General features: G+C 70.2%; 51 protein-coding genes and 1 tRNA gene. 31 read left to right on the forward strand and 21 right to left on the reverse strand.

All coding sequences use genetic code 11. The features are described 5' to 3' along the window. The first annotated feature begins 239 nt into the window (after positions 1-239). Together ACFVX9_RS03660 and ACFVX9_RS03665 are read left to right on the forward strand one after the other, a co-directional pair. The gene (locus tag ACFVX9_RS03660; RefSeq protein ID WP_063347439.1) at positions 240-818 is read left to right on the forward strand and encodes a TerD family protein; all 579 of its coding nucleotides are present in this window, start codon (positions 240-242) and stop codon (positions 816-818) included. A gap of 157 nt (positions 819-975) precedes the next feature. Then, positions 976-2,079, forward strand: coding sequence for a DUF475 domain-containing protein (locus ACFVX9_RS03665; protein ID WP_380343789.1), 1,104 nt, complete (start codon positions 976-978; stop codon positions 2,077-2,079). Between the two features lie 70 nt (positions 2,080-2,149). Here the strand turns inward: ACFVX9_RS03665 and ACFVX9_RS03670 are convergent, their stop codons facing one another. Next, on the reverse strand, positions 2,150-3,325 hold the full coding sequence (locus ACFVX9_RS03670; RefSeq protein WP_387980174.1) for a DUF2637 domain-containing protein: 1,176 nt from the start codon (positions 3,323-3,325) through the stop codon (positions 2,150-2,152). Between the two features lie 373 nt (positions 3,326-3,698). On the opposite strand from ACFVX9_RS03670, the gene ACFVX9_RS03675 reads away from it, so the two are divergent. Continuing rightward, positions 3,699-4,445: a hypothetical protein gene (locus ACFVX9_RS03675; protein ID WP_063347436.1), complete on the forward strand. Its 747-nt coding sequence runs from the start codon at positions 3,699-3,701 to the stop codon at positions 4,443-4,445. A 69-nt stretch (positions 4,446-4,514) separates the two neighbouring features. Here ACFVX9_RS03675 and ACFVX9_RS03680 read toward each other — a convergent pair whose 3' ends face one another. Further along, positions 4,515-5,705 carry a TerD family protein gene (locus ACFVX9_RS03680; RefSeq protein WP_387980177.1) on the reverse strand — a complete coding sequence of 397 codons (1,191 nt, stop codon included), beginning with the start codon at positions 5,703-5,705 and terminating at the stop codon, positions 4,515-4,517. Between the two features lie 372 nt (positions 5,706-6,077). On the opposite strand from ACFVX9_RS03680, the gene ACFVX9_RS03685 reads away from it, so the two are divergent. The 3 genes from ACFVX9_RS03685 to ACFVX9_RS03695 all read left to right on the forward strand — a co-directional run bounded on the left by ACFVX9_RS03685 (position 6,078) and on the right by ACFVX9_RS03695 (position 10,776). Beyond that, positions 6,078-7,274 (forward strand): HpcH/HpaI aldolase/citrate lyase family protein, encoded by a 1,197-nt coding sequence (locus tag ACFVX9_RS03685; protein WP_387980179.1) that lies wholly within the window; start codon positions 6,078-6,080, stop codon positions 7,272-7,274. A gap of 164 nt (positions 7,275-7,438) precedes the next feature. After that, entirely contained in the window at positions 7,439-9,901 is a 2,463-nt protein-coding gene (locus ACFVX9_RS03690; protein ID WP_380480111.1) for a phosphoribosyltransferase, read from the forward strand. Next, the gene (locus tag ACFVX9_RS03695; protein WP_387980181.1) at positions 9,901-10,776 is read left to right on the forward strand and encodes an HAD family hydrolase; all 876 of its coding nucleotides are present in this window, start codon (positions 9,901-9,903) and stop codon (positions 10,774-10,776) included. The genes ACFVX9_RS03690 and ACFVX9_RS03695 overlap by 1 nt, the downstream gene beginning before the upstream one ends. A gap of 16 nt (positions 10,777-10,792) precedes the next feature. On the opposite strand, the gene ACFVX9_RS03700 is transcribed toward ACFVX9_RS03695, so the two are convergent. Further along, entirely contained in the window at positions 10,793-11,023 is a 231-nt protein-coding gene (locus tag ACFVX9_RS03700; RefSeq protein ID WP_063347431.1) for a zinc ribbon domain-containing protein, read from the reverse strand. A gap of 70 nt (positions 11,024-11,093) precedes the next feature. Next, positions 11,094-12,455 carry a hypothetical protein gene (locus ACFVX9_RS03705; protein WP_380480137.1) on the reverse strand — a complete coding sequence of 454 codons (1,362 nt, stop codon included), beginning with the start codon at positions 12,453-12,455 and terminating at the stop codon, positions 11,094-11,096. Between the two features lie 168 nt (positions 12,456-12,623). Here ACFVX9_RS03705 and ACFVX9_RS03710 point away from each other — a divergent pair. Then, a tRNA-Val gene (locus ACFVX9_RS03710) sits at positions 12,624-12,695 on the forward strand. A 79-nt stretch (positions 12,696-12,774) separates the two neighbouring features. Here ACFVX9_RS03710 and ACFVX9_RS03715 read toward each other — a convergent pair. From ACFVX9_RS03715 to ACFVX9_RS03725, 3 genes are all read right to left on the reverse strand, one after another. Next, the gene (locus ACFVX9_RS03715) at positions 12,775-13,890 is read right to left on the reverse strand and encodes a tyrosine-type recombinase/integrase (protein ID WP_380374928.1); all 1,116 of its coding nucleotides are present in this window, start codon (positions 13,888-13,890) and stop codon (positions 12,775-12,777) included. 321 nt (positions 13,891-14,211) lie between these two features. Beyond that, the gene (locus ACFVX9_RS03720) at positions 14,212-14,733 is read right to left on the reverse strand and encodes a hypothetical protein (RefSeq protein ID WP_387980183.1); all 522 of its coding nucleotides are present in this window, start codon (positions 14,731-14,733) and stop codon (positions 14,212-14,214) included. A gap of 146 nt (positions 14,734-14,879) precedes the next feature. Continuing rightward, the gene (locus ACFVX9_RS03725; RefSeq protein ID WP_359914445.1) at positions 14,880-15,497 is read right to left on the reverse strand and encodes a helix-turn-helix transcriptional regulator; all 618 of its coding nucleotides are present in this window, start codon (positions 15,495-15,497) and stop codon (positions 14,880-14,882) included. A gap of 267 nt (positions 15,498-15,764) precedes the next feature. Between ACFVX9_RS03725 and ACFVX9_RS03730 the strand changes: the two genes are divergently transcribed. From ACFVX9_RS03730 to ACFVX9_RS03740, 3 genes are all read left to right on the forward strand, one after another. Next, positions 15,765-15,959: a helix-turn-helix domain-containing protein gene (locus tag ACFVX9_RS03730; protein WP_359914443.1), complete on the forward strand. Its 195-nt coding sequence runs from the start codon at positions 15,765-15,767 to the stop codon at positions 15,957-15,959. Continuing rightward, positions 15,956-16,186 carry a hypothetical protein gene (locus ACFVX9_RS03735; protein ID WP_387980186.1) on the forward strand — a complete coding sequence of 77 codons (231 nt, stop codon included), beginning with the start codon at positions 15,956-15,958 and terminating at the stop codon, positions 16,184-16,186. Before ACFVX9_RS03730 ends, ACFVX9_RS03735 begins: the two co-directional genes overlap by 4 nt. Positions 16,187-16,328: 142 nt before the next feature. Beyond that, positions 16,329-16,550 carry a hypothetical protein gene (locus ACFVX9_RS03740; protein WP_380374922.1) on the forward strand — a complete coding sequence of 74 codons (222 nt, stop codon included), beginning with the start codon at positions 16,329-16,331 and terminating at the stop codon, positions 16,548-16,550. Between the two features lie 102 nt (positions 16,551-16,652). On the opposite strand, the gene ACFVX9_RS03745 is transcribed toward ACFVX9_RS03740, so the two are convergent. The 3 genes from ACFVX9_RS03745 to ACFVX9_RS03755 form a co-directional block, all read right to left on the reverse strand. Further along, complete coding sequence (locus tag ACFVX9_RS03745; RefSeq protein WP_387980188.1) at positions 16,653-17,360, reverse strand: hypothetical protein; 708 nt, start codon at positions 17,358-17,360, stop codon at positions 16,653-16,655. Between the two features lie 58 nt (positions 17,361-17,418). Further along, complete coding sequence (locus ACFVX9_RS03750) at positions 17,419-18,447, reverse strand: C40 family peptidase (protein ID WP_387980190.1); 1,029 nt, start codon at positions 18,445-18,447, stop codon at positions 17,419-17,421. A gap of 632 nt (positions 18,448-19,079) precedes the next feature. Then, the gene (locus tag ACFVX9_RS03755; protein WP_359905065.1) at positions 19,080-19,523 is read right to left on the reverse strand and encodes a helix-turn-helix domain-containing protein; all 444 of its coding nucleotides are present in this window, start codon (positions 19,521-19,523) and stop codon (positions 19,080-19,082) included. A gap of 307 nt (positions 19,524-19,830) precedes the next feature. Between ACFVX9_RS03755 and ACFVX9_RS03760 the strand changes: the two genes are divergently transcribed. The 11 genes from ACFVX9_RS03760 (at position 19,831) to ACFVX9_RS03810 (ending at position 31,487) form a co-directional block, all read left to right on the forward strand. Further along, positions 19,831-20,148 (forward strand): hypothetical protein, encoded by a 318-nt coding sequence (locus ACFVX9_RS03760; RefSeq protein ID WP_045700742.1) that lies wholly within the window; start codon positions 19,831-19,833, stop codon positions 20,146-20,148. A gap of 8 nt (positions 20,149-20,156) precedes the next feature. After that, positions 20,157-20,906, forward strand: coding sequence for a hypothetical protein (locus tag ACFVX9_RS03765; RefSeq protein ID WP_387980193.1), 750 nt, complete (start codon positions 20,157-20,159; stop codon positions 20,904-20,906). Between the two features lie 31 nt (positions 20,907-20,937). Continuing rightward, positions 20,938-22,761, forward strand: a complete 1,824-nt coding sequence (locus ACFVX9_RS03770) for a conjugal transfer protein TrbL family protein (protein ID WP_387980195.1) — start codon at positions 20,938-20,940, stop codon at positions 22,759-22,761. Beyond that, positions 22,758-24,299: an SCO6880 family protein gene (locus ACFVX9_RS03775; protein ID WP_387980197.1), complete on the forward strand. Its 1,542-nt coding sequence runs from the start codon at positions 22,758-22,760 to the stop codon at positions 24,297-24,299. The genes ACFVX9_RS03770 and ACFVX9_RS03775 overlap by 4 nt, the downstream gene beginning before the upstream one ends. After that, positions 24,299-25,792 carry a VirB4 family type IV secretion system protein gene (locus ACFVX9_RS03780; RefSeq protein WP_387980199.1) on the forward strand — a complete coding sequence of 498 codons (1,494 nt, stop codon included), beginning with the start codon at positions 24,299-24,301 and terminating at the stop codon, positions 25,790-25,792. The genes ACFVX9_RS03775 and ACFVX9_RS03780 overlap by 1 nt, the downstream gene beginning before the upstream one ends. Then, on the forward strand, positions 25,792-27,603 hold the full coding sequence (locus ACFVX9_RS03785; protein ID WP_387980201.1) for a type IV secretory system conjugative DNA transfer family protein: 1,812 nt from the start codon (positions 25,792-25,794) through the stop codon (positions 27,601-27,603). The genes ACFVX9_RS03780 and ACFVX9_RS03785 overlap by 1 nt, the downstream gene beginning before the upstream one ends. Beyond that, positions 27,600-28,385 (forward strand): DnaB-like helicase N-terminal domain-containing protein, encoded by a 786-nt coding sequence (locus ACFVX9_RS03790; protein WP_387980203.1) that lies wholly within the window; start codon positions 27,600-27,602, stop codon positions 28,383-28,385. Before ACFVX9_RS03785 ends, ACFVX9_RS03790 begins: the two co-directional genes overlap by 4 nt. Beyond that, a complete protein-coding gene (locus tag ACFVX9_RS03795; protein WP_387980205.1) occupies positions 28,382-29,215 on the forward strand; it encodes a hypothetical protein in 834 nt (277 codons plus the stop codon). The genes ACFVX9_RS03790 and ACFVX9_RS03795 overlap by 4 nt, the downstream gene beginning before the upstream one ends. Further along, on the forward strand, positions 29,212-30,249 hold the full coding sequence (locus tag ACFVX9_RS03800; RefSeq protein WP_387980207.1) for a DnaB-like helicase N-terminal domain-containing protein: 1,038 nt from the start codon (positions 29,212-29,214) through the stop codon (positions 30,247-30,249). The genes ACFVX9_RS03795 and ACFVX9_RS03800 overlap by 4 nt, the downstream gene beginning before the upstream one ends. A gap of 11 nt (positions 30,250-30,260) precedes the next feature. Next, positions 30,261-30,509, forward strand: a complete 249-nt coding sequence (locus ACFVX9_RS03805; protein ID WP_387980209.1) for a hypothetical protein — start codon at positions 30,261-30,263, stop codon at positions 30,507-30,509. A 120-nt stretch (positions 30,510-30,629) separates the two neighbouring features. Further along, entirely contained in the window at positions 30,630-31,487 is an 858-nt protein-coding gene (locus tag ACFVX9_RS03810) for a methyltransferase domain-containing protein (protein ID WP_387980211.1), read from the forward strand. 10 nt (positions 31,488-31,497) lie between these two features. Here the strand turns inward: ACFVX9_RS03810 and ACFVX9_RS03815 are convergent, their stop codons facing one another. From ACFVX9_RS03815 to ACFVX9_RS03850, 8 genes are read right to left on the reverse strand one after another with little or no spacing between them, the layout of a single operon-like run. Then, entirely contained in the window at positions 31,498-32,025 is a 528-nt protein-coding gene (locus ACFVX9_RS03815) for an adenylyl-sulfate kinase (RefSeq protein ID WP_387980213.1), read from the reverse strand. Next, entirely contained in the window at positions 32,022-32,756 is a 735-nt protein-coding gene (locus tag ACFVX9_RS03820; RefSeq protein ID WP_387980215.1) for a sulfotransferase family protein, read from the reverse strand. Before ACFVX9_RS03820 ends, ACFVX9_RS03815 begins: the two co-directional genes overlap by 4 nt. Then, entirely contained in the window at positions 32,749-33,546 is a 798-nt protein-coding gene (locus tag ACFVX9_RS03825) for a hypothetical protein (RefSeq protein WP_387980217.1), read from the reverse strand. The genes ACFVX9_RS03820 and ACFVX9_RS03825 overlap by 8 nt, the downstream gene beginning before the upstream one ends. Before the next feature lie 5 nt (positions 33,547-33,551). Next, entirely contained in the window at positions 33,552-35,204 is a 1,653-nt protein-coding gene (locus tag ACFVX9_RS03830; protein ID WP_387980219.1) for a pyridoxal phosphate-dependent decarboxylase family protein, read from the reverse strand. Then, positions 35,197-36,237: a radical SAM/SPASM domain-containing protein gene (locus ACFVX9_RS03835; protein WP_387980221.1), complete on the reverse strand. Its 1,041-nt coding sequence runs from the start codon at positions 36,235-36,237 to the stop codon at positions 35,197-35,199. The genes ACFVX9_RS03830 and ACFVX9_RS03835 overlap by 8 nt, the downstream gene beginning before the upstream one ends. Beyond that, a complete protein-coding gene (locus tag ACFVX9_RS03840; RefSeq protein ID WP_387980223.1) occupies positions 36,234-37,436 on the reverse strand; it encodes a glycosyltransferase in 1,203 nt (400 codons plus the stop codon). The genes ACFVX9_RS03835 and ACFVX9_RS03840 overlap by 4 nt, the downstream gene beginning before the upstream one ends. Before the next feature lie 10 nt (positions 37,437-37,446). Then, positions 37,447-39,456 (reverse strand): radical SAM protein, encoded by a 2,010-nt coding sequence (locus ACFVX9_RS03845; protein ID WP_387980225.1) that lies wholly within the window; start codon positions 39,454-39,456, stop codon positions 37,447-37,449. 48 nt (positions 39,457-39,504) lie between these two features. Further along, positions 39,505-41,316: a hypothetical protein gene (locus ACFVX9_RS03850; RefSeq protein WP_387980227.1), complete on the reverse strand. Its 1,812-nt coding sequence runs from the start codon at positions 41,314-41,316 to the stop codon at positions 39,505-39,507. A gap of 341 nt (positions 41,317-41,657) precedes the next feature. Between ACFVX9_RS03850 and argS the strand changes: the two genes are divergently transcribed. Next, entirely contained in the window at positions 41,658-43,418 is a 1,761-nt protein-coding gene (gene argS / locus ACFVX9_RS03855; protein ID WP_387980229.1) for an arginine--tRNA ligase, read from the forward strand. 259 nt (positions 43,419-43,677) lie between these two features. On the opposite strand, the gene ACFVX9_RS03860 is transcribed toward argS, so the two are convergent. From ACFVX9_RS03860 to ACFVX9_RS03870, 3 genes are all read right to left on the reverse strand, one after another. Then, positions 43,678-44,535, reverse strand: a complete 858-nt coding sequence (locus ACFVX9_RS03860) for a DUF1932 domain-containing protein (RefSeq protein WP_387980231.1) — start codon at positions 44,533-44,535, stop codon at positions 43,678-43,680. Continuing rightward, positions 44,532-45,917, reverse strand: a complete 1,386-nt coding sequence (locus ACFVX9_RS03865; protein ID WP_387980233.1) for a hypothetical protein — start codon at positions 45,915-45,917, stop codon at positions 44,532-44,534. Before ACFVX9_RS03865 ends, ACFVX9_RS03860 begins: the two co-directional genes overlap by 4 nt. 425 nt (positions 45,918-46,342) lie before the next feature. Next, positions 46,343-46,684, reverse strand: a complete 342-nt coding sequence (locus ACFVX9_RS03870) for a hypothetical protein (protein ID WP_387980235.1) — start codon at positions 46,682-46,684, stop codon at positions 46,343-46,345. A 21-nt stretch (positions 46,685-46,705) separates the two neighbouring features. On the opposite strand from ACFVX9_RS03870, the gene ACFVX9_RS03875 reads away from it, so the two are divergent. The 9 genes from ACFVX9_RS03875 (at position 46,706) to ACFVX9_RS03915 (ending at position 56,022) form a co-directional block, all read left to right on the forward strand. Then, a complete protein-coding gene (locus ACFVX9_RS03875; protein WP_387980237.1) occupies positions 46,706-47,215 on the forward strand; it encodes a hypothetical protein in 510 nt (169 codons plus the stop codon). 69 nt (positions 47,216-47,284) lie between these two features. Beyond that, entirely contained in the window at positions 47,285-48,778 is a 1,494-nt protein-coding gene (locus tag ACFVX9_RS03880) for an amino acid permease (RefSeq protein ID WP_387980239.1), read from the forward strand. Beyond that, positions 48,775-50,190 carry a glutamine synthetase family protein gene (locus ACFVX9_RS03885; protein WP_387980241.1) on the forward strand — a complete coding sequence of 472 codons (1,416 nt, stop codon included), beginning with the start codon at positions 48,775-48,777 and terminating at the stop codon, positions 50,188-50,190. The genes ACFVX9_RS03880 and ACFVX9_RS03885 overlap by 4 nt, the downstream gene beginning before the upstream one ends. Before the next feature lie 98 nt (positions 50,191-50,288). Further along, positions 50,289-51,815 carry a Mur ligase domain-containing protein gene (locus ACFVX9_RS03890; protein ID WP_387980243.1) on the forward strand — a complete coding sequence of 509 codons (1,527 nt, stop codon included), beginning with the start codon at positions 50,289-50,291 and terminating at the stop codon, positions 51,813-51,815. Positions 51,816-51,844: 29 nt separating this feature from the next. Beyond that, positions 51,845-52,363: a hypothetical protein gene (locus ACFVX9_RS03895; RefSeq protein WP_387980245.1), complete on the forward strand. Its 519-nt coding sequence runs from the start codon at positions 51,845-51,847 to the stop codon at positions 52,361-52,363. After that, the gene (locus tag ACFVX9_RS03900; protein ID WP_387980247.1) at positions 52,360-52,611 is read left to right on the forward strand and encodes a hypothetical protein; all 252 of its coding nucleotides are present in this window, start codon (positions 52,360-52,362) and stop codon (positions 52,609-52,611) included. Before ACFVX9_RS03895 ends, ACFVX9_RS03900 begins: the two co-directional genes overlap by 4 nt. Before the next feature lie 65 nt (positions 52,612-52,676). Then, the gene (locus ACFVX9_RS03905; protein WP_387980249.1) at positions 52,677-53,621 is read left to right on the forward strand and encodes a hypothetical protein; all 945 of its coding nucleotides are present in this window, start codon (positions 52,677-52,679) and stop codon (positions 53,619-53,621) included. Next, the gene (locus ACFVX9_RS03910; RefSeq protein WP_387980251.1) at positions 53,618-54,067 is read left to right on the forward strand and encodes a hypothetical protein; all 450 of its coding nucleotides are present in this window, start codon (positions 53,618-53,620) and stop codon (positions 54,065-54,067) included. Before ACFVX9_RS03905 ends, ACFVX9_RS03910 begins: the two co-directional genes overlap by 4 nt. 29 nt (positions 54,068-54,096) lie before the next feature. After that, positions 54,097-56,022, forward strand: a complete 1,926-nt coding sequence (locus tag ACFVX9_RS03915; protein ID WP_387980253.1) for a glycoside hydrolase family 15 protein — start codon at positions 54,097-54,099, stop codon at positions 56,020-56,022. The last annotated feature ends 394 nt before the right edge of the window (positions 56,023-56,416 follow it).

A 56,416-nucleotide genomic window follows, 5' to 3' on the forward strand; every position in this document is an offset into this window, starting at 1 on the left:
ATAACTCGCCGCCGATGGGGCGATCTTGCGATATTCCTTTTCTTCTCTTGGATGTTCTTTGGCCTGGGCGCCCACGCCCCTCTGAGCCTTCCCTCCCCCGCCCCGGCTTCGTGCCGGCTCCGTGCGCTGCGAGGATGTGAGTTCAGGAAGTTCAGCCGGCCAAACGGGGCCGGCCCGGGCCGTGGGGGACTACACCTTGTAGGCGCGCCCCGGGAGAAGGCAAGGGAGGAAGAACAGTCATGGTGGTCACGCTCGCCAAGGGCGGGAACGTCTCGCTCACCAAGGCCGCGCCGAACCTGACGCAGGTCCAGATCGGCCTCGGCTGGTCCGCCCGTTCGACCACGGGCGCACCGTTCGACCTCGATGCGAGCGCCCTGATCTGTGGTGGCGGCCGGGTGCTCGGTGACGAGTACTTCGTCTTCTACAACAACCTCAAGAGCCCCGAGGGCTCGGTCGAGCACACCGGTGACAACCTCACCGGCGGCGAGGACGACGGCGACGACGAGGTGGTCCTGGTCAACCTGGACCTGGTGCCGGCGCAGGCGGACAAGGTGGTCTTCGCGGTGTCGATCTACGACGCCGAGGCGCGGCTGCAGAACTTCGGGCAGGTCCGCAACGCCTACATCCGGGTCGCCAACTCCCTCGACGGCCAGGAGATCGCCCGTTACGACCTGTCCGAGGACGCGTCCAGCGAGACCGCGATGATCTTCGGCGAGCTGTACCGCTACGCGGGCGAGTGGAAGTTCCGCGCGGTGGGCCAGGGCTACGCCTCCGGCCTGCGCGGCATCGCCCTCGACTTCGGCGTAAACGTACAGTAAGGGCGAAAAGGCGAAAATCAGAACAATCGCACCCAACCTACGATCATGAGAACAGAAGGCAGTGCGGGGGTGACCTGACCGGGCCCGGCCCGGTCAGGGCGTCTCGGGACGAGGCCGCCCCCGGCACGGCCCGAAACCCGAAAGGTAACCAAGTCCCGTGTTCCTCCGCACTTTCGGCTGGTCGTTCGCGATCACCGTCCTAGGCCTGATCGCGGCCGGACTGCTCTGGGGGGCCCAAGGATTCGGCATCGTGCTGATCCTCTCCATCCTGGAGATCTCCCTGTCGTTCGACAACGCGGTGGTCAACGCCACGGTGTTGAAGCGGATGAACCCGTACTGGCAGAAGATCTTCCTGACCGTCGGCGTGCTCATCGCCGTCTTCGGCATGCGGCTGGTCTTCCCGCTGCTGGTGGTCGGCCTCACCGCGAAGCTCAACCCCGCGACGGTCATCGACCTCGCGCTGCACTCCGACGCGACGCACGACGGCCTGACCTACGGCCAGTACCTGGAGGCGGCCAACCCCGCCATCGCGGCCTTCGGCGGCGTCTTCCTGCTCATGATCTTCCTCGACTTCGTGTTCGACGACGAGAAGGAGCACAACTGGCTGGGCTGGATCGAGCGCCCGCTGGAGAAGGTCGGCAAGCTGGACGCCTTCTCCAGCGTCGTCGCACTGGTCGTGCTGGTGCTGGCCTCCAACTTCTTCGCCGGGGAGCACGCTGAAACCGTTCTGCTCGCCGGTGTCCTCGGCCTGATCACCTACCTCGTGGTCGGCGGCCTCTCCTCGATCTTCGAATCGGGTCTGGAGGAGGACGCCGAGCGCGAGGAGGCGGCCGAGAAGTCCGGCAAGTCGATCCTCCAGGTCGGCGGCAAGGCCGCGTTCTTCCTCTTCCTCTACCTGGAGGTCCTGGACGCCTCGTTCTCCTTCGACGGCGTGGTCGGCGCGTTCGCCATCTCCAGCGACATCTTCCAGATCACCCTGGGCCTGGGCATCGGCGCGATGTACATCCGCTCGCTGACCGTCTTCCTGGTCCGCAAGGGCACCCTGGACGACTACGTCTACCTGGAGCACGGCGCGCACTACGCGATCGGCGCGCTCTCGGTGATCCTGCTGGTCGGGATCAAGTACCACATCCCGGAGATCGTCACCGGCCTGATCGGCGTCGCCTTCATCGGGCTGGCGCTCGGCTCGTCGATCCTGCGCAACCGGCGCGAGGGCGCGCAGGACGAACCGGAACTGGTGGGTACGAGTACCGGCGAGTAGTCCGCCGGGTACGCGAAACGGCCGCCTCCGGGAATCCGGGGGCGGCCGTTTCGCGTCGCGGTGCGCCCGCTCAGCCGAGCTGCTGCTCGATCGCGCGCAGCTTGCGCTCCAGCGAGTCCAGCTTGGGCATCGACAGGGTGTCGTCGTCGGCCGTCAGATCGATGGCCGAGCTGCGGTAGGACGAGCCCGAGGCCGATCCGACGGACGAGGACGAGGAGTAGGACGACGAGTAGGACGAGGACGAGGACGAGGAGGACGCCGAGGAGGACGGCGCGTACGACGAGCCGACGGCGGCACGCGGGCGGCGGCCGGCGTCCAGCGCGGCCGGCTCCAGCGGGCCCGAGGCGGCCTGGTACGAGGAGGCGGTGTCCGACTCGGCGGCTAGGGCAGGCTCCGTAGCGGTCTGGCCGTCGCCGGCAGCCGTGAGCGCGGGCACCTGGCGGCCGCCGCGGGCCCGGGCGAGCATGCCGCCCTGGCGGGAGATGGCCTTCAGCTCGGCCCGCTCGCGGCGGTCGGCCGTGCGGGCCCGCACCTTGGCGTCCAGCTTGGCCTGGCGCTCCTCGCGCACCTCCTCGACCGCCTCGTCCAGGCTGCGGACGTTCTCCAGCAGCATCAGCGACCAGGCCGCGTAGGTCTCGCGCGGGGCGCGCAGCCAGCGGACGATCCGGATCTGCGGCAGCGGGCGCGGCACGAGCCCCTGCTCGCGCAGCGCGGCCTTGCGGGTCTGCTTCAGCGCGCGGTCGAACAGGATCGCCGCCGAGATCGACATGCCGGAGAAGAACTGCGGGGCGCCGTCGTGCGTCACGCCGCGCGGCGCGTGCACCCAGTTGAACCAGGCCGAGGCGATCGCGAACACCCAGACCAGCAGGCGGGAGCCGAGCGCGGCGTCACCGTGGCTGGCCTCGCGCACGGCGAGCACCGAGCAGAACATCGCGGCGCCGTCGAGGCCGAACGGGACGAGGTACTCCCAGCCGCCGGACAGCCCCAGGTTCTCCTTGCCGAAGCCCACCAGGCCGTGGAAGGACAGCGCGGCCGCGACACCGGCGCAGCAGAACAGCAGCGTGTAGGAGGAGATGCCGTAGATCATCTCCTTGCGCCGCCGACGCTCCTCGCTGCGCTCCCAGGAGTCGCCGGCCTCTTCCTTCTTCGTGTTCTTGAAACGCAGCGTCGCCAGCAGGACGGCGACGAACAGCAGGGCTGCGCCGCCGACGACGGTCCAGACCAGCTGTATGGAGGTCAGGTTCATTGCGGGTCGGGCCTCGGGTTTCCGCAGGGGACGGGTTCACAGAGCGACACAGGCGGTCAGCTCCCGGTACTCGGGGAGCGCCTGACGATTCGTTCGTCGCCGCACGGCGTACCCGCCGCACCCGCGCAGGGGCGGACGGGACACCTGTGCGGCTAGACGATATCGCGTCCGAAGGGGCGGCATGCTACGGGAGGGGGGCTTCCTCCCGCCAATCGACCCGCCGACCGCTCCACTCGTCGACCCGGCGGTGAGCGCCGGGGGGCCCGACGGGGTAGGGGAGGGGGAGGTTTGGGTATCCGAGGGCCGGGCTGATGCCCGATCATGGAGCGGCGGACCGTCAGATCGCCTGACGGGAGCAGGGGGAGAGGGCGGGATGGTCTCGATCTGGGAGTACCTGCGCGGGGAGCGGAACTACACCTTCGACAACCCGGGCGGTCAGCACAAGGTCATACTCACCAAGTCGACCCCGCAGCACGCGATCACCGGGGCCGCGGCCACCACCGGCTACCTCTACGTCAACCTGCACTGGACCACCCGCTCCGGGGCCGTCCGGCCCAGTGCCCGGGAACGCGCCAAGCGCCTCTTCAGCCCCCGCATCCTGCGCCCGCTGGAGCCGGACTCGGTGCAGAACGAGCAGGTCAACGTCGACCTCGACCTGGCGTGCATGTACGAACTGTCCGACGGGAGCAGCGGCGTGGTGCAGCCGCTCGGCGGCTACTTCGGCGACCTCCGGCAACCGCCGTACATCAAGCTCAGCGGCGACGACCAGTACGGGGCGCCGTCCGGCGAGACGATGTACGTCAACCTGGAGAAGAAGGACAAGTTCAAACGGCTGCTGATCTTCGTCTACATCTACGACGGCACGCCGGCCTTCGAGCAGTCCCACGCGGTGGTGACGATCGTGCCGCAGACCGGGCCGCGGATCGAGATCAAGCTGGACGAACGGGCCCGGGCGGCGCGCTCGTGCGCGGTGGTGCTGATCGAGAACGCGGGGGACAACCAGCTGACGGTGCGCCGTGAGGTGCGGTACGTCAACGGGTTCCAGGCGGACATCGACCGGTTGTACGGGTTCGGGCTGCAGTGGCAGCGCGGGTACAAGAGCCAGGGCGGCTCCGACTAGACCCTGTCCGGCCTGGGCCCTGTTCGGTCCGGTCGGAGCCGGGCGGCGGTCATGCCCTGGGCAGGCCGATCAGCGGGGCTGGAACTGCGGGCCCTGCGGCGGCAGGGCGAACTCCTCGCCGGTGGGCGGCTGGGCCGGTGCCTGGGCCTGGGCCGGTGGTTGCGCGGGGGCCTGGGCCGGCGGCTGCTGGCCGGTGCCGGCGTGCGGGTAGCCGTAGCTGCCGGGGTGCTGCTGCGGGGCGGGCTGCTGCTGTTGGTGCGGGTAGCCGTAGCCGGCGCCCTGCTGCTGCGGGTACGGCTGGGGGGTGGGCTGCGGGTACCCGTAGCCGGTACCGGGCTGCTGCTGCGGATAGCCGTAGCCGGTGCCGGGCGGCTGCTGGGGCTGCGGCTGGTGCGGGTAGCCGTACCCGGTGCCGGGCTGGTGGGCCGGGGGTGCGGGCGGGGCCGGCGCAGTGGCCGGGGGAACGGCGGGCGGCGCGGTCGGCGGTGGCGGCACCGCGCCGGTGGCGGCCGCGGCGGGCTGCTGCTGGGGCCGGCCCTGGGGGGTGGCCGACGGCTGCGGGACGGCCGGGGCCAGGGTGAAGGTGCCGGGCTCGGGCGGGGCGGTCGGGCGCGGGGCGGGCAGCGGGGTGCTGCGGGGGTCGACGGCGGCGGTGGGGGGGACGGTGGGGGTGGCCGTCGAGGCCGCCGCCGGGGCCGCGTCGGCCTCCGCCTCGTCGTCGACGGTGATGCCGAAGTCGGTGGCCAGGCCGATCAGGCCGGAGGTGTAGCCCTGGCCGATCGCCCGGAACTTCCAGGCGCCGGAGCGCCGGTACAGCTCGCCCGCGACCAGGGCGGTGACGTTCTCGCCGTCGGAGATCGCGAACTCGGCGAGTGCGGGCGCGCCGTCCCCGGCCGTGGCGTCGAAGAGCAGCAGGCGCAGCCCGGGCACCGTGCGGAAGGAGCCGCCCTCGGAGGAGCCGGCCAGCACCACCCGGTCGACGTCGGCGGGCAGCTTGGCGAGTTCGACCTCGATCGTGTCGATGATCTCGGCGCCGCCGGAGGTCTGCTGCTTGGGCAGGTGGCGCACCAGGCCGGAGGGGTGCCGCGGCTGGTTGTAGAAGACGAAGTCGGCATCCGAACGGACCTTGCCGGTGGCGCCGAGCAGCAGCGCGGACGCGTCCACGTCCGGCGCACCGGGCGTGGCGCTCCAGCGCAGCACGGCGCGGACCGCCGCAGCCGGCAGTGCGATGTTGGCGCCCTTGGCCATCACGTGCGTCATAGCCGACCATCCTGCCCGTTCGCCACCCCTTCGGACAACGTGACCGGGACCGTCGGAACCGGGTCGGACTTTGCCAAGACTTGCGCTTGCCGGGGGTTTGCCGGTGCTCGACCGGTGATCGGTGATCTGGACGGCGATGTTCCGGGAGTTCAGTGCCGAGGAACCGGGGACGGCCGGAATCCGTCCGTACGATGGGCGGTCCAAGGGCCCGCCGGGGTCGGGCGGAGGGGGCCCGCCGGCGTCCGTCCGGGAACCACGGAGCCCCGTGGACCGGTTAACCATGGTGTCGCACCGCTGGATCGCGGTGTCGTCCCGCGCCGCCGCACGCCCCGGCAACGGACCGGCGGCCGTCAAACCTCTGAGGAGAGCACCTTGCGCCATTTCGGCCACCTCGCCGACGACGTACGCGGTCGCCTCTTCCTCGAACCGCCCCGGCCGTTCACCGCGCGGAGCGAGGCAACGGTGCTGGCCACCGCCCTCGGCGGCACCCTCTACAGCCCCGCCACCCGGCCCGCGCTGGCCGCCGACATCCGCAAACAGGCTGCTCGGGGCGTGGTGTCGATGGTGCTCTGCCTGGAGGACGCGATCGCCGACCACGAGGTGGACGCGGGGGAGCGGAACCTGATCGAGCAGTTGAATGACCTGGTCAGGGATTTCACCGACTGCACACAAAGCCACCCCCTGCTCTTCATCAGAGTTCGAGCCGCCTCCCAGATCCTCGACCTGGCCGAGCGGCTCGGGCCGGCCGTCGAGCTGCTGAGCGGGTTCGTCCTGCCGAAGTTCACCACGGAGACCGGCGGCGCGTACCTGGCCGCCCTGGCCGCCGCCGAGGCCGTTACCGGGCGCCGGCTGTTCGCCATGCCCGTCCTGGAGTCACCCGAACTCGCCCACCTGGAGACCAGGCGCCAGCAGCTCTTCGGCATCGCCGACCTGCTCGCCGGGCACCGGGAGCGGGTGCTCGCCGTCCGCCTCGGCGTGACCGACCTCTGCTCCGCGTACGGCCTGCGCCGCTCGCCCGACCTCACCGCGTACGACGTCGCCCTGGTCTCGGCGGTGATCGGCGACGTGGTCAACGTGCTCGGCCGGGCGGACGGCACCGGGTACACCGTCACCGGTCCGGTCTGGGAGTACTTCCCGGTCCAGGAGCGGATGTTCAAGCCGCAGCTGCGCCGCACGCCGTTCGCCGAGGCCCCCGGGACGGCCCGGGCCTCCGGCGAGGAGGTCCGCCGGCGGATCATCGAGCACGACCTGGACGGGCTGATCCGGGAGGTCGAGCTCGACCGGGCCAACGGCCTGCTCGGCAAGACCTGCATCCACCCCAGCCACGTCCCCGCCGTGCACGCCCTCTCCGTGGTCACGCACGAGGAGTACTGCGACGCCCGGGACATCCTCCGGCAGGAGCAGGACGGCGGCGGGGTCCTGCGCTCGGCGTACACCAACAAGATGAACGAGGCCCGGCCGCACCGGGCCTGGGCGGAGCGGGTGCTGCTGCGGGCGGAGGTGTTCGGGGTGGCCCGGGAGGACGTGAGCTTCGCGGAGCTGCTCGCGGCCTGCCTGTGCGGGGAGTGAGGGGGCTGAGGGGGCTGTCCGCAGCCGGCCTGAACGGCCCGACCGATCCGACCGATCCGACCTATCCGACTGATCCGAAGACCGCACCACCGCACCATGCGAAGACCGCACCACCGCACCATGCGAAGACCGCACCACCGCACCATGCGAAGGCAGGACCAGCAGTGACAGCACAGCAGACGTGGACCGGCCGTTGGGTCGCCGACCGGGCCGGCATCGCCCTGACCGGATCGGACCGCCTCCCCGAACTCGTGGGCCTGGCCCTGCGTTCCCAGAACCCGAAGCGCGCCCACCTGCTGGTCTCCACCGTGCTCGGCAAGCACGTCCCGCAGCGGCCCGCGGTCGTCCACGGTGCCGGGCTCGAACTCGGCCGGCAGGTACGCGAGTTGCTCGGCGACGAGGCCGCCGCGCGGGCCGTCGTCCTCGGCTACGCGGAGACGGCCACCGGCCTCGGCCACAGCGTCGCCGACGGCCTCGCCGCCCCGTACCTGCACTCCACCCGCCGCCCGGTGCCCGGCGTGCCCCCGCTCGGCGGCTTCGAGGAGGAGCACTCGCACGCCACCTCGCACCTGCTGCTCCCCGCCGATCCCGAACTCCTCGCCGGTGACGGCCCGTTGGTGCTGGTCGACGACGAGTTCTCGACCGGCCGCACGGTCCTCAACACCATCCGTGAACTGCACGCCCGCCACCCCCGCGACCACTACGTCGTCGTCGCCCTGGTCGACCTGCGCTCCACCGCCGACCGCCGCCGGCTCGCCGACACCGCCGCCGAACTCGGCGTCCGGCTCGACCTGGTGGCCACCGCCAGCGGCGCCGTCCAGCTGCCCGCCGACGTCCTGGACCGCGCCGAGCGGCTGATAGCCGAGGCCGCCCCCGCCCCCGCCGCACCCCCCGGAACGCCCGCACCGCTCGCCCGGGTCGACCTGGACTGGCCCGCCGGGCTCCCCGACGGCGGCCGGCACGGGTTCACCGCCCGCGACCGCGCCCGACTGGACGCCGCCCTGCCCCGCCTGGCCGGACAGCTGGCCGACGCACTGCCCGCCACGGCGCGGCGCGTGCTGGTCCTCGGCTTCGAGGAGCTGATGTACGCCCCGCTGCGGCTGGCCGGCGCACTCGCCGACCGGCTGGGCGGCGACCGCGTCCGCTACTCCACCACCACCCGCTCGCCCGTCCTCGCCGTGGACGACCCCGGCTACGCCATCCGCACCCGCCTCGCCTTCCCCGCCCACGACGACCCGCAGGACGACGCGTCGCGCGAGCGCTACGCCTACAACGTCGCCCCCGGCAGCGACCCGGCCCGCCGCTTCGACGCGGTCGTGCTGGTGGTCGACGACGTCGCCGACACCCCCGCCCTGCGCGAGGGCGAGCGCGCCCTGCTCGGCCAGCTGCGGCAGGTCACCGACCAGGTGGTGCTCGCGGTGCTGCCCTCCCACCGGCCGGTCCGGCTGCCCTCCCATCGGCCGCCCCACGGGCCTTCCCGCCTGCCGTCCCCGTTGTACGGCCCGGCGTTCTCCTCCTACCGGCCCGACGAGGTGGCCTGGCTGCTCAAGGACCTCTCCGGCGTCCCGCTCGAAGCCCCCACCGAGGAGCGCGAGGAGGCCGTCCAGAACGGCGGCGCGCACTACGCCGAGTCGCTGCCGGTCGAGTACCAGCCCAGCCCCGAGTACCAGGAGCTGTTCCACCAGGCGCTGCGCGCCTCCGCCCGCCGCATCGCGCTCGCCGCCGGCACCGTCGCCGAGACCCTGCTGCGCGAGCGCGGCCCCGGCCTGGTGCTCGCCTCGCTGGCCCGGGCCGGCACGCCCGTCGGCATCCTGATCCGCCGCTGGCTCGCCCACGCCCACGGCCTCGACACCCCGCACTACGCCGTCTCCATCGTCCGCGGCCGCGGCATCGACCCGGTCGCCCTGCGCTACCTGGCCGCCCACCACCGCGCCGGCGACGTCGTGTTCGTCGACGGCTGGACCGGCAAGGGCGCGATCACCCGCGAACTCGCCGAGGCCCTGGCCGGCACCGGCTTCGACCCGGACCTCGCCGTCCTCGCCGACCCCGGCCGCTGCGCGCGCACCTACGGCACCCGGGACGACTTCCTGATCCCCTCCGCCTGCCTCAACTCCACCGTCTCCGGCCTGGTCTCGCGCACCGTGCTGCGGCCCGGCCTGATCGGCCCGGACGACTTCCACGGGGCCAAGCACTACGCCGAACTGGCCGGCGCGGACGTCTCCGCCGCCTTCCTCGACACCGTGGCCGACCACTTCGACGCCGTCCGCCCGGAGGCCGTCGCCGCCGCCGACCGGCTGTCCACCGCCCCGGACCGCACGCCCGACTGGGCCGGCTGGGCCGCCGTCGAACGGATCAGCACCGAGTACGGCATCGACAGCGTCAACCTGGTCAAGCCCGGCGTCGGCGAGACCACCCGGGTGCTGCTGCGCCGCGTCCCCTGGCGGGTCCTCGCCCGGCGCGGCGCCGGCGCCGACCTCGACCACGTCCGGCTGCTCGCCGCCCAGCGCGGCGTCGAGGTCGAGGAGGTGGACGGCCTGCCGTACTCCTGCGTCGGCCTCATCCACCCCCGCTACAGTCGGGGAGCGACCGGGGCCTCCGGTAGGACCGTTGTGGTGAAGGAGTCCTGATGAACGCCGATGTCCTCGTCGCCAGCGACCTCGACCGGACGCTCGTCTACTCCAACCGGGCCCTCGCCCTGGACGTCCCCGACCGGCTCGCGCCCCGGCTGCTCTCCGTCGAGGTGCACGACGGCAAGGCGCTCTCGTTCATGACCGAACAGGCCGCCGCGCTGCTCGTCGAACTCGTCCGGCAGGCCTGGTTCGTCCCCGCCACCACCCGCACCCTCGCCCAGTACGAGCGGATCAACCTGCCCGGCCCGACGCCCGGTTGGGTCCCCGCGTACGCGATCTGCGGCAACGGCGGGCACCTGCTCGTCGACGGCGTGCCCGACCAGGACTGGCGCACCGAGATCACCGCGCGGCTCGCCTCCGGTGCGGCCCCGCTGGAGGAGGTCGTCCGGCAGCTCGCCCTGAGCGCCGACCCGGAGTGGACGCACAAGCGCCGCGTCGCCGACGGGCTGTTCGCCTACCTCGTCGTCGAGCGCGCCGCACTGCCCGGCGGCTGGCTCGACGAGCTGACCGGCTGGTGCGCCGGACGCGGCTGGACGGTCTCGCTCCAGGGCCGCAAGGTCTACGCCGTCCCCGCGCCGCTCAGCAAGAGCGCCGCCCTCGCCGAAGCCGTCCGGCGCACCGGCGCGTCCACCGTGCTCGCGGCCGGCGACTCACTGCTCGACGCCGACCTGCTGCTCGCCGCCGACGCCGCCTGGCGGCCCGGGCACGGCGAACTCGCCGACGGCGGCTGGACCGCCCCCGGCGTCACCGCCCTCGACGAGGTGGGGGTGGCGGCGGGGGAGGAGATCGCCCGACGCTTCCTCGCCCGGGTGGCCGCCGCGTCCGGCGTGCCCGTCGTGCCCGGCGTGCCCGGCGCGCCCGTCGCTTCCTGAGCGGAAGCGGCAGCGGTCAGCCGCAGCAGCCGCCGCCGCAACAGCCCCCTCCGCCACCACCGTTGCCGGAGGGGGCCTGGCGCGGGGCGCCGCCCGAAGCGGAGCCGGTGACGGCGACGGCGGACAGCAGCTTCACGGTGTCCTCGTGGCCCTGCGGGCAGACGGCGGGGGCGCCGGCCTGCGCCATCGGGCGGCGGAGTTCGAAGGTGGCGCCGCAGGAGCGGCAGCGGAAGTCGTAGCGTGGCATACCGGCAGGGTACCCAGGCGGAGCCCTGCCGACGTCCTGTCGGTGCCCTGTTGGCGTCCTACTGGGGGTGCTACCGGTGCCCGCCCAGATCGCCGCGGATCAGCCCGATCACCTGCGCCGCCGTCTCCCGCACGCCCGCCAGCTCGGTCAGGAAGTGCCAGTAGTCGGGGTGCCGGCCGGCCGCTTCCAGGGTGGCCACGGCCCGGTCCAGCCGCGCCACCGCCTCGTCCAGCGGGGCGGCGTGCCGCGGGTCCGGCGCGCTGCGGCCCGTCATCGCCAGCCGCTGCGCGTCGCGCAGGGCGAACCGGGCCCGCTCCACCTCCCGGTGGGGGTCGTGCTGTACCTCGTTCAGCTGCCGCAGCCGCTCGTTCACCGCGACCACCGACCCGTCCGCGGTGTCCAGCAGCGCGCGCACCGTACCGATCGCGCCCGTCGCGTCCGCCCAGCGCTGCTCGTCCCGGGCCCGGGCGGCCTCGGCGAGCTTGCGCTCCGCCGCCCGCCCGGTCTCCGCGACCTGCTCCGACACCCGCTGGAGGTCCTGCCAGCAGGCCGAGCTGAACCGGCGGCGCAGTTCGCTCAGCGCCGGCTCGACCGTCTCCGCCTTGGTCTCCAGCGCCTGGATCCGGGTCCGCAGGCTCGCCACCCGCCGGTCGATCTCCCGCGCCCGCTCCGGCAGTTGACCGGCGTCGGCCGCGATCGCCTCGGCGCGCTGCCGGACGTCGTCCGCGCGCCGCAGCGTCGGCGCCACCCCGTGCCGGGCCGGCCCCTCGTTCAGCAGCCCGAGCTCCGGCGCCAGTTCGGCCAGCCGGGCCGCCAGGTCGTCCGCCAGCAGCCCGGCGCCGCGCACCGCGTCCAGCGCGTTGCTCGCCTGGAGCAGCGCGCGCTTCGCCTGCTCCACCGCCGGGGTGACCCGCATCAGCTGCTGCTCGGCGCGCTGGAGGGCCGGCTGCAGCCGCTGGAGGAAGTCGTTCAGCTCCGCCCGGGCCGAGCCGAGCTGCCCCTTCACGTCCTCCAGCTGGCGCCGGGCCCGCGCCGCGGCGCCGGCGTCCAGCGCCTCGTCGTCCAGGTTGTACGCGTCCAGCGCGCCCAGGTAGTTCACGGTGACCTGGTCCACCCGGCCGGTGATCCCCGCCAGGTCCGCCAGCGCCCGGCGGGCCGTCGCCTCGTCCTCGGCCGCCCGGACGGTCTCCACCGCCAACTGCACCTCGCGCTGCGTCGAGTCCAGCTCGTAGAACGCCTCCTGCGCGGCGTCCCGGGCCGCCTTGGCGTCCGCCCGCACACCCTCCCCGCCGCGCCGACCCCACCAGCCGCCCGTCCCGGCCGAGGCCAGCCCCAGCGCACCCAGCGCACCCGCCAGCACCACCGGCACCACCAGTGCGTCGGCCAGCGCACTCCCCGCCCGACGCCACCCCCGCCCGCTCCCGCCGGCCACCGTCACTGCGCGCTCCCTGCTCCGACCCGCTGATCCACCCCCATTCTTCCCGATCACCCCACCCCACCGGCACCCCCACCCGTCCCACTCCCCGACCACCCGCACCACAGCACCCCCCGGGACCAGGTACCCTAGGCAGTCGTCGTGCCCCCACCGGGCCACGACAGGGGGCGCGTAGCTCAGTGGTAGAGCGCTGCTCTTACAAAGCAGATGTCGGCGGTTCGAAACCGTCCGCGCCCACAGCGAATATGCAGGTCAGAGGGCCGTGGTGGCAGCTCGAAAGAGCCGACACCACGGCCCGAAACACATTTAGAACACATCACGCCGCAGCGGCGTCGGCAGCTGCCTCCAAGGCAGCGACTTCGGCGGCGAGCTTGGCCGCCTTCTTCTGTGCCTTCTCGGCCTTCTTCTTCGCCAGCTTGAGCACCTTCGACCGCTGGCTGTCGAGCCGGTCTGACACCTCATCCAGACGGTCCGGCCAGAGGTGACCGTACGTGTCCAGCGTCAGGGTCGCGGTCTTGTGGCCCAGCATGGTCTGGACCACCTTGACGTCGGCGCCGCTGGCGATTGCCAGGGAAGCCGCAGTGTGCCGCAGTTTGTGAAGCGTGATGCCGAGGTCTGCCAGGCCAGCGCTCTCCAGAGCCTTCTTGAACCGCCGACGCGTGAAGTTGCCGACGATCAGCTTTCCGCCCTCGGGGGCCGTGAAGAGAAGGTCGTCTGGATCGCGGCCGGCCATCAGCAATTCGAGTTCCTTGAGAAGGAACGCGGGCACTGGAACCGAGCGGCGCTCATGGTTCTTCGGAGTGTCGAGGTATAGGCCGCCTTTGTCTCGACTCCACGTCTCGGCGATCCGAACGCGTCGGGTGGCAAGGTTTACGCGACTGATCTTGATTGCCGTGGCTTCGCCCCAGCGGACTCCGGTATAGGCAAGAAATAGGATCAGCGTCCGATACTCGCCGCAAGCGTCAGCGAGGTTTTCCACCTGCACGTTGTCCAGGTAAACGTGCTCCGGCGGGACGTAGCGAGGGAGCGGGATTCCGATTGCCGGATTATAGGCAATCCGGCGCGCACGCACTGCATAGTCCAGTACTCCCTTAAGGACGACGTGGATCTTCCGAATGGTGCTCGCGGAGAGGGGTTTTCCGTTGGATACGGAGTCCGCGAGGATGTCGCTGAGCCACTTGGCGATGCCGTCGAACTGGATGCGAGCGACCGGAGTTGATCCCCATTTGGGGATCACGTATGTGTCGAGCGCGATGCGGTACCTGGCGCGCGTCGAACGCTTCACATTGAGCTTGGCCGTGAACCACTCTTCCGCAATCTCTGCGAACTTCGTGCGGCCCGCAGATGGGTCTCGGTAGGTTCCGTTGCCGAGCTTTTCCTCCAGCTCAGTCCGAGTGGCTTCGGCATCGACCTTTCGCCGGACGGTCTTCATGCGAGCCTGGCCGTCCGGGTCGTACCATCGCACGCGGAACCTGCCGGGAGCAGTGCGTCCGCTGGACTTTGCCTTCGCTACTGCCGCCTTGAAGTCGGCATGGTTAATTCGGTCTTCTATCCAAACGCGGGACATAAATCACCTGGATCTGCCTTGCAGTGTTCATGGTCATATCCATTCCTTCTTTCTGCCCGTTCGAATGCGCGGCTTCTGCCGCATTTCGGGTTGCATGGTTTATCGGTGATCCGCACGTGGCGCAGATGGCGACGACGACGTGGTGCGGAACGGAGGAGGCCGGAGGCCAGGGGGCTTGGCCGGAGATCAGGCCGGTCGGGGGAGCGGCCAGATGCCGAACGCGGGGTTGCAGGGCAAGTGCCTGTTGCGGACGCCGAGTTCCAGGACGCGCTTGAGCGCTGCGAGGATGCCGTTGATCGTGGTGACGCTAAGCCGGCCTTCGGCGTGCAGATCTGCCATCAGGCGCTCGACGTCCGCTCGGGTGATCGTGATGGCGAGCCTGCGCCCCAGGCGCGGCAGCACGTGCAGGTCGAGCGGCCTGCGGTTCGGGAACCTCGGCGCCCCTGGCCGGGTGGATTGCACCGGCAGGGACGACCAGTGATCGACCAGGCGGTTGAGCGTCACCGGCGCCCGGCCGTGGGCGATATCGGCCCGCGCGGCCGCCGCGAGGTGCAGGGTCGGCACGCTCAGGCTGTGGGAAGTACCCGACTCGTCGCGCCAGCGGACGCGGTAGCGGGCCGGAGGGGTGCGGCCGGCCGCGCGAGCGCGTCCGACGGCCAGCAGGTAGTCCGCGTGCTTACCGCGGTCCTCGATCCGAGCGTGGAGCATGGTCTTCTGCCAATCGTTGATATATGCATGTCATAAGATCGCCTCTTTTTCTGCCCGTACGGGTGCGGGACCGGTCGGTCGCGCAATCGGGTTCGCTGAACTGGCGTCGCGGCGGTGCCGAACGCCGGGTGCTTGCTGTGGCTGCCCTACTTCGAGTCGGAGTCGCCGGGCTTGAGCAGGGCGGCGAGTTCTTCCGGGCTTGAGCCCGACTGAACCGCAGCGTTGATCTTCTCCAGGGTCGCTGCCATCTCCGAGTTGAAGGCCGCGGTCATCGCGGCGGCCCGGTCCTGGAGCACCGAGCTGGTGAGGTCAGCGAGGGTCCGCTGACTGTCTCCAGCCGGCCTCCGCTGGATGGCCGTCGAGTAGAACTGCCGGGAGTCGCTCTGAGGCAGAGCCTTCTGCCCGCTGAACCACTCCATCAGCAACTCGCCGTCACTGACCGCCAGTTCGGGAGTCAGCAGGAGCTTCGTGCCCGGTACGGCCTCGTCCGGCAGGCCAAGCAGGTGGATCGGCGAGATGTCCAACGCCACTGCGAGGGCCACGACTTCGTCGATCGAAAGCTCGCGCCGTCGAACGCCGTTCGTGTCGCGCCGACCCGTCTCGATGTTGGCCAGGACGGGGGCCGTCAGCTTGGTCGCGCCGGCATCGTGGCAGGCGGCTGCCAGTTGCTTCACCGTCCACCCACGTCGATTTCGGGCCTCCTTCACCCGAAGCGCTACCGCGTCGCTCACCGACAGGGTCGGCGGGGCCGAGTCGCTCGACATCTGGCCTCCTTGCTTGTCGTATCGGCAACTCTACTCATCGCCTCTCGATTGTGCAATCGACAACCCGCAGGCCCGCCGGCGTGCGTCGATTCGACAAGCAGCCCTCTTGCGGGGCGACTGGTCCCAGGTGGATGGCGCCAAGATTGTCGAAATGACAAGTTCATGTGTCGCATTGACAATCGCGCCCGTGTTGTTCGATGCTCATCTCGGTTGTCCAAACGACAAGCAGAATTGTCGAAATGACAAGTGGACGAGATGTGAGTGCTCATGAGTACGGACAGGTTGTGGACCTTGCAGGAGCTCGCGGAGTTCCTGGGTGTGCCGACGCAGTCGATCTACCAGATGAACTGGAAGGGCACCGGACCGCGGAGCTACAAGGTGGGGCGCCACAGGCGGTACGACCCGCGGGACGTGCGGCAGTGGTTGGAAACCCGCTCTTCCGACACGGGGAGCGGGCGATGAAGCGACAGCTCGGCACGACTCGCCGCCCATGGTGGTCCGCGGACGACGCGGCGGTCTACCTCGGCATCACGAGCGCGGACCTGCGGGAACTGGGTGGTGCGGGCACCGGCCCCAAGTACACCGAGACCCCTGATGGCCTTCGGCGCTACCGGCCGTCCGACGTCAGGCTCTGGGGCTCGGCAGGCTTGGTGCGCGACAGCCGCGGATGGAACGGGGCAGCACGGTGACGCGACGACGGCGGGCCAGTGCCCCCGCTCGCCGGCCGACCGGCGAAGACGGATGTCCGCTCCCGCCCCGCCCGCCGTGACCAGAGCCGCTCGTCCCGACAGAACGGCGCCGAAACCGCTACCACCACCGCAGGAGTTCACCATGCACAGCTTCACCCACGACCGCTACTCCGAGCAGCCTCCCACCACCTGGATAGGTCGGCACTGGATGGCGACCACCAAGGACGGCTCCGGCCAGTACCTGCGTGGACTGATCCTCGACGTCCGCCCCGGAGGCGTTCACGTCCAGTGGCCGCCCTCGGACGGCCAGGACGAACGCGCCGGGTGGACCGCCACCGACAGGGGGACGCTGGCCAGAGAGTGAAGACAGGCAGAAGGCCGGGGGCCTCACCAGGAACGGTGAGGCCCCCGGCCTTCTGCCTGTGCACGTGAGCCGAGTCATTGGCCGAGGTTGCCGTCGGCCAGGTTAGCCAACGCGGCCCAGCAGCTTCACCACCGCGGCGCTGTAGGCCCTGGACCGCTCCCAGACCGCGTGGCGGTCAAGGTTGGCCTGCTGGAACTCCTCCTCCAGATCGGCCTGTACCCGCATCCCGAGGCCGGGGTGCAGCCACGTCTGCACCTTCCAGCTGGTCTTGCTGCTCAGCACGGCGATGGGCGGGACCGAAGTGCCCTGCCCGCGCCGGCCGTCCGGCTTGAACACCTCGTAGTAGGCGTCACGGTTCTGATGCCCGAGCAGGCTGGCGCGCAGGAGTCGCGCCTGCTCGGCCACCTCCAGGACCAGCGTGTCATCTTCCGGAAGGCCGACGAGGCGCTCGGGGCCTGGCTGCGGGATCACCCGCCAGATCCCGGCATCGTCCCGGAAAACGGCGGCGCTTCGCCACCGGCGAGGGGTAGCTGCTCCGGGCAGAACCCGCCCGTGCGGAAGCCACAATGGTGCGGGTCGGCCGGCGGCACGACGGCGGAGGGCGAACCGGGCGGCCTTGAGCAGAGCGGCGTCCCGCGCCCGGCTGAGCGCGACGGTGGAGAACAGCTGTTCTCGGCTGTCGCGCTCGTCCTGAGCGTGGTCACCGGGGGGCCGGTCGCGAGCGGATTCCACCCTGGACGCGGCACTGCGCGCGAGCTCCGTCCGTTCGGAGAGTTCGCGGACCGTCCGGCTCCACGAATGTTGGATCATGTTCCCTGCTTACGTTGGGGCGGCAGTGCTGCCGGGCCAGGACAAGATCAACCAGAAGCTACGAGGGAACGATCCGCCGGAAGGCGACCGCCTGCTTGTCCCAGTATCCGCCGGTGAAGGTGGTGATCTGGATGTTCTTGCCTGTGCGCGGCGCGTCCAGGACGAGGTTCGACCCGAGGTACATCCCGACGTGACCGGGCGAGGTCGGCGTGCCGTCGCTCCCGGCCAGGAAGATGAGGTCGCCCGGCTTTAGCTGCGATGCGGCGTAGACCGGCGTCCCGTTGAAGACCTGCTCGAAAGTCGTCCTGCTGATTTTGATGCCGGCGGCCTCGTACGCGCGGAGCATCAGGCCGGAGCAGTCGTAACTCGGATCGCCGGTGCCGCCCCACTGGTAGGGCATCCCGAGCTTAGAGATGCCGAACTTGATCGCGGTCACGATCTGGACGGGCGTTCCGGCCGGGAGGGAGAAGCCGGCGGGGAGGCTGGTGGCCTCGGTCGTCGTCTGGCCGTCGCCGTTGCCGAGCGAACAGTTCGTGGCGTTCCCGCTGTAGGTGGCCACCAGCTGCTGAGCGGTGCTCTCCCACTTCGCGTAGGCGGAGGGGAACGCGCTCGCCTGGACTCGTTGGGCGGCCACGGTGACCGGCAGGGTCTCCCATCCCGAAACCTTCACCAGCGCGGCGTAGAACTTGGTCGCGGCGTAGACGGGGTCCGTGATCTGTGCAGATGAGCCCCAGCCCTGCGACGGGCGCTGCTGGAACAGGCCGACCGAGTCCAGGTCTCCGGAACTGAGGTTCCTAAGCGTCGACTCCTGCAAGGCGGTCGCGATCGCGACCACCGCCGCCTGTGGCGGCAGCTTGAGCTGGACCGAGACCTGATAGATGATCTGGCCGTTGTTGATCTGCTCGGTCGTCAGCTGCTGTCCGTCCGCAGTGGCCTGCCCGGGTGCCGCCGGCTTGAAGCAACCCAACCCGCCGGGGGAGACGGCCGGGGTAGCGGAGGCAGTTCCTCCGCCGGAGAGTGCGATGCCAAGAACCACCCCGAAGGGCGCCAGAACGCCTGTCAGCGCCAGATGGGCTGCCTTCTTCACGTGCCACCTCTGAGGCCGGCGCGTCGGAGGCGCGCGGCCGATTCACATCAGCTAATTGGAATTGATCGAACCATAGGCTGATGTGACCCACTCTGGTCAACCAGAGTGAGGGTGATCAGTGCCACTAGTTAGCCAAAGTGAATCTCGTTAGGCGTGCCTCACCGCCGGGAGGTTCTTGCGGGGTGGCGGAGTTCGACCGTCACGCGGCCGCGGCGTCTGCTGCGAGCGGCTTAGCCGCCGATGCGTCCGAAGATGTGCTGGAGGGCGGCGGGCCTCAGGTCCGGGAATGCCAGGTGGAGGACGGCGTCGGCGATGCCCATGTGGGGTCGGACTTCCACCGCCTCAAGCGGGCGGTTCGGCGGCGGTTCGTCCAGTGCTGGTGGGGCGGCTGCCGCAAGTGCTCGCCGCAGTGCCTGTGAAGGGGTGCTCTGGACCGGCTGTCGGTTGCCGCAGAGCTGCGACGCGCTCATGAAAGATGCCTCCCTGATCGGGAGGCAGTCCTATGGAGCAGGCGACGGTAGTCGGCCGGTCACTCCTCCCGGCTCGCAGAACTGTATGCGAGTGGCCACCCGGAGTGTGCCGACTGTGTGAGTTTGTGATGATCTGGCGAGTGGCCTGGCGTGTGGCGCTCGTCACTCAGGCGCGACCCCAGGGTCGGGTAGGCCCTCCATCGCCCGCGCGGATTGGATCATGGTGGTGATGGCCGCCATGCTGCGCTCCGAGAGCCCGTCCGCGTCGAGCACCATCTGCCGGATCGACGCATTGCGCAGCGCGCCTGCGAGGCGGAGCTGCTCGTCGGTCCGCTTCGCCATCTCCTCCTCGTAGAAGTAGAGCGGAGAGACGCCAAAGAAGTCGGCAATTGCCTTGAGGCGACTGTGCGTTGGGTCGGTCCGCTTGCCCTTGCGCAGCTGCCACAGATAGGTGGGCCCGAGGACCTGGTGGCCGGCCTTCGTGTTGATCGCCTGGGCGACTTCGGGGTTGGTGTACGGGCCCCGGTCGGCAGGGTGCACCGTCTCGAACAGGTGGTTCAGCCGGCTCGCGATCGACCCGGCCTCGGCGGATTCTTCGACTGGCATGACGCGCGTAGCACCCCTCAGATCTGACTGGGTCTCATCGTTGCGCACAGTGACGCCGATTAGCCACCGTAAACAGAGAGTGTTCGGGTGAGGCTAGTCACATTCACTTTGGTTGACGCGTCGGGCTCGTGGGCGTTTATCGTTTGCTCACGGCCAATTAGCCAGAGTGAATAGCACTGACCCCCCGTGCTGAACCCAGGTGAAGGCCGCTTCATCCGCCTCCCCGTGCCCGACAGCAGGGGCGGCTCCTTCTGACCAGGACGGATCCTGCGGGATCGCTGGCATGTCTGCCTTCCGGGAGCCCGGTATGTCCCTCACCCTGCAAGCCGTTCACCACCTTGCTGACGTTCACTACCTCGCCGATATCCAGAATCCGGCACCGGCCGACCCGACGAACGGCAGCAAGGGCGCGAACCTCCTCTTGAGCTACGCGAAGTGGGGCGCCCTGATCGCGTGCGCCGTCGCCGCGGTGGTCTCGGGCGGCCTGATGGGCATAGGCCACCTCTCCAACAGGCCCGACTCCGCGGAGAAGGGGAAGAGGAGCCTGGTCTGGTCGCTGGGCGGCGTGATCGTGACCGCATGCGCGATCCCCGTCGTGAACACCGTTTTCGGCGCGGCGGCCTAGGCCACGCCATGAACCAGTTCCTCGACCACCGCCCCCGCCGCCGGATTCTGCCGCTGCTCCTCCTCGGTGTCGTTGGCCTGCTTGCCTTCGTCGCCGTAGGGGTCGCCATCGAGTCCGGCAGCGAGCCCCGCGGGCCCAAGGTGTTCACGCCGCCGGCCGCCATCCCGCCGCCGGGCTCGGTCACCGGTGTGGACTCCACCGGGTCGCCCGCCCCCGGGCTGACCGGCCCGCTCCAGCTCGTCCGCGGAGAGCGCCTCGTCAACGGGGTTCAGGTGGGCTACCCGCATTCCACGGTAGGCGCTGTTTCGGCGGCGGTCGAGTACTGGCGCCAGCTCGGCTCCACCCTTGAACCCGACCGCGCAGCGGCCGTCGCCCGGCTCGTCGCCGTCGACTCCTGGTCCAACGCCGCAGACGTCCTCGCCCAAGGCCCGGCCGCCACGCGCAAGGGACTCGGCCTGCCGAAGAGCGGCCAGTTGCAGCCCGGGACCTCCGTCGTCCTGTCGCCCGTCGAGTACCAGGTGCGCTCGGTCGGCCCCGACAACGTCCAGGTCCTGCTGCTGGCCACCTACACCGCCAGTGTTCCCGGCGCCGGGATTCAGACCCGCATGGGCGTCTACCCGCTCGACCTGACCTGGTCCGCGACCGACTGGCGCATTCCCGCCCCCTCGGGCAACTCCACCACCGACTACACCAGCCTCGTCGCCGAGCCGGGCAGCCCCCAAGCCTCGGCCAAGGGCTGGCAGGAACTGAAGCGATAACCATGGTCACCAGCACCACCAGGGGGCCCGCATGCCCTGCGGCCTGACCAGTCCCCTCGACTGCATCCCCGGACCCAGCGACACCATCCTCGGCGGCCTCGTTGGCGACGCCACCACCAGCGTGGCGAGCAGCGCATGGGAGTCGATCTGCAAGAGCTTCGCGGACGCCGCGACCGAGCTGCTCAAGACGTTCGCCACGGCCTTCGTCAAGATCCCGCCCGTCGACCTCGCCAGCAACGGCATACGCAGCGTCTACGCGATATCCCTCGGCATCGCGGGCCTCGTCGCCTGCCTACTGGTCATCGTCCAGGTCATCCGGACGGTGATCACCCACGACGGCCGCCCGCTGGCCACCGCCGCCGTGGGTGTCGGGAAGGCCGCGCTCGCGTTCATGCTCACGCTGATCGTCTCCTCCACGGCGTTGGTGGCGAGCGACGAACTGACCAAGTACATCGTCGACAACTCCCTCGGCGGGCAGCAGGCGCTCAGCGACAAGATCGCCAAACTGGTCTCCTACACGCCGGGGACCGCGGCCTCGCTCCTGCTGATCATCGCCATCATCGGCATCCTGCTGACGCTGGTGCTCTGGTTCGAGATGCTGCTGCGCAACGCCGCGATCGCCGTGCTGATCGCCACCTCGCCGATCAGCGCGGTGGGGCAGGTGTCCGACTCCACCAAGAGCTGGTGGTCCAAGCTGGTCTCCTCCACCGTCCAGCTGATCATCCTCAAGCCGGTCATCGCGCTGGTCTTCGCCCTCGGCTTCAACGTCGCGGGCGACTCGAAGGACCTCCAGACGACCCTGTCGGGAATGCTCATCCTGCTGCTCGCGGCCCTGGCGTGGCCGGCCATCGCACGGTTCTTCACGTTCGCCAGCGTCCAGGTCGGCGGCGGCGCTGGTCTTGCCGCTCTGCTCGGCTTCGCCGGAGGTCGGCTCAGCGCCCCAGGCGGAGCGCCGACCGGTGCCTCCCCGGACTCCTTCGGACAGGAGAGCGCCAGCCGCACGATGAGCAGCTTCGCCAGCAAGGGCGGAGGCGCTGCCGGGGGAGCAGCCTCCGGCGGAGCGGGGGCGGCTGCCGGAGGCGCCGGTGCCGGAGGGGCCGCCGCCGCAGCGGGCCCGGTCGGGATGATCGCCGCCGCAGGAGTGCGGGCCGCGCAGATGGCCGTCAACAGCTTGGCCGGAGGTATGGAGAAGATGGCCGGCCATGCGGGAGTGCAAGGCGCGAACCCGTACGCGGCGCAGCCGGCTGGGTACGTCAACCGTCACGCGGGCGCTCCGCTGCCCACCGCCAGCGGACTGCTTCCGGACCAGCCGACGCCGGACTGGTCGGACCAGCAGGAGCCGCAGGCCGAGCCGGCGGGACCGGCCAGCCCGCAGGCCGATCACCAGCAGGCACTCCAGGAGACCACCCCGGACCTGCCGGTCGCCGGTACTCCGCGCAGTGACCCGCCCACCATCGAGATGCCCCCGGTACCAGCGGGACCGCCCGCCGGTGCCACGCCGACCGCGGCCTCTCCGTCCGAGCCGGCACCGCAGGGCCGTCCTGTACAGGGCCCTCCGCTGCGGGCGTCCCAGCCCGGCGAGCCCGGCAGCGCGCCGTCCGCACCCAGCACCGCGGCGCCCGTCCAGACCCCGGCCGCCACGAGCCGGCCTGCCTCCGGGGCGGCCCCGCTCCAGGCCAGCCAACCACCTGTTGGCCCACGTCCCGAGCCGACCCCCGATCGCCCCGCTCCCGCACCTGCCCCGGCGGACCGCCCGGGTGCGCCCCGCGCTCAGGACGCCCCGGTCGAGCGCCCCACCGCGCCGCCTGCCAAGACCACCCGCCCTGACCACTCCGAAGGAGGGGACAAGTCATGAGCATCGAGACCGCTCCCACCCGCACGTACTTCGGGTGGCAGCAGGAGAAGGTCGCCTTCCTGTTCGGCCTCTCGGCCCAACGAGCCGCCATGCTCGGCGTCGGCATCCTCGCCGTGATCTGGCCGTTCGCCATCTCGCACGTCCAGGCCGGTCTCGTGACCTGGCCCCTGTCGTTTGTCCTCTTCCTACTCGCGTTCGTCCGGATCGCCGGCCGCACAGTCGATGAATGGGCGGTCGCCGCAGTGTCCTTCGAAATCCTCCGCTTCCGCGGGCAGAATCGTTTCCTCTCCGGTGCCTTCGCGCCCCGTACGTCTGAGACGGACGAGCCGAAGATGGACCTGCCCGGCATCCTCGCCCCGCTGGCGATCCTCGAAGCGGACGGGGGCAGCGGCGCCCCGATCGCCGTGATCCACCACCAGCTCGACCGCACGTACACGGCGGTCGCCCGGGTGCGCTTCCCCGGCATCGGCCTGGCCGACTCCAGCAGGCGCGACCAGCGGGTTGCCAGCTGGGGTGCGCTGCTCAAAGCCCAGTGCACCGAGGGCAATCCGATCATCCGAATTCAGGCGCTCCAGCGCATCGTCCCGGAATCCGGTGCCGCTCTCCAGCGCTGGCACAGCGACCACGTTGCCACCGAGGCGCCCGCCGTCGCGGTCGATGTCACCAAGTCGCTGCTGTCCACCGCCACCCTGGCCACCAGCCAGCGGGAGGCGTACCTGGCGATCACGATGGCCGCCGCCCGTGCCGCCGGCCCCATCAAGGCGGCGGGCGGCGGTGACGCCGGAGCCGCCGCCGTCCTGGTCCGCAACCTTCGGGCCATGACATCCTCGATCGCTTCCGCGGACCTCCAGGTCGAGAGCTGGCTCAACCCCCGCGAACTGGCCGAGGTCATGAGGACCGCGTTCGACCCGGACTCCAGCCGGATGCTCGCAGAGCGACGGGCAGCGGCCACCGCCGCCGTGCTCCGTGGCGACGAGGTCCCCTTCGAGGCAGGAGTGGACCCGGCAGCGGCCGGTCCGTCCGCCGCCCACAGCTGGCGCGGCCGGTACGAGCACGACGGAGCGGTGTCGGTGACCTTCTCCGTCAACAGCTGGCCGAAGAACAAGGTGTTCTCGACCGCACTTGCTCCTCTGCTGGGCGAAGGCAAGTACCGCCGGACGCTGAACATGCACATCGAGCCCCGCAGCCCGCGCGCCGCCGAGCGCGAGATCATGCAGGAGCGCACCGCCCGCGAGGTCGCCGTCAGCATGCGGCACAAGACCGGCCAGATCATCCCGGAGCACGAGAAGCAGGCGCTGCGCCGCGCCGAGGCCCAGGACCAGGAGCGCGCCGCCGGCCACGGCACGGTCCGCTACACCGCGTACTGCACCGTCACCGTCACGGACCCCGCAGACCTCGAAGACGCGTGCAGCGAGCTCCTGGCCGACGCCAACAGCGGCAGCATCGAGCTCCAGCGGATGTGGCTCACCCAGGACATCGGGTTCGCCGTCGGCGCGCTGCCGGTCGGCATGGGCCTGCCCAAGAAGCGGGCGGCGTGATGTTCCGTCGCCGACCCACCACCGAGCTCCCCGTCCTCGACCTCACCGACGTGCTCGGCCGCCCGGCCCCGGTGGCGCCGAAGCCTGCGGCGCGGAAGGCGCCGAAGCAGCGCCGGGAACCCGTCGCGCCACGGCGCGGCCACGCCCGCCCGTTCGCCGGGCGCGCACCGAGGATGCCCCAGGTCCCGGTCTTCCGAGGCAGCACCGGCCAGGTCCAGGGGCTGTACCCCTGGCTCTACGGCGCCTCCATGCCCGCGGCCGGTGCCTACATCGGTGTCGACTGCCTGTCCGGCGGCGCCTTCGCCTGCCATCCGATCGAGTGGCTCCACCGCGGGTTGATCACAAATCCTAATTTGCTGATCACCGGCGTCCCCGGCACCGGCAAGAGCGCGACGATCAAGGCCCTGGTGACCCGCCTGGCCGCCTACGGCGTCCGATCGTTCATCTTGGGCGACATCAAGAACGAGTACGCCGGGCTCGCGAGGGCGTTCGGCGTCGAGCCGGTCGAGCTCGGCCCGGGGCTGCGGAACAGGCTTAACCCGTTGGACGCCGGCCCGCTCGGCAGCAACCTGCCCACCGACCCGGAGGAACTGCGCGAGCGCCTGGACGAAGTCCACCGCCGACGGATCACCCTGCTATCCTCCCTGCTGGTCATGCGGCTCGGCCGCAACCTCACACCCACCGAGGAAGCCGCCCTCTCCCTCGCCATCCAGCACGCCTCCGGCCAGGCCACCGGCGCCAGCTACCTCGCCGACCCGACGATCCCGCAGGTCTGGGCCCTGTTGCGCGACCCGCTGCCCGAGATGGCCCAGGACTTGCGCGTCCGCGGTACCGACGTGACCGAACTGCGGGAGATGATCCGCCCGGCCGCCGACGCCCTCGGCAACATGGTCCGAGGTTCCCTCAGCGGCCTGTTCGACGGACCCACCACCGTTCGACCCGACTTCGGCGCGCCGATCCAGACCGTGGACCTGTCCCGGATCGACGGCCGCGGCGACGAGACCGTGGCCATGACTCTCGCCTGTGTGTCGAGTTGGGGGCAGGCCGCAATCGACGAGCCGGGCGGGCCCGTGCGCCTGGTCGTGCGTGACGAGCTGTGGCGCGCGATGCGCGTGCCGGCCATGATCCGCAAGCTCGACTCGGACCTGCGGCTCTCGCGAGCCCAGGGAACGATCCAGGTCTTGAGCACGCACCGTCTGTCCGACTTCGAGGCGGTCGGCGCCCAGGGCAGCGAAGAGGTCAGCATCGCCCGCAACCTGATCTCCAGCTGTGACGTGCGGATCTGCCTGCGCCAGGACACCGCGCCCCTGGCCATGACGCGCGACGTGATCGGCTTGACCGACACCGAGTGCGCGCACATCGCCAGCTGGTCGGGTGAGCAGATCGGCCGCGCGATCTGGAAGATCGGCCGGAACTCCAGCCACGTGGTCCAGACCATTCTGAGTCCGGTCGAGAGGCAGCTGTACTACACCAACGAGCGAATGGCCGTGTGATGGCCTCTGCCTCGAACGCCACGGTCGCGCGGCGGCCGGTGCTGGACGGCCCGGCGGACTACCTGATCGTACTGCTGATCATCGTGGTGGTCACCGTCACCGTGGGGACCTGGGCCACCGGCCAGGTCGCCGGGCTGATCACCCACGCCACCTGGCCGGCCGTCCCGTTCGGCGACGCCTTCGCCGTCGCCAAGCAGATCCCCCACCACCTGGACGACCCGAGAGCGGCCTGGCCCGAGCCGGTCCGCTCCGACCTGCCCGGGCCAGCCGGCTTCGCCGTCGCCGCCGCGATCGTCGCCAGCGGGATGCTCACCGGAGGCGCCTTCGCCCTGCGCCGCCTGCGCCGCACCCGCTCGGTGCGCGGCTTCGCCTCCGCCTCGCAGTTGTCGAAGACCCTGTCCGCCAAGGCGGTCGAGAAGCGCGGGCCCATCGTCCGCCCCTCCCTCAAGGGCAGTCGGATCGCCGCCGCCGACGTCGCGGTGACGCTCGGCCGCACCCTGGCCGGGATGCTGCTGTGGGTGGCCGTCGAGAACTCGGTGTTGATGCTGGCCGCCCCGCGCCAAGGCAAGACGAGCCAGGTGATCATCCCGTGGATCAAGGCGTGGCACGGCCCGATGCTGATCACCAGCGTCCGCGGCGACGTGCTGGATGCGACCGCGCTGATCCGGCGCCGCCGCGGTCCGGCCCTGGCGATGGTGCCGACCGGCATGGTCGACTGGCCGGACCAGGTGCAATGGTCGCCCACCAGCGGCTGCGAGGACTTCGGCAAGGCGATGCAGCGGGCCGACCTCATGGTCAAGATCGGCAAGAGCGAGACCACCGACTCCTCCGGCGCCGGCTTCTTCGGCGCTACCGCGACAAGCCTGCTGGCCGGCTGGCTGCATGCCGCGGCGATCACCGGCCGCAGCATGGAGGACGTCCTTCGGTGGGGCTTCAACGCCCACATCGAGGAACCGATCAAGCTGCTCGCCGAGTCCCGCCGCGCCGAGCCAGGCGTCGCCGAAATGCTCGACGGCCTTTACCGCAACCCAGGCGACACCAGGGCGAACCTCTTCGCCACTGTGCAGACCGCGCTGACACCGCTGTTCTCGCCGCTGGCCCGCGCCACCTTCGTCCCCAGGGCCGGAAACGGCATCGACATCGAGGACTGGCTGCGGAGCAACGGCACCATCTACCTGCTGGTGGACAAGGAAGAGGCCCTCACGCTCGCCCCCCTGATCTCCGCCTTCGTTTCCGAGGTCTTCGGCACCGCCAAGCGCCTCGCGGACCGGTCGCCCGGCGGCAGGCTCGACCCGCCGCTGGGAGCGCTGCTGGACGAGGTCGCCAACGTCACCCCGCTGCCCAACCTCCCCGACCTGATGTCCTTCGCCGGCGGCTCGGGTATCTTCACCGTCGCCGTACTCCAGAACATGGCCCAGGCCCGCAAGGTCTGGGGCCGCGAAGGGGCCGAAATGCTCTGGGGCAGTTCCACCGTCAAGATCGCCCTCGGCGGCCTCGGCGGCGACGAACTCGAAGAGTTCTCCAAGCTGGCCGGCATCTACCGCGAGTCCCTGACGACCTACCAGAGCGGTGCCCAGGGCACCACGATGCAGACCACCCTCCAGGACCGCAAGACCGTCACCCCCGACGAGATCCGCACCCTCGATGAGGAGAAGCGCGAGGCCCTGGTCATCCACGCCACCACCCCCATCACCAAGGTCCGCATGCAGCGCCACTACGAGAGCCCCGACCGCAAGCTGTACGAGGAGAGCAACGAGTGGTCGAAGCGGTACCGCGCGGGCGAACTCGACCCCATCGAGGCCGCCGCGTGACCCCCCGACCCGCATGGAGCGGACACCACGTCGAGGCGCACACCGACGCCGACCGGCGCTGGGAGTCGCGCTTCGACCAGCGGCACCACCAGGGCCTGTTCCGCCGCCCCGAGCCCCCGACCGACTACACCCTGCGGTGGAGCGGGCCGGTGCGCGGAATCGACGGCGCGCTCTACCACGCCGGAGAGGACCACACCGGAGCTCCGGTGATCTCCGTGTTCAGCCCGGGCTACCAGGAGGTCGTCCCCGTTTCGTGGGCCACGGACGACTGGGCCGAGCACCGCGCACTCACCGACGGCCCGTTCGTGGCCCTCAGCGACTGGCGCCCGGCGCGCGCGGACCACGAGGACCTGGTGCTCGCCTACCTCACCCAGCGCCCGCGTGAGTTGAACGACTTCGGCAAGTGGGTGCCGGTGGACACCTTCACCACCCACGTCCGCTACGGCATCTACGAGGCGATGCTCGCGCTGCACGCAGACGCGGAACCGGTCACCCCCGCCGCCGTCGAGGAGCGCGTTCGCCGGAGCACCGAAGAGCTCTCTCCCCGCCTCGCGCAACTGGTCGCCGACACCATGAACATCCCCGCCTACCTGCGGCGGCTCATGCTCACCCCGAGCACGTCGATCGAAGCACTCGACGCCGCCGTGCACCTCGTGATGGCCGACTGGAAAGCCGCATCGGCCTCCCGCCGTACGGACACGAGGCACCAGCACACCGAGCACCTGGACGGTTCCGCCGTGGTCATCCCGCACCTGCCAGCCCAGCTCCAGGATCAGCCATGACCGAGCCCGCGATCACGCCGATCGGCAGGGTCAAGCACCGCCCGCACGCCCGAATTCGCCGGTCCCGTGGGGGCCGCGCCACCCCCGGGACGGCCACCGGTACCCAGCCGACCGCCACTGAGGCGAGCCCCCGCACCCGGCTGGTCGAGTGGCACACCATGACCGGCCCCGAACGCATTGCGTCCTGGGGCGGCCTCTGCGACTGGGTGACCTGGCTCCACGACCGCTACGAACTGGCCGTGGAGTCGAGGTTGCCGCAATGCTGGGCGGAGCACCCCGGTCTGATCGAAGAGCTGTGGGCGCTCAAGGTCTGGCGGGAAGAGATCTACGGCGCCGCCCCGGAGCAACAGGTCGGCCAGGCAGCCCGCTACTGGCACACCGAGCTGCGCACCGTGGTGGCCAACGCGACCGCCGTCTACGCCACAGCCTGCCGAACCGGGCACCGAAGCCCCGAGTTCCGGGCCGCCGACTCCCCGAAGCTCCAAGAACGGTGGACCGGCGCCGACGCCTGGGCCGGCATCCCCAGCCGCCTGCTCGCCGCCCACGCCGACACCGCCGAAGCCGGAAGCCCGGACCGGCTCACCGCCGCCCAGATGGACGACGCCCGGGCCCGCGGCCTCGCCACGCCGATCAGCCCCGGCATCCCCGAGTACGTGAGGTTCGCCGACGCCTGGTGGGCGATCGACATCGACGGCGCCTGGCTGCGCGTCGTCAACGAGGAGCTCCTGGAGCGCCTCGAAGACGCCGCCGCCCGGATGGCCGCCGCGGACGATGCCGCCCGCCGCTACCGCGAAGCCACCACCGGAACGAAGTCGAGGACGAACCGATGACCCACCCCGAACTCGTGCTCCGTGCCGAGCAGGCCGTCATCGGTGCCGCACTACGCGACCGCCAGCGCCTGGACGACATCTCCTACCTCACTCCCGACCGCATGGCCCACCCGACCCACCGTGCCCTGCTGGCCGCACTGATCGAGTCGCGCACCAGCGCCCCGACGGCGACGGCCGACCGGTTGCCGGAGCTGATCGCCCAGCGCACGGCCATCAGCGGGGTCAACGCGGACTACCTGCGTCGCCTCGCCGACTCCGCGCCGCAGCCTCGCAACATCGCCAGCTACGCCCGCATGGTCCAAGAGGCCGCCGTACGCCGAGACCTCGCCCTTCACGTCGACCGGCTCCGGACGACCTCCCCGGGCCTGCGCGGGCCGGACCCGGTGCTCGACCGCCTCGCCCAGGCGATGCGGCGCACCGAGCAGACGGTTCCGGTGGCCAGGATCAACGAGCCGGCCCCCGCACCGTACGAGCCCCGGGCGAGGACGTCCGGAGAGCAAGAGGTCCGGGTCGACGTCCGTCTTGAGCGTCAGGACGCCGTGCTCGCAGAGCTTCTCCAACACCCGGAGCAGGTCCGGGAGGTTGGCAGCTGGTTGTACCCCGAGGTGTTCGAGGAAGGCCCGCGCCGAGAGGTCTACGAGGCCATCGTGGTCGTGGCCGAACGGGGCGAGCCGGTCGACCAACTGACAGTCGAGTGGGAGGTCTACCAGCAGGACCCCCAGGCGTACGAGGTGACGGTGGAGGTGAACGTCGAGGAACGACGCCCCGACTACCTCGCTCGGCTCGCTGCCACCGCCGTCGTCGTCGGTGCCGCTGTCGAACTGTCGGGGGAGATGATGGCCGAGGACATCCGGACGAAGCTCGCCGCGGACTTCGCCGCCGTCGACGTTACCTCCCGGACTCCCGGGGTGGAGCCCAAGGCGGACCTGAGCGTCAGGGCCGCCACGTCGACTCCCCAGGTGGAGCCGGCGCCGCTCCTGCAACCGCCGCCGGTGCAGCAGGCCCCCAGCATCCAGCCGAACATCCGGCCGTGAGGGGGACCAAGATGACCAACTCCGAAGCGGGCATGATGGCAGACCTCAGCCACGCCGCCATGGACACCGCCCTCGCAGACGGGACCGCCCGGTACCTCAGCGAGACGATCCGGGACTTCGCCCGGTACCGGGAATCCTGGTGGATCTACGACCGGGCTGGCTGGTGGCAGGTCACCAGAGCAGACGTTGCCGCCGGACTGGACCTGATGGCACAGAACATGCGCCTCGCTGATCAGGCAGTGCAGCGTAGTGCCAGCTGAGACAGGAGCAGGTGGCTCTCGATGGAAGGACACGTTCTCATTTGTCGCATATTGTGTATATGTGTATTAGATGGGCTGGTGCCCGGAAGCAGGTGGGCCACGAGAGGATGAGGTCGTGTCGTGTCCGACAGCACCGAGGCGATCCATTCCCGACTTGCCGAGCTGACCGCGCCAACGGCCCACAGCCGGGTCGTCGATCTCGGCTGCGGTTCCGGGCCGACACTTCTCGCACTGAGCCGAATGGCTCCCGAGGCCGTGCTGATCGGGATCGACAGGTCGGTCACGTTCCTGAGGCAAGCGCGGCAGGAGCTCCAGAAGCACTGTGGTCCAGTGATGACGCTTGCTGCGGACCTGCGTACCCCGCTTCCGTGTGGGGATGAGAGCGCAGACATTGTCGTTTCGTACAACACCATCGAGTGCCTGCCTCGCCCGGAGCGGATGCTGGTCGAGGTCGCGCGGATCCTGCGGCCGGGCGGGCGGGCGATCATCGCGCACGTCGACTTCGACTCCCTGGTGATCGCCGGCGCGGATGCAGATCTTGATCGACGGCTCTGTCACACCTTCGCGGACGATGCGCAGAGCTGGATGGATCACGCGGACGGGCGGATCGGCCGGAAGCTCGGGCTGCTGCTCGCGCGGAGTCCGCTGAGGCTGGTGAGCGTCGAACCGTTGTTGACGTGGTCGACCGAATTGTCGGGGCACGCGGAGGACCGGATCGGGCAGATCCGGAAGGCATTGTTGTCCGCGGCCAGGCACGGTCGGGGCTCGGTTAGTGCGGCCGAGGTCGAGGAATGGTACGCGGCGGTGCGCGAGGCAGACCGCCTGGGCGGATTCTTCTTCTCAGAGCTGGCCTTCATCGCGGTCGCCGAGCGTCCTCGTGAAGAGCGGTTGACCGGCGACGTCGCTCCGCCGGTCCGGGGCGGTGTCCTGCCCAGGCGTGATGGTGGCTGGGCAGGACACCGTCCCGCTGCCGCATAGCGGTCGTCTACTACTCGGTACCGCCCCGCAGCACGTTGTCGGCGAAGGAGCAGAGCGCCTTCACCGAGGCATCGACGGGAGCGGTGGTGTTCAGGGTGAGCACCGGGTGCTCGGGTTCCGTCCAGGAGAGTTCTGGTGCGTCAGGTGCGGGGTTCGCGCGGTAGGCGGGTGAGGGGCGAAGGGCGTCGCGGGCGTACCGGAGTTCCTCGGGTGCGCCGACGTGGATGAGGTGGAGTCGTTGGCCGAGGAGGTCGGCGGCGAGCTGTCGCTCCGTCGGCGTGGAGGTCACGAGCGTGACGATGCCGATGGAGTGCCGACTGGCAGCGTGTGAGAGCGCCTCGATGGTGGCGATGCGGTCTTCTCGGGACCAGCCGAGTTCGCGCAGGACGCCGGTGGCCCGTTGCTCATCGGCGTCGTAGAGACCGCAATCGTGGTGCTCGGGTTGGAGGTGGGCGAGGAGTCGGCGGGCGAGGGTGGTCTTGCCGGAGGCCGGCAGGCCCATGAGCCAGAAGACAGCAGAGGCGGGTACCTGGTTCACGCTGGGTAACCCCACTTCTCGCACCAGCGCTTGAGTAGCGGTGGGGTCGTTGCAGTAGAGGGCGGCGGGGTGGCGTCCTGGATGCGCCCGGAGGCGATCTGGGGAGACCAGTCGCCGATGCCGTAGATGAACGGGCCGTGGTCGAAACGCCCGTAATCGAGCATGGTCGGGTCCCAGGGGATGCCGATGTACTGGCACAGCGCCTTGCAGGTGGCCTCCGGTTCGGCGGTCAACTGCTCGTAGGTGATGCTGATGGAGGTGGGGACGTTGGCGGCGGCTTCGTCGAGGGCGGTGGCGAACTTGTCGACGGTGATGGCCGCTTCGGCGAGGTCGGTGGCGTCGCCGGCGCGGCGGATGGAGTCGGCGATGGCCACCGGGTGGCGGCGCAGGATGATGTAGCGGGCGTTGGGCCAGCAGCCGACGAGCCGCTGCCAGATGAAGACGTTGCCAGGGGACTTCTCGGCGACCACGGTCTTGCCGGCTTCGGTGAGTTGGCGGTGCAGCAGCCGGTCCCACAGCAGGTGTTCGAGGTCCTGGCGGTCGCACTTCAGGGTGCGCATGGCGAGGTCGGTGAACTCGTCGTCGACCGTGACGGTGAGGCCCCCGAGGTGGAGTTCGTGCGGGGCGTGGACGGCGGGGTGTGAACCGAGCAGGCAACGCAGCAGGGTCGATCCGGAGCGGATCGGGGAGAGGATGAAGACGGGTGCGGGGACGAGGCGGTCGTCAGGCACGGAACTCCTCCTTCACCTGCTGCTCGCGTTCGGCGAAGACACGCAGGCGGGTCGCGAGGTCTCGGCGGTAGTGGGCTGAGCTGGGGGTGGTCTTCTCGTCGCAGTGGAAGATCCGCAGTGGGAGCCGGTGCAGGTAGCCGATGCCGGACCCGGCGGGATGAGCGAAGGTGTGGGAGAGCCAGTCCTCGTAGTTCATCCAGCTCTGGCCGTCGTCGTGGAACCGGTCGCCGGGGATGCCGCCGGCCGCGGCCATGACGGGCCGCGCCCGGTGGGTCTCGTAGATCAGGAAGTGGGAGGAGATTCGGTTGACCGAGCGGGCCCTGGTGCTGAGGGCGGGGCCGGTTTCTTCGAGTTGCCACTGCCAGCAGTCGTGGTCGTCGATGCGCTGGGCGAGGGCGAGTTGGGGGCAACGGTCGAAGGTGTCGGCGATCTCGGCGAGGACGTCGGTGGCGCCCGGGTCGCGGAAGGCGACGACGTCGCCCTCGATGGTGATCAGGAATCGGCTCTTGTCGGTGACGAAGTGGGTGTGGATGTTGTTGGCTTGATCGCCGGAGGCCCGGTGGCGGGTGCGCCAGCGTAGCCGCACTTCATCGAATCCCCAGGTGGCGTGAGCGAGTTCCGTGATCTCGTCGATCGGTGCGGTTTCGGCACCGTCCACGACGAGGACCAGGTCGTACGGGTGGCGGGTGCCGCGGGTCAGGGCGTCCAGCGTGGTGGGGATGGTGCGGCGCAGGAGCTCGACGTCGCTGTGGACGAGGTAGGCGATGGTGAACGCGGGCGGGTAGGTCACGGTGTTCACCAGCCTGCCGGTCCGGTTGCGCCCGCCGCGGCACTGCCGTCGGACGGCGCCGGGGCGGTGAGGATCGTGCGGGCGTCGGTCAACATGGTGGCGGTCAGCTCCTGGGCAAGGTCGAGGATGCTCTGCTCGATGTCGTGCTCGACCTTCTCGGCGATGTGGGGATGTCCGACGCACATGCCCATGACCTGGTACTTGGCGGTGGTGCCGAGTCCGATGCGGTCGGCGAGGTCCTGGAGGGCGAAGAGGTCGAAGACCACGGTGCCGCTGCGGTAGAGGCGGTTGGCGAAGGCCGCGGTGTAGCGGGAGACGAGCGCGCGCACCGTTGGATGGAGTTCCGGCCGGCTGTAAGTCCCCTGGAGTGCGTGGGCAACCTGATCGGGGAGGAAGACGAACGCGCACCGGTAGAAGTCGGACGTGCCGAGTATGCGGAAGTTGCCGGTGCGCTCCAGCAGGTCGACCATCCGCTGGTAGGTGGCCTGCCGGCCTTCGACGAGCCGGCCGATACCGTCGGTTCCCTGGTGCTTCATCAGGGCCCAGAGCTTGAGTGACTCGAAGCCGCGAGAACCGTAGAACGGGGTGATCAGCCCGAGGTCGAGGCAGCCGGGGTCGTCGGCGCGGTCCGGGTAGCGGGCGAAGCGGCCGAGCGTGGCCGGGTCGCGGAAGAGGGCGTAGCTGGAGGGGTAGGAGACGAACAGGCCCTTGTGCGGGTCGAGGGCAACGGAGTCGGCGCGTTCGATGCCTGCGAGCTGGATCTTGAGTTTCTCGGAGAAGAGCAGGCTGCCGCCGTGGCAGGCGTCGACGTGGAACCAGACGCCGTGCTGGGCGCAGAGGTCGGCGAGTGCCTGCAGGTCGTCGATGCCGGTGGTACGGCAGTTCCCGGCGACTCCGACGACCATGAAGATCCGCTTGCCGGCCGGTGGTGCGGCGAGCAGGTGTGCGATAGAGCGGGGGTCACTGGTGAAGTCGGGGGTGGCGTCGGCCCACAGCAGTCCATCGGCGCCTAGGCCGAGGGCTTGGGCGGCGGCGAGGTAGGAGAAGTGCTCGACGCCTCCGGCAAGGAGGATCACGGGCTGTTCGGGGAGGGCGCGCAGGCCGCTCTGGCGGACCTGAGGGTAGGTGTGCGCGAGGGCGGCCGCGATGGCGACGTGGTTGCTCATGTTGCCGCCGGAGGTCCACATCCCTCCGAGCGAGGCGAGTCCCTGGTAGTCGGCCAACGGGGCGACCTGGTAGCCGATGAGCCCCCGCAGCCAGGTGATCAGCTGGGCTTCGATCACACTGGCGGCGGGCGCGCTGCGGTCGAAGGCGATGACGTTCTGGTTGAGGAAGGTGGCGACGATGTCGGCCACGAGAGCGGCAAGGCTGTCGCCCGTGTCCGGGAAGGCGAGGTAGCGCGGGTCGGCCTGGGAGATCGACCAGCTGGCGATCTCGCCCAGGGAGCTCATCAGCTGGTCGTCGCTGATCCCGGTGACGGGGATCGATTCGGACAGGCGGTCGATGAGTTGGCGAACCGTCGCATGCCGCAGTACGCGGTGGTCGCGCAGCTTGCCGGAGGCGAAGTCGAGCCCGAGGTCGACCGCACGGTGCAGCATCTTCCGGCTCTCGCCGACGGGCCGGCTGCTCAGCAGCGCGGGCGGTTGGGGGTCAAGCACGTCCGAACTCCATTCGATACACGCAGCCTTCACACGAGGGCCAGGCAGGGCCCTGGAGGAAGGAGTCCCGTAGGGACCGGTACGGCGACGAGGTCCAGACCTCGGCCATCGGCGTCTGGTGGATGTTGCCGAGCACGTTGCCCGGGGAGGACTCCATGTGGACACAGCACGGCGTGACGTCGCCGTCCTTGGTGATGTAGCTGGCGTCCCACGGCCAAGGGCACACGGCGTTTGCGGCGGCCGGGGAGGCGAGACGGGAGTAGTCGAAGATCGACAATTGCAGGCCGAGTTCGTCGGCTCGCGCAAGGCCGACTTCCAGGTGCGGTACAACGTCCCGTGGTGGGAGGGCGAACAGAGACTCGGCGTTGAGGGTCTTGTCCTCGCCCCAGTGGTGCAGGCTCTCCACGCTGACACGCTTCACGCCGTGGTCGGCTACGAAGTTGACGATCGCTGGGAACTGATTCAGGTTGACGGTGGAGAGCGTCACCGCGGCGGACAGCCCCGTCGTCCGGTCCTCGGTCAGCGTGACCGCTTCTCGCAGGGCCGTGCTCAGCTGGGTGAGGCGCAGCCCGGAGCGCATCCGCCCGAGCGTGGCGTCGTCCGCGCCGTCGACGCTGATGGCGAGAAGTCTGAGCCCGGCGTCGAGGACCGGCTGGAGACGGCGGCGTACGAGCAGGCCGTTGGTGTTCGTCGAGGTGAACACGGAGCGGTCGGTGCACACCTGGACGTAGGCGGCGAAGTCGCGGACGATCAGTGCCTCTCCGCCGCCGACGAAGGAGATGTGGTCGAGGTCGGGGAGTTGGTCGAGGAGCGTGACGAACGCTTTCAGCGACAGGTGGCCACCGGTGCTCTCGTGTACGGCGCGCAGGCAGCCGGCGCAGGCGAGGTTGCACAGGTCGGTGAGTTCCACCTGCAGGTATTGCGGGGTGGGGGTGGGCTGGCCGGGGGTGAGGCCGTAGCGGTCGAAGTCGTCGGTGACGAGGAACTTCTGGAAGCGTTCGGGCACTGTGATCGGCGGTTCTTCGGGCATCATCTGGCTGCCACCTTCCGGTACACGGAGACGGTCTCGTCGGCGAACAGCTCGAATTCCTGAGCCCGGCGGCCGAACGACGGGGCCCGGGGGGCCGGGTGCTCGGATGCCGTCTCGATCGCCCGCGTCCAGGCGGCCGGGTCCCAGTAGTCCTCGACGAGGTGGACGCCGGGGTCGTCGGCGAGGTGGCGCATGGACGGCACGGACGAGGACCACACGGGGACGCCTAGGGCCCGTGCCTCGTGCGCCACGAGCGGATGGTTCTCCCACCACTGCGAGGGCACCAGTAGGGCCCGCGCGTCGGCCAGTAGCGGGCCGACCTCGGCGCGCGAGTGCGGAGGAAGCCAGCGCACCCGCGGATCCGCGGCGGCGCCGACGCGCAGCCGTTCCTCGTAGGTGCCGTCGTCCGGCACGGTCGCGATCACCAGCGGGAGTTCGGTGCGGCTGCTGCGGTAGGCGTCGAGCAGGAGATGGAGCCCCTTCTCGGGTGAGCATCTGCCCAGGAACAGCAGGTACCGTCCGGAGGATCCGTGGGTGGCGAGTGGTGCCCACTCGCTGGGGAGCCCATAGCAGGCCCGGTCGCGGGTGACCTTGCTCGTGTCGACGCCAGCTTTCGCCAACTCGGCGGCCTGGTGGGGTGTCTGTGTCCACAGGGCCTGTACCCGCTCGTTCAGCCAGGCGATGTTCCGCGCCCGCCACCGCGCCACGTCCTCGTAAGTTCTCGCGGGGGCGTTGAGGCAGCCGAGGCAGTTCAGGGTGGGCGCAGTCGCCGTGCACTGCGAGCTGGTGGACCGGACGAGGAGCTGGTGGTCGGGGCACACCGCGGTGTAGTCGGTCAGCGTCGTGACGACGGGCGCCCCTCGCAGGGACGGGGTGTTCAGGAACTCCAGGCCGAGGCGGCTGAAGTGCAGCACGTGAACGACATCGAAGGCGGGGCGGCGCGTCGCGAGCAGCTGCTCGACGCGTTGGGCCTGCTTCGTCTCCTGGGCGAGCCAGCCGACGGGGTAGTCGTTGGCGAAGGCTGCGGGCACGCTCAAGTACTCGTCGGCCACGCGACGGTGCGATGGTGGTGGTTCGCCGGCCGCGAGCCAACTGACTTGCAGGCCGCGGTCTTTCAGCGCCTGGGCCAGGTCGTTGGCCAGGATCTCCGTACCGCCGGCGGCGTCGTCCGCGAATCGGTGGGTCGTCAAGAGGATGCGCACGGGTCACCCCTCAGCAGGTGTTGCCCTGGAGACCGGCCCAGCGGCCGATCGGGGTGAGTCCGGCGGGCATCCGCCCGTTCACCCCGGCCATGTCCGAGCACGCGGGTGTCTCCGGTCCCGACAGGCGCAGGACTCCGGTGCGGGAACGGTCGAGGAGCGCGAACGGCTCGTGCAGGGTCAGGGCGGTCCAGCCGCCGTCCTCGAAGTCAACGAACACGTTCACCCCCAGCTCGGCCTCCAGCTCCTGTACGGGCAGGGGCACCATGAGCCGCACCTGCTGGGGTGCCCAGGAGAGGTCGACGTCGACGGCGTCCTCCCAGACGGGGTCCGGGTGCGGAACGCGGCGGAAGCGGGCGGTCGGGGCCTGGAGCCACCAGACGCCGTCGCGGCTGCAGCGCAGGAGCTGTTCGCCCGGCCACTGCTGGGCGGCGAGGTCGTGCAGGGTGAAGGTGCCCGATCCCAGCGGCTGGAGCCGGACACGGATACCGCGCACCGCGCTGGGGGTGTTCCCGGTGTCCAAGCGGACCGCGAGATGATCGTCGTTGAGTGAGAGCCGGGCGCGCAGACCGTCCGGGTTCGCCAACCCGCTCCGGAGGCGACCCGGACCACCCAGCGGGATCACCGCGTCTTCGTTGCCTGAGGCCGCGTGCAGGCGGGCCGCCGGCACATAGTCGGCCTCGGGGGATGCGGTGAGGGTCTCGTCGGTGAGCCCGTACGGGGCCGGGAGGGCGTCCAGTACCTCGGGGTGCTTCTCGCGGAGCGTGATGACGAGGCGGACCGCCAGGTCGGTGAGGAACCGGATCAGGTCGCACTTGACCTCGTCGGGCCTGGTGATGTCCCCGTTCGCCAACACAGCCTGGTAGTAGCAGCCGCCGCCGCAGACGTACCGCGACGGGCAGGTGGAGCACCCGTCGCGGTCGTCGACGACCAGGTTGAGGTAGCGGCTGCGTTCGCTGTCCTCGACGCCGGTGGAGGCGTGTCCGATGTGCCAGCCGGACTTCCCGATGAAGTGCGCACAGGGGTAGAGCTTGCCGTTGGTGTCCAGGTAGGTGCCGCTCTTGCCCGCCCCGCACCGGTAGACCTGCGCCGCGCGGTCCTTCACCCGGTAGAAGTACCGCATGAAGAAGTCCTCGTAGCTCAGGGCGAGGAGCCGGGCGAGGATGCCCTCCGGCGGCTGAGCGAGGATGTGCTCGACAAGATCTGCGTAGCCCTGGCGGAAGGCCGGCAAGGTAGCGCTGTTGAGCGCATAGTCCTTGTCGTGGGTGGCGTTGACCGGCTTCATGTAGATGTTGCGGGCGCCGACGTCCTCGAAGAGGTGACGGAAGATCGCCACGAAGTCGGTGCAGTACGCGGTGAGCACAGCGGAGACGCCCATGTCGGGGTGGCGGGCCAGCACCCGGTCCAGGACGGGCCGCACGTGGTCGTAGGTGCCGCCCCGGTCGCCCGTGTAGAAGCGGACCCGGTCGTGGACGTCCTTGGGACCGTCGAGGCTGATGTCCTGGGGCGGGCCGAGCCGGTCGGCGAGTTCGGCCGTCATCGACAGCGTCGCGTTGGTGACCATCGGTCCGGCCCACAGCACGCTGACCGGCGAGTTGGCCAGCCCCTCCTCCACCAGGGCCTGGACCTCCTCGTGCATGTGGCGTACCAACATCGTCTCGCCGGCGAGCCCGAAGTCGATCCGGCTGTACCGCGCGTTCCCCTCGACCAGCTGCTTGCGGTGCGTGGCGAGGCCCTGCACCACCGTCTCCAGGGGGATCGTCACGGGCTTGCCGTCGGCGTGGACCCGGTCGCGGAACGAGCAGTATGTGCAGGCCATGTTGCACTGGTCGGTCAGGGACAGCTGGGCTTGCGGGTACGCCTCGCGGTAGGCCGTGACCTGGTGGACCGCCTCCAGGCCGGCGCACGGGCAGGGCTCGCCCGGGGCGGTGATCTGGCCCCCGCGGACGTGGAAGACGTAGCCGTCCGCGAAGAAGACGTGCGCGGTGTCGCTGGTGGAGAGTGGAATCGCGTCGCTGATCACGGTTGACCTCTCGGGTCGAGAATGGTGCGGATCGGGGCGGTACCGGAATCACAGATGTCTCGGGCCAGGCAGCCCAACGCGCTGACGGAATCGGTCCAGTCGCTCGGCCAGCCGGGCGATTTCACCCTTGGCCTGGTCCTCGACCGGGCGGGCCGAGCCGGACATCTCCCGCAGGGCGAACGTGGCATGGACAAGATCGCGCAATTCGGTCGCGGCCTCGACACCAATCACCTGCGGGATGATGGCGAGTTGCCTCTCCAGAGTCACAGGCATCCGAGAGGCGTCCGAGGCGGTGTAGGCAAGACGCGCCAGCGCGGCCCGGGACTCGAACCACAGGTACTTGGCAGTGCCTTCGCGGCCCTGCTGCTCGTACTGGCTCGGGCGAGCGACAGTACCGGCGGACGGCGGGGTCAGCAAGTCCGTTGCCCAGCCTGGGTCTTGGAGATCGGATCCGGGTCGACGCAGCTCGAACCATTCGTGCAGGTCGCGGCTTGTGCGGCTGTCCGCGCTGGCGAGGTCGTGCTCTGCCGGGCGCGCCGCGGATCCCTCGGCCATCAGCCCGAGGCAGGCGAGCGCCTCGATCAACAGGTCCTCCGCCGACCGGTGACCAGCGGGATGCTTGGCCGAGCTCAGCTCGAAGTCGACATCGCTGCCGCGGGTCATCACGCCTTGGGCGCACGATCCCCGCAGCAGCAGGTCCAGCTCCTCGTCGAGCCGCAGGACGGCAAGGATGGCGGCAGCGAGCCGACCGGTGATCTCCGCTGCCGTCGCGGCCCTCTCAGATGCCGCCACCCAACCGCTTGCGGACGCCAACTGGTCAACGCGCTCAACTAGTTGCTCCAGCGGTGGCTCGGGTGCGGGCATGAGGTGCGACTCGGCGGCCGAGAACAACGCCAGCACCCATGCTCGCCTCAATCCCTCCGACTTTGGAGAAGAAGCGGCTGGCAGGCAGCTCGACACCAAGGTGTTCAACTGCCCGAGCAGGAGTGCGTAGGCGTCCTCACCGCGCTGCTCGCGCAGGCGCGCGGTCAGCACACTGTGGAAGACGCCGAGCCCCGACGGAAGGACGTCCTCGGCGAGGTGTCCCAACGAGGCGGCGCTCGCCGATCGGTGCTTCACCAGGGGGAGTTCGCTCGCGAGTGTCACCTCGATCCCGCAGCGGCGGACGTCCCGGCGCGTCATGGTCACGGGCAGCCAACCCGCGAGGACGGTCTCGAAGCCGTCCAGCTCCACATCCCGGACCGGCGCCGAGACGGGGATGCGCTCCCGAAGCCTGAGATCACGCCCGAGCAAGTCGGACCAGGCGATGTCCCACTTCATCAGGGTCACCTCGTCCGGGGCGGCACCGGCCGGCACCAGGAGCGCGTCCTCCCAGTCGATCAGCACCGTCTCGCCACCCCGGCGGAACATGTTCCGTGGCACACACCCCGATGCCTCGACCCCTCGGCCGAGCAAGGCCACCAGCAGGGCGACAATGACGGATACGGACAGGCGGCTCGCTCCGTCGTCCCCGGAGGACAAGCGTGTGCCCAGGTACGGGGAGACCAGCGCAGCTCTCTGGCCGCTCAAGGGAACCAGCTCGGGGACGCAGACCTTGACGTCCCCGAACCCGTCGATCGTCAGCTGGCCCAGACGACGTGCGGCCTCGGCAGCCAGGGCGCGCTCCGAGCGTGCAGCCTCAAGCGGCCGGAGCTTCGCCACAAGATCACGCCCGCGGTGCCGAAGGCGACGCACCTGCCCACCGATGTCGACGAAGTCGGGGTCGTCGAAGGCGACCCCGCCGCCTCCTCCGTCAAACAGCTGCCGAATCGACGCCGCGAGCTTCCCCGAATCATGCGCGCCCCTCACGACCTTGCTCACTCCACTCCCCTCCCGGGCGTCGTGCGCAGGCTTGCCACCGTAGCCGGTCCGTCACCGTGTGTTCGATCGAATTGATGGACTCGATCGCCGCCTTCCGCGCGCACACGGACCGCGCAGGGCTGGGGAGTGGATACCAGATGGTGATGGTCATTCAATTTGATTGCTCGTTCTTCCTGTTGGGACGATCTGGCTCCGCGGCCAGCCGGACTTAATCGGCCTCTCGTTCACGGGGAGCATGGGATAATCGGCGCGCGGCGCCGACGTCCACGTGGTGCGGTTGCTGTGCGATTCCCGCGGCTCGTTCGCGGATCCGCCCTCTCACAGAAGTGGTCCTTCGTTCTATGGCTACGGTCACCTCCATCGCCGACGCGCTGCAGCAGCGCCTTGCTCAGGCGATCTCCACTGCGTTCCCCGACGCCGCGGAAGGCGACCCCCAGCTCCGACGAAGCGACCGCGCCGACTTCCAGGCCAACGGCATCATGAGCCTCGCCAAGCCCCTACGGGCCAACCCCCGCGAGGTGGCCGCCCGTGTCCTCGAACACCTGGCTGCAGACGACGTCATCGCGAACCTGGAGATCTCCGGCCCAGGCTTCATCAACGTCACCGTCACCGACACCGCGATCCTGGAGCGCTTGGCCGCCCGTGCTGTGGATACCCGGCTGGGTGTCCACAGCACCGCCGAGCCCGGCGTCACGGTGATCGACTACAGCCAACCGAACATCGCCAAGGAAATGCACGTCGGCCACCTCCGATCCACGATCATCGGCGACGCGCTCGTCCGCACCCTGGAGTTCGCCGGCGAGAAGGTCATTCGGCGCAACCACCTCGGCGACTGGGGTACCCAGTTCGGCATGCTCATCCAGTACCTCATCGAGCATCCCGACGAGCTCGGCGACGACACCGAGGGCACCGACACTGGCCCGTCGATGTCCCGCCTCAACCGCCTCTACAAGGCATCACGCGCCAAGTTCGACAGCGATACCGACTTCGCCGACCGCTCCCGCCGGCGCGTCGTCGAGTTGCAGGCCGGCGACGCCGACACCGTCACGTCCTGGCAAGGCATGGTCGACGAGTCGAAGATCTACTTCGAAGCCGTCTACGCCCGCCTCGGCGTCCTCCTCGAAGACACCGACGCCGTCGGCGAGAGCTACTACAACCCCATGCTCGCTGACGTGTGCGCTGACCTCGAAGCGTCCGGCGTCGCCGTCCGCTCCGACGGCGCCCTGTGCGTCTTCTTCGATGACATCAAGGGGCCCGACGGCGAACCGACCCCGCTGATCGTCCAGAAGAGCGACGGAGGGTACGGCTACGCCACCACCGACCTCGCTGCCATCCGTGACCGCGTCGGCATGCTCGGAGCCAACCAGCTCCTCTACATCGTTGACGCCCGCCAGGCTCTCCACTTCCAGATGGTCTTCGAAACTGCGCGTCGCGCCGGCTGGCTGCCCGAGGACGTCCGTGCTCTGCACCTCGGCTTCGGCACCGTCCTCGGCAAGGACGGCAAGCCGTTCAAGACCCGCTCCGGTGAGACCGTCCGCCTCATGGACCTCCTGGACGAAGCCGTCGGTCGAGCCCGCATCGTCGTCTCGGAGAAGAGCCCTCAACTCGCCGCCGAGGAACTCGAAGACCGAGCCAAGCAGGTCGGCATCGGCGCGGTCAAGTACGCCGACCTGTCGACCTCACGCACCCGCGACTACGTCTTCGACGCCGATCGCATGGTCTCCCTCAACGGCGACACCGGCACCTACCTCCAGTACGCCTACGCCCGCATCCAGTCCATCCTGCGCAAGGCCCCCGCAGGCGTCCTTCCGGCCGCCCACCAGGACCTCGCCCTGGAGCCCGCCGAGCGCGCGCTCGGTCTCCTCCTCGACGAGTTCGGCGCCACCATCAACCAGGTGACTGGAACGTTCGAGCCCCACCGCCTCTGCGCCTACCTGCACAACCTTGCGTCCGCGTACGCTGCCTTCTACGAGCACTGTCCCGTCCTCAAGGCTTCGACCAGGGAGATCACGGAGACTCGGCTGCTGCTCTGCCAGCTCACGGGCCAGACCCTCCGTCAAGGCATGGACCTTCTCGGCATCGGAGCTCCCGAGCAGCTGTAGAACCGATCCGCTGACGATGGAAAGGTGGCCCGGGACAGCCGGTCCCGGGCCAGCCTGCTGGCGGCCTCGCCCAAGCCCTGATAGCAGCACCACCCTGCCGGCCCGGGCGCCGCGTCAACGAGGACGGTCTTCGGATCGCGATCTGGAGGCTGTCGAGTACCTTGCTGGCCGGATACAGAGAGGCATCTGAGTCTGCCGCAGGGGGCTCGTCAGGTCGTCTTCTGGCCTCCTTGGCCAAGCCTGGGCAACCTGAAAGGGCTCACGGATGGTCGCCTACACCGGGCCTGGCAGTGTGGAGATACTCAATGGCATCGGTCGCTGTCGGCCGGGCGTCCTTCAGGGGTTCCCACCTGCCCAGCACCTCGGCTGTGGCGCGTGCCAGGTCCGCCGGGAAGCCGGCTTCGTCCAGGGCGGCGGCGATCTCAAGCATCTCCGCGTCCCACCGCCAGGCTCGGCGCGCGACGCTCCCGAGGTACTCGCGATCGGCGAGCAGCGGACCAGCCATCTTCCGTCCCTCTTCGACCAGTTGATCTGTGACTCCGTGTTCATCGGCGAGGCCGTGGGCGAGGCCGACAAGAGTACGAGCGGACTTCTGGTAACTCGCGAATGCCATCTTCAACGCGGATGCGGCGCCGATCGGCCGGTCGAGCAGGCGTGGGTCTACCTTCGTCTCGGTGAACAGCTTGACGACCTGCGCACCTGGGCCCGGCTCCCCGGAGAGATAGAGACGGGCGCCGATCGATCCACCAGGCGGTGGGCCGATGATGGATCCGTCGAGCGGTGTCCCCCCGGCCTCCGCGATAACGGAGGCGATCTCGGACGCTCGGCTCGGGCTGATCGCGTTCGCATCGACGTAGATGCCGCGGAACGCGCGGGCGGCGACGGCGCGGGCCACCTCATCGGCGTAGGCCGGTGGGCAGATGGACAGGGCGACGTCGCTCGTCCCCAGGGCCAGTCCCAGGTCGGGTACGGCCTCCAGGCCTGCGGCTGACGCACGATCGCGGGTAGCGGTGCTTCGTCCAGCGTCGACCCAAAGTACGCGGTGCCCGCGTAGGACTGCCTGTGCCGCCACGGCAGCACCCATCTCTCCTGGGTGGAGAATCGTAATCGTGGTCATTGGGCGCCTCCCGAGGGCAGTTGGCGCGCGTTCCGACGATGGTGCGCGATCCCGTCTTGCATCGTCAGTCCCAGCGGCGACGAGCCCGCCGGCGCTGCTGCGAGTTGCCGAGCAAACTGATCCAGTCGCCTGTTCACTGCTTCCGTCGGTCTGCGCGAAGCTACGGCCAGGACCGCCTCGACTTGGTCGGCGGCGCCCTCGACTTCACCGGACCCGAGTTCAGCCAGGGCCAGATCCATCCGTGCCAGCGAGAGCTCGCCGAGTCGCTGCCGCTCGACCGGTTCGGACTGGTACAGCGCGACCGACTCTTCAGCATCAGCTGCAGCCCGCTCAAGGTGGCTCGCACCCCCCAGCCACAGATGGGCGGTGCTGGAGTAGAAGGCCTGCTTCGCCGGCGGGAAGGCCATCATGCCGCCCGGCAGGTCCTCACTGCTGTCGCCCTGCTGGCGATATTCCTCTGCGGTGCGGAGCGCGTCCAGCGCCTCGTGCTCTCGGCCCAGGCGGGCGTAGGCCCTGGCCGCGATACTAGCCAACCTGATGTGCGCGGTGCCGTGCTCAGGCATGTACTGCTGACCGTCCTGGGCCAGATGTACGGCATCCTGCAGCCGGTCGTCCCAGTAAGCAACCATCGCCTGGGTGCCACGGATCCACGAGCGCAGTCCGTTGTGTGCCGCTTGCTCGCCGCAGAGGAAGGCGGTGCGGGCCTGAGTCTCGGCCGACCGGTAGTCACCCAGGTCGAACGAGGCGTTCGCGAGGACCCCGCACAGTACCCCGGCGGCCAGGTACAGGTCGCGCGTGTAAGCCGGGGGTTGGCGGCCCTCCAGCAGTTCGAACGTTCGATCGCGCAGGGCGCGGACCTCGTTGAAGAGCGCGATGACGGGTCGATTGGGGTAAGTGGTGACGATTCGCCGAATGTCGGCGTCGAGCTGTTCGAGAGTGTGAGGTCCTACGTTGCTCTGTTCCGCATAGCTGGCGAAGCGGGCTGATTCGTTCGCGGCTGTCATCAGCATGTCCTGGTGATGGGCGTCCGAGCCGGTGCTCGGCTTCATCCATTGTCCCTCGGATCCACCTTCACCAATCCGATGACCCGTTCCTGCTATCGGGATGACGGCAAACAAGTCGTCGATCCTTCGCTGAAAGAGGTGTTCCAGCACCCGAGCCGTGAGCGGGCGCGGCTTGCCCAGCCGTTCTCCCTCTCGGACGCCCTCCATCCAGCGGCTGAACTGCCGGTCGCCGATGGTGACCTTCGTCAGCGCCGGGTTCCTCTCGATCTGGGCGAGCTCCTCCCCGGCGGCTTCAAGCCGCCGGAGGAAGACGCGGTACTCGGCCATACCTCTTTGGCGCACCAGCATCTGAAAGAGCGTCTGCGATTCGATCTCCATGGCAGCTCCGCAGCAGGCAGGTGGATGGTCCGGATTGGTCGTGCCAGATTCAACGATGGCCGATCGCCCCGGGCTGCGGCAGCGGGATCCGACAAATGTCGAGGCAATGTCGGCTCATGTCGCCCTGTGTCATGACGATGTCACTAGCCGTTCCTGCCTCACTTGAGCCACGCTTCTCTCGCCGCCTAGACCGTGCTTCTCTCCTCGGCAGTCAGCTGCCCCCGCGACTCGGTCTGGCTGACGCCCCTCCCCGCCTCCGCTCTCGGTGGCGTCGTTGAAGGAGAGCGGCATCGACGGACCACGAGGGGGAATAGGTCATGCCATCAGCGCCCGCAGCTGGTGCCGGTCAGCTCGTGCAACACCCTGCCGGCCACGACAGCGACCTGCGAGCGGCGGTCGAGGAACTGCGGCACGGTCGGTGGTATTCAACGCGGGCGCTTCTCGCCCACTCCTGGGGCGACCCCGGATTGTGGGCGCAGCGAACCCAGGTTCTGGGGGCGGTAGCCGGCCACAACGACGTCCTCCGTCACTGGGGTAACGAGGATCCCGGCGCGTTCGGCCTGACCACGCTGCATACCCGCGTTGCCGTCGACCGGGCCCTGCTGGCCGGCCAGCGGCAGCGCGGCTCGCGGGAAGCCGTGGCGCTCGAAGGGGCCGCCCGACAGTGGTGCTGGCTGGCAGCTTCGGTGCTTGGGGGTGATCCCGTGCCGTGGCTCGGGCTGCTCACTCTCGCGCAGCTGGACGGTGGCCAGGCGCGGCCCGAGCATCGTGTCCCGGCTCCGGACCAGATGCTTCCGCCCGGGCCGTGGGGGCTGTTCGACCAGGCCCGCCGGATCGACCCGTGGGGCCGGGAAGCGTTCCACCGCATGCTCCGCTTCTGGCTGGCCCTCGGTGAGAGCGGCCCGGCCACGGAGTTCCTGGCTGCCTACCTGCCCAGTGCACCGGAGGGCTCCGCTCTCCATGCCCTGCCGCTGTACCTGTACGTCGACCGCTACCGCCGCGCCGAGCGCAAGGACGCGGTCCAGCTGCAGTGGACGGACGAGGGGACGGTCCGCGACACGGTGTTGTCTGTCTTCGCGCACTGGCGGGCCGCGCTCGGGCGGGGGGTTCGGTGGCCGGTGGCGGACGAGAGCCATCTCGCCCACGCGCTCTGGGCGAGCCGTCAACACCGGGAGGCCGCCGAAGTCTTCGCCGCGATGGCCCCATTCATCTCCATGCAGCCCTGGCAGAGCCTGGCGGACCGACCGGGCGACCTGCTGCGGAAGGCGTTGGCCCAGTCCTACGCCGTCGCCGGCTGACGATCGTCGGCCACTGTCCGCCCGGCACCGCGCCGGGTTCGATCCCCGTCTTCTCCCCGGAGGTTTCGCATGTCCTGGCCCCAGTCCACCGCGTCCGCGCCCGAGGACGACCATCTTCGGTCGCTCGGCTACGAGCCGGAACTCCTGCGCCGTATGGGTCCGTTCGGGAACTTCGCCGTCAGCTTCTCGGTGATCAGCGTGCTCAGCGGCTGCATGACGCTGTTCGGGTTCGGGCTGCTGACGGGTGGTCCGGCCGTGATGATGTGGGGCTGGGTCGCCGTGGGTCTGGCCGTGCTGCTGGTCGGTGCGTCGCTCGCCGAGGTCACCAGCGCTTACCCCACGTCCGGCGGCCTCTACTACATGGCCCAGTGGCTCGGCGGCCCACGGTGGGGCTGGATGACCGGCTGGTTGAACCTCCTGGGGCTGCTGGGCGGGATCGCCGGCATCGACTACGGCGCCGCCAGCTTCATTGCCGCGTTCGCCGGGCTGCAGTGGGGAGTTGATCCGACTCCGGGCCTGATCCTGGCCATCTTCGCGGGTGTCCTGGTGCTGCACGCCCTGCTGAACGTCTTCGGGGTCCGCGTCGTGAGCCTGCTCAACTCCGTCTCGGTGTGGTGGCACCTGCTCGGCGTCGCCCTGATCGTCGGCGTACTCGCCGTCGTCCCCTCCCACCACCAGTCCCTCTCCTGGGTATTCACGCACTTCGAGAACGGCACCGGCTGGGCCAGCCCCGTCTACGTTTCGGCGATTGGCCTGCTGCTGGCCGGCTACACCTTCTGCGGCTACGACGCGAGCGCGCACCTGTCGGAAGAGACCAAGGACGCCAGGATCGCGGCGCCGCGCGGCATCGTCCGCTCGATCTGGGTCTCCCTGCTGGCGGGCTTCGTCCTGCTGGCCGGCCTGCTGTTCGCCGTCCAGGACTACTCCGGCACGGTCGGCGCCGCGGTGCCGCCCGCCCAGATCTTCCTGGACGCGGTCGGGACGACCGGCGCGAAGCTGCTGCTGCTCGTCGTCATCGGCGCCCAGCTGTTCTGCGGCAGCGCGGAGACCACGGCGGCCTCCCGGATGATCTATGCCTTCTCACGGGACGGTGCGCTGCCAGGATCGGCGATGTGGCGCCGGGTCTCGGCCAACGGCGTCCCGGTCCCCGCGGTGTGGGTGGCGGTTTCGGTGGCGTTCGTCCTGGCCGTCCCGTCGCTCTGGTCCGCCACCGCGTACGGCGCGGTGACGGCGGTGAACGTGATCGGCATGACGCCCAGCTACATCATCCCGGTGTTCCTTCGGCTGCGGCAGGGCGACCGGTTCGTCCCGGGTCCGTGGAGCCTGGGCCGGTGGAGCAGGCCGATCGGGGTCGCCGCGGTGGTGTGGGTGGTGATGCTGACCATGCTGGTGTGCTTGCCGCAGCGCTTCCCGGTGACGATCGACACGTTCAACTACGCGCCGGTCACCCTGGTTGCGGTCCTCGCCCTGGCGTGGGTGTGGTGGCGGATGGCCGGCGACAAGTTCTCCGTCCCGGTGGTGGACGACCCGCACCTGGCCCAGGTCGAGGCGCTGATCGTATGAAGGCGACGATGCGGGCCGCCCGCCTCCGCGCGGCCAAGCCCCCGACTCCGTCGGCAGTCTCGCCGACCGGGCCGCTGGAGCAGCTGGTGGCCGCCTTCGGTGTCGACACCGTGCTGCTGGCGACGGTCGATGCTCAGGGCCGCCTCAAGGGCAAGGAGTACTACGCGAGGACGATGGTGGAGCAGCTGCGGTCGGGGGCGCTCTCCACGGAGATGTGCGGGTACGTACTGGGAACTGACCTGGCCATGACTCCGGCGAGCAGCGGGCCGTTCTCCTGGGCGAGTGGCTTCGGTGACATCGGTCTGCTGCCTGACACGAAGCGGGCCCGGCTGCTGCCGTGGCTGCCGGGCACCGCGCTGCTGCTCGCCGAGCCGGTCGGCGGCGGGTGGTCCCACCCACTGGGTCCGGGCACGGTGTTGAACGAGCAGCTGCACCGGCTCGCCGGGCTCGGCATGGTGCCGGCGGTGGGGATCGAGACGGAGTTCGTGCTGTACGAGGGCACCCCCCGGGATGCGGCGGCGGCAGGCTGGCGGGGGCTTCGCCCCGTTGTCTGGGACAACCGCGACTACGCCCTGAACCAGCCGCCGGTGGCGCGGGAGTTCGGCCGTCGGCTTCGGGAGGTCCTCGCGGGCGCAGACCTCCCGGTCGAGGCCGTTAAGGGCGAGGGCGGTGCCGGCCAGATCGAGGTCACCTTCCCGTACGGGGAGGCGCTGGCCGCGTGCGAGCAGCACGTGCTGTTCAAGCACGCCGCGAAGACGATCGCGGACGACGCCGGTCTGACGGCGTCGTTCATGGCGGCCCCTTCGACCGGGGTCGGCAGCGGCTTGCACCTGCATGTGTCGCTGGCCGACTTCGACGCCCGGACGGTGTTGGCCGCCGACCCGGCCGACGGGACCGAACTGTCGGAGCTGGGCGAGCAGGCGGTGGCCGGGCTGCTGACGGTGCTGCCCGAGGTCGCTCCGTTGTGGGCGCCGTACGTGAACAGCTACAAGCGCCTCGGCAACCACTCCTTCGCTCCGGCCCGGCTGGCCTGGGGCCGGGACAACCGGACGTGCGCGGTGCGGGTGGTCGGCCACGGCCCCAGCCTGCGGCTGGAGGTCCGCCTGCCAGGCGCGGACGCCAACCCGATGCTCGCCCTGGCGGCGGTGCTCGCCGGAATCCGGCACGGCATCGAGGCCGGCCTCAAGCCCCCGCCTGCCATCAGCGGCGACGCCTACGAACACCCTGACGCGCCGCTGGTGCCGCAGTCCCTGGCCGAGGCGCTCCATGCTTTCGAGACCAGCGAACTGGCCGGGGACCTCCTCGGCGAGCTGGTCGTCGCGCATCTGGCTCGCGTTGCCCGGATGGACCTGGATCACCACGCCGCTCGCGTCACCGACGCCGAGCTGGAGCGCGGTCTCACCCAGGCATGAGCCCTGGGCCGGTCGCGGCGCTAACCCCCCGGGCCCGCGGCCGGCCCGGTCCAATCCCCACCCCTCACCCTCATCTGCTGGAGGACTCCTTGGAGAGCATGGACGTTGTTTCCGTCCAACCCCGCGCGAACGGCAGGAGGAAGCCGACGCCCGGCCCGCCTGACGTGCTGGCCAAGGCGCACCTGGTCGATGTCGCCGCCCCTGGCATGGAGGGCCTGGCGCTGTGGCTGGCCTCCCGCGGCCTGGACATCACCGGAAGCATCGACCCCGCCGACCTCGACGGCGTTGCTGCCGCCCGGCTGCGCGAGGCCGGGGTGAGTGTGGTGGCCGGATTCGACGCCCGCAACATCCAGGAGGACCGGACCTGTGCGGTGTGGTCGGGGGTGGTAGCCGCTCCGCACCCCGAACTCGACCGAGTCCAGGAGCGGCGACTGCCGGTGCTCGCCTGCGAGCACGCGCTCGCCTTGGCGACTGCGGGGTTCAGGGGTCAGTTGGTGGCCGTCGGCGGCAGCTACGGCACCGCGACGGCGGCAGCGGCGCTCGCCGCCGCGCTGAACGACGGGCACACCGGCTGGATCCTCAACGCCCCCTCCCGGAACGGCGCACCGGGGCACGGCGGCGACCGGCGGCTGGTGGTGGACCTGTGTCCGGACACCACCACCCACGAGGCCGCTCCCATCAGGCCCTGGAGCCACCGCCCCAGCACCGCGATCCCGTACCGGCGTCCCCAACCCTCGGTGACGCTGATCACCAGCGTCTCCAGGAACGAGCCGCACTTCGAGGACACCGTCGAGGCCCTGAATGCCGCCACCGGCCTCGCCCACCGCACCGGCACCGTGGTACTGCCGCTGTGGGACAAGGGCGCCAAGATCCTGCGCGAGAGGCTCACCGACCGGCCCGGCCCCACCGTGGTGACCGTCGGCGTCACCGAGGACGCCGATGTGTGGGTTCTTACGCCCCAGTACCTCGGCAGCGAGTACCTCCTCACCCTCAGATACCAGGGTGTGCAGCACCAGTTCACCGTCCCGGTCGTCGGCCGCCACCATGCTCTGGCGGTCTGCGCGGCCATCGCCACCGCCCTCGTCGCAGGCGAGGATCCGCAGGCCGTGGCGGAGCGCGTTGGCACCTTCCGCGGCGCCACGCGCTCGCCGGCCGTGCTCGGCACGGAGTACGGCATCACCGTGGTGACCTCGGGTGCCCTGCACCCGCGCGAAATTTGTCAGGACGTCACGGCCGCCCGGATGCTCACCGAGGAGAACGTGGTCGTCGTCCTGGAGCCGGACGGCATCGCCCGCACCACCGCCCACGCCGACGAACTGGGCGCCGCCCTCGCAGATGCCGATCTCGCACTACTTCTGCCGGTCAGCACCCCGCTGGCCGAGTACCACGGGCCCGACCCGCTGGACGCCGTCGAGCGGGCCGCCGTTCGAGCCCTCGGCGACGGTGCGGTCCATCGCATCCGCTCCGGTCCGAGCGTCCCCGGCCCGGAGCAGCGGGTCTTCGAGATGACGGCCGAGGGCGACCTCGTCCTGGTCATCGGGACCGGCCGCCAGGCCGAGCGGCTCGGAGGCCGTCTGCTGGACCGCCTCAGGCCCGCTGAGGCCCTGGGCGCCGACCGCCCGTGAACCGCCCGCCGACCACCGGAGACACCATCATGGCCACCGCCCTGCCCGTCCACACCCTGACCGTGCAGCAGGTCCGTTTGCTGCGACACATCGCCACCGAGTCCACTATCCGTACGATCACGGCCGACCCCGAACTCCCCTGGAAGCACGCCGAGGTCGACGCCGCCGTGAAGGAACTGCTGACGGTCAGCGGCACCCGCACCGCGTCCCAGCTCGTCGCGTGGGGCACCGCGCACCGCATCATCACCAACACCTCGCAGCCCTGCGCCGCGCTCACCACCCCGGTCTGCCTCCCCCCTCGCTTGTACCAGGTCCTCGTGGGCTGGGTCGGCGGGCGCACCAGCGCGGAAATCACGGTCGACTTCGATGTCACGACCGCTACGTTGCGCGGCTACGGCCGGGACCTGCGTGCCAGGCTGGGTGTGCAATCCCAGGTGCAGGCGAGCATCGCCGCCGTCCTGGCCGGCCTGGTCTACCTCAGCGACATCGACCCGTCCTGGCCCGACGAACCGCTGCGCCGCACCATGCCCCGCAGGCAGGCCGCGTGAACACCCACCACACCGGCGGCAGGGCCGCGATCGGGGTCGTCTGTTTCCTTCTCGGACTCCAGGTCGGGGCCGCCGTCCTCTACCTCGTCCAGCACCGGGCCGACGGCTCCCAGCCGCTCTACCTGGCGATCTTCTCCCTCACCGCCTTCAACACCCTGGTCGTCGCCGACCGCCTGCTCACCTCGCGTTCTACGCCGAAGCGCGGGACCGGCTCCTCCCAGCAGGACCAGACCCAGCCGACCGACTGAACACCCGCTCCACCCCATGGCGGCCGTTTCGGGCCAGGGCCGCACCCCGACAACCCAGACAGAAGATGAGCATCTTACGACCTGCCGACGGAATCTCGGCCCGCGACCTGGACCGACACCTGATCAACCGCGAAGGCCTCCTCGTTGACGCCAGCGCCCTCGTCCAGCTGACCGCCGACCGCTTGTCCGGCGCCGACCCGTTCCTCCTGGCCGCAGGCGCCCCCGCGGTGGCCACCGTTCCTGCCCCGCTGCTGCGGCTGCTGATGCGCGCTGGCTCCATGGCCATCCCCTGCGCGCTGATCACCGAACGCCTCGGCCGCCACGTGACCGCCATGCTCGCCGCCCAGCGCGTCACCAACGTGTGGTCCGCCGCCGTGGGCGCGCTCGAACACCGCGAGCAGGGAACCAACCCGTACGTGGCTGCGGCGCGCGCCCTCGGGCTTCCAGTCGAGAGCTGCTTGGCCGTCGCGACCAGTCCGACACTGCGCGAGGCCCGGGCCAGCAGGGCGCGCCGTGTACTGGTCAGCCACACCGGATCCCTCCGTGTAGCCGCCAAGAACACCGATGGACTCAGCCAGCACGAGCACGACGTCGCTCTGCAGCTCGCCCTCGGCCACACCTATGACGGCGTCGCCGAGCAGCTCGGCTGCTCCACCAGCAGCGCCTCCAACGCCATGTCGAAGGTGATGCGCCGCCGAGGCTTCGGCGACCGCACCCGTGCCATCGCCGACCTCATCCTCTCGAAACTGCTCGACACCGCCGAGCTTCGCGCGGCGCTGCCCGACAAGCTCCCGGAACTCGCCCCGAGCGACCACCAGGTGCTCACCCTGCTGGCCACCCACGATGTGCACACCGTCGCACAGATGACCGACATCAACCCGAACAACGTCGGCGGAGTCATCACCCAGGCCACCAGCGCCATCGGGGCCAAGACCCGTACCCACGCCGTCGTCATGGTCCTCCTGCTCAGCATCCCCAGCCCGGTAGCTGACTCCGGCGGTGCCCGATGAAGCTGGTCGAGTACCCGCAGCACTACACCCTCGACGGCAACCCGACGCTGTACCTGGACCGTTCGGGCACCGGCCGCCCGGGCTGGCAGCGCGACGCCGTCGCCCTGCTGGACAAGGCCGGCTTCACCGGCACCGTCCTCAACCCTCAGCCCATCTCCGGGACTGGAGCACCATTCGGCTGGCAGGAGCACAACCTGCGACGCGTCAGCGCCGTCCTCCTCTGGTGCCCGCACGGTGCTCAGCACGTCCGCGACGTCCGACAGCGGTTCCTCCACCGTTCGCGCACCGCGCTGGTCGTCGGCTGCGACTTGAACGACCGCATCCAGCGGTTCGTTCGTGCCGAGCTGCTGGGAGCGATGCCCCGGCTGGCCGTTGCCACCGACCTCGCCGCCACCGTTCGTGCGGCCCTCGACCACCTCAGCGCCCCGGCCGACACCCAGAGCTGATCCCCACCGACCCACCCGTCAGGAACATCATGCCCACCCTCGTCCTCCCTGGCCGCCCGCGCTCTCTCATCGAGGACCACGGCTTCATCGGCAGCACCGCCACCGGCGCCCTCGTCCGCAACGACGGCACGATCGATTGGGCGTGTCTGCCCCGGTTCGATTCCTCCGCCGTCTTCGCGTCCCTGCTCGGCGCCGAGGAGCACGGCTTCTGGCGCTTGGGCCCCACCGTCACCGGTGTGCCCGCGGTGGCCGACCGGCGCCGCTACCGCGACGGCACCATGTCGCTGGAGCACGAGTGGGACACCCCCACCGGCAGCGTGAGGGTCACCGACTTCATGCCCCTGGGCACCAGGGCACCCCAGATCATTCGGAGCGTCGAGGGCCTGAGCGGCACCGTGGCGATGACCTCGGCACTCCGGGCCCGCCCCGGCTACGGCGTGGACACCCCGCTGTTCACGCGCACCGAGCGAGGCGGCACCGCCCGCCTGTGCGCCACCGTGCACCCTGACTCCTACTGGCTCGACGGCGAGTTCCACACCGTCGCGGCCAGCGGTGCCCGCGCCGACTTCACCATCGGCGCCGGCGAGCGAATCGCCCTCACTCTCACCTGGTCCCCCTCCTCCCACCCGGCACCCGACCTGCGCAGCCCCCAGTCGGAGCTCGCCCGCACCGAGGCGGCCTGGCGCGACTGGACCTCCCGCTGCACCTACCAGGGCCCCTACCAAGAGGCGGTCGTCCGATCCGCCCTCGTCCTCAAGTCCTTGTGCCACCCGGGCGGCGGGATCGTCGCCGCCCCCACCACCTCCCTGCCCGAGGACATCGGCGGCGAACGCAACTGGGACTACCGGTACGTATGGCTGCGGGACTCCGCCCTGACCGTCACCACCCTCGCCCGCCTCGGCCACACCGAGGAGGCCGGGGCCTGGCGCGACTGGCTCCTCGGCGCCCTGGGCCGCGGCGCCCGCCGGTTGCAGATCATGTACGGCCTCGGCGGCGAACAGGAACTGAACGAACGCGAGTTGGACCACCTACCCGGCTACGAGAACTCCCGGCCCGTGCGGGTCGGCAACGGCGCCGCCGACCAGCTCCAGCTCGATGTCCCTGGCGAGGTCGCCGACGCCCTGCTCGCCGCCGAGGACGCCGGCCTTCATCCCTCCCGCGACGCCGACGCGATGCTGCGCGCCCTCGCCCGCTGGACAGAAGACCGATGGGCCGAGCCGGACGAGGGCATCTGGGAGGTCCGCGGCCCGCGCCGGCACTTCGTCCACTCCAAGGTGATGGCCTGGGCAGCGATCGACCGCACCATCACCCTGCTGCGCCGACGCGCCTCCACCACCGCCGACGAACTCGCCCACTGGGAGCAGTTGCGCGACCGAATCCACGCCGACGTCTGCGAGAAGGGCTACGACCCGGAGCGCAACACCTTCACCCAGTACTACGGCGGCAAGGAGCTGGACGCCTCGCTGCTGCTGATCCCCCAGGTCGGCTTCCTGCCCCCGGACGACAAGCGCGTCATCGGCACCATCGAGGCGATCCAGCGCGAACTGTCCACCGAGGACGGCTTCGTGCTGCGCTACCCGACCCACGACGAGTCCGGCAACAACGTGGACGGCCTCTCCGGCCACGAGGGCGCCTTCCTGGCCTGCTCGTTCTGGCTCGCCGACGACCTCGCCATGATCGGCCGCCTCCAGGAGGCCCGCGAGCTGTTCGACCGGCTGCTGGCGCTGCGCAACGACCTGGGCCTGCTCGCCGAGGAGTGGGACCCGCGGCTCAAGCGCCAGGTCGGCAACTTCCCCCAGGCCTTCAGCCACGTCCCGCTGATCGACACCGCGCTGCGGCTGACCGCCTGCGGCGCCGCGCACCTGCCGGCCCAGCGTGCCCAGCCCGCCGGGGCACTCCCCGAGCGGCAGCAGGGCACGCTCACGGTCGCGGGTGTCCGGCAGGGGTGCGGCTGATGACCGTCCCCGTGCCGTCCGCGTCCAACCGCATCACCGGCAGCCGGAGCGGCCCCGTCGTCCAGGCCGGCCACGTCCGCGACGTCCACTTCCACCCCTCCGCGCCGCCGCGACCGGTTCCCCGGCAACTCGCCGCGGTCACCCGGGTGTTCACCGACCGCGAGCGTGACGAGGCCGCCCTGGACGGGCTGCTCACCCCTCCTCCAGGCCGCCCAGTACGACGTCGGCGAGCGCCTGCCACGCCAGACGAACCACGCCCCCACCACTGCCTGACCACGCACCGCAGAACCAGACCCGTCCAACCTGCCCAGACCAGAACGGAGTTCATCGTGCGGACCGAACCGGCCAGCACCCCGCGCACAGCCCTGGTGAGCGGCTCCACCGTCCGGATCTG

The sequence above is a fragment of the Kitasatospora sp. NPDC058243 genome (assembly GCF_042882025.1).
In the GTDB taxonomy this organism is placed as follows: Bacteria; Actinomycetota; Actinomycetes; order Streptomycetales; family Streptomycetaceae; genus Kitasatospora.

Excerpts from the sequence above, each read along its gene's own strand:
- ACFVX9_RS03660 (WP_063347439.1), top strand. The coding sequence starts at position 240 with ATGGTGGTCACGCTCGCCAAGGGCGGGAACGTCTCGCTCACCAAGGCC.
- ACFVX9_RS03670 (WP_387980174.1), bottom strand. The coding sequence starts at position 3,325 with ATGAACCTGACCTCCATACAGCTGGTCTGGACCGTCGTCGGCGGCGCA.
- ACFVX9_RS03675 (WP_063347436.1), top strand. The coding sequence starts at position 3,699 with ATGGTCTCGATCTGGGAGTACCTGCGCGGGGAGCGGAACTACACCTTC.
- ACFVX9_RS03680 (WP_387980177.1), bottom strand. The coding sequence starts at position 5,705 with ATGACGCACGTGATGGCCAAGGGCGCCAACATCGCACTGCCGGCTGCG.
- ACFVX9_RS03695 (WP_387980181.1), top strand. The coding sequence starts at position 9,901 with ATGAACGCCGATGTCCTCGTCGCCAGCGACCTCGACCGGACGCTCGTC.
- ACFVX9_RS03700 (WP_063347431.1), bottom strand. The coding sequence starts at position 11,023 with ATGCCACGCTACGACTTCCGCTGCCGCTCCTGCGGCGCCACCTTCGAA.
- ACFVX9_RS03715 (WP_380374928.1), bottom strand. The coding sequence starts at position 13,890 with ATGAAGACCGTCCGGCGAAAGGTCGATGCCGAAGCCACTCGGACTGAG.
- ACFVX9_RS03720 (WP_387980183.1), bottom strand. The coding sequence starts at position 14,733 with ATGCTCCACGCTCGGATCGAGGACCGCGGTAAGCACGCGGACTACCTG.
- ACFVX9_RS03725 (WP_359914445.1), bottom strand. The coding sequence starts at position 15,497 with ATGTCGAGCGACTCGGCCCCGCCGACCCTGTCGGTGAGCGACGCGGTA.
- ACFVX9_RS03730 (WP_359914443.1), top strand. The coding sequence starts at position 15,765 with ATGAGTACGGACAGGTTGTGGACCTTGCAGGAGCTCGCGGAGTTCCTG.
- ACFVX9_RS03735 (WP_387980186.1), top strand. The coding sequence starts at position 15,956 with ATGAAGCGACAGCTCGGCACGACTCGCCGCCCATGGTGGTCCGCGGAC.
- ACFVX9_RS03740 (WP_380374922.1), top strand. The coding sequence starts at position 16,329 with ATGCACAGCTTCACCCACGACCGCTACTCCGAGCAGCCTCCCACCACC.
- ACFVX9_RS03745 (WP_387980188.1), bottom strand. The coding sequence starts at position 17,360 with ATGATCCAACATTCGTGGAGCCGGACGGTCCGCGAACTCTCCGAACGG.
- ACFVX9_RS03755 (WP_359905065.1), bottom strand. The coding sequence starts at position 19,523 with ATGCCAGTCGAAGAATCCGCCGAGGCCGGGTCGATCGCGAGCCGGCTG.
- ACFVX9_RS03760 (WP_045700742.1), top strand. The coding sequence starts at position 19,831 with ATGTCCCTCACCCTGCAAGCCGTTCACCACCTTGCTGACGTTCACTAC.
- ACFVX9_RS03765 (WP_387980193.1), top strand. The coding sequence starts at position 20,157 with ATGAACCAGTTCCTCGACCACCGCCCCCGCCGCCGGATTCTGCCGCTG.
- ACFVX9_RS03770 (WP_387980195.1), top strand. The coding sequence starts at position 20,938 with ATGCCCTGCGGCCTGACCAGTCCCCTCGACTGCATCCCCGGACCCAGC.
- ACFVX9_RS03775 (WP_387980197.1), top strand. The coding sequence starts at position 22,758 with ATGAGCATCGAGACCGCTCCCACCCGCACGTACTTCGGGTGGCAGCAG.
- ACFVX9_RS03780 (WP_387980199.1), top strand. The coding sequence starts at position 24,299 with ATGTTCCGTCGCCGACCCACCACCGAGCTCCCCGTCCTCGACCTCACC.
- ACFVX9_RS03785 (WP_387980201.1), top strand. The coding sequence starts at position 25,792 with ATGGCCTCTGCCTCGAACGCCACGGTCGCGCGGCGGCCGGTGCTGGAC.
- ACFVX9_RS03795 (WP_387980205.1), top strand. The coding sequence starts at position 28,382 with ATGACCGAGCCCGCGATCACGCCGATCGGCAGGGTCAAGCACCGCCCG.
- ACFVX9_RS03800 (WP_387980207.1), top strand. The coding sequence starts at position 29,212 with ATGACCCACCCCGAACTCGTGCTCCGTGCCGAGCAGGCCGTCATCGGT.
- ACFVX9_RS03805 (WP_387980209.1), top strand. The coding sequence starts at position 30,261 with ATGACCAACTCCGAAGCGGGCATGATGGCAGACCTCAGCCACGCCGCC.
- ACFVX9_RS03835 (WP_387980221.1), bottom strand. The coding sequence starts at position 36,237 with ATGATGCCCGAAGAACCGCCGATCACAGTGCCCGAACGCTTCCAGAAG.
- argS (WP_387980229.1), top strand. The coding sequence starts at position 41,658 with ATGGCTACGGTCACCTCCATCGCCGACGCGCTGCAGCAGCGCCTTGCT.
- ACFVX9_RS03860 (WP_387980231.1), bottom strand. The coding sequence starts at position 44,535 with ATGACCACGATTACGATTCTCCACCCAGGAGAGATGGGTGCTGCCGTG.
- ACFVX9_RS03865 (WP_387980233.1), bottom strand. The coding sequence starts at position 45,917 with ATGGAGATCGAATCGCAGACGCTCTTTCAGATGCTGGTGCGCCAAAGA.
- ACFVX9_RS03870 (WP_387980235.1), bottom strand. The coding sequence starts at position 46,684 with ATGCTCGGGCCGCGCCTGGCCACCGTCCAGCTGCGCGAGAGTGAGCAG.
- ACFVX9_RS03875 (WP_387980237.1), top strand. The coding sequence starts at position 46,706 with ATGCTTCCGCCCGGGCCGTGGGGGCTGTTCGACCAGGCCCGCCGGATC.
- ACFVX9_RS03880 (WP_387980239.1), top strand. The coding sequence starts at position 47,285 with ATGTCCTGGCCCCAGTCCACCGCGTCCGCGCCCGAGGACGACCATCTT.
- ACFVX9_RS03885 (WP_387980241.1), top strand. The coding sequence starts at position 48,775 with ATGAAGGCGACGATGCGGGCCGCCCGCCTCCGCGCGGCCAAGCCCCCG.
- ACFVX9_RS03890 (WP_387980243.1), top strand. The coding sequence starts at position 50,289 with ATGGACGTTGTTTCCGTCCAACCCCGCGCGAACGGCAGGAGGAAGCCG.
- ACFVX9_RS03895 (WP_387980245.1), top strand. The coding sequence starts at position 51,845 with ATGGCCACCGCCCTGCCCGTCCACACCCTGACCGTGCAGCAGGTCCGT.
- ACFVX9_RS03905 (WP_387980249.1), top strand. The coding sequence starts at position 52,677 with ATGAGCATCTTACGACCTGCCGACGGAATCTCGGCCCGCGACCTGGAC.
- ACFVX9_RS03910 (WP_387980251.1), top strand. The coding sequence starts at position 53,618 with ATGAAGCTGGTCGAGTACCCGCAGCACTACACCCTCGACGGCAACCCG.
- ACFVX9_RS03915 (WP_387980253.1), top strand. The coding sequence starts at position 54,097 with ATGCCCACCCTCGTCCTCCCTGGCCGCCCGCGCTCTCTCATCGAGGAC.